At 61.7% G+C, this 56,276-nt stretch carries 54 protein-coding genes, 5 tRNA genes and 1 pseudogene (1 of these 60 running past the window's edge); 22 read left to right on the top strand and 38 right to left on the bottom strand.

Annotation, left to right across the window (positions count from 1 at the left end):
• The 3 genes from I6E42_RS01585 to I6E42_RS01575 all read right to left on the bottom strand — a co-directional run.
• On the bottom strand, window positions 1–2,350 hold the 5' portion of the coding sequence (locus tag I6E42_RS01585; protein WP_235370099.1) for a ribonucleoside triphosphate reductase. Its footprint begins 38 nt before the window's first position; 2,350 of the gene's 2,388 nt are visible here — the first part of the coding sequence; the start codon lies at window positions 2,348–2,350; the stop codon falls past the left edge of the window.
• 182 nt (window positions 2,351–2,532) lie between these two features.
• A complete protein-coding gene (locus I6E42_RS01580) occupies window positions 2,533–3,225 on the bottom strand; it encodes an anaerobic ribonucleoside-triphosphate reductase activating protein (RefSeq protein WP_235370098.1) in 693 nt (230 codons plus the stop codon).
• A 90-nt stretch (window positions 3,226–3,315) separates the two neighbouring features.
• Window positions 3,316–3,564, bottom strand: coding sequence for a sporulation transcriptional regulator SpoIIID (locus tag I6E42_RS01575; protein WP_235370097.1), 249 nt, complete (start codon window positions 3,562–3,564; stop codon window positions 3,316–3,318).
• A 248-nt stretch (window positions 3,565–3,812) separates the two neighbouring features.
• Here I6E42_RS01575 and I6E42_RS01570 point away from each other — a divergent pair, with 248 nt between their 5' ends.
• The 7 genes from I6E42_RS01570 (at window position 3,813) to I6E42_RS01540 (ending at window position 9,383) form a co-directional block, all read left to right on the top strand.
• Window positions 3,813–4,538, top strand: coding sequence for a DUF554 domain-containing protein (locus I6E42_RS01570; RefSeq protein WP_235370096.1), 726 nt, complete (start codon window positions 3,813–3,815; stop codon window positions 4,536–4,538).
• A 111-nt stretch (window positions 4,539–4,649) separates the two neighbouring features.
• Window positions 4,650–5,489, top strand: coding sequence for a fumarate hydratase (locus I6E42_RS01565; RefSeq protein WP_235370095.1), 840 nt, complete (start codon window positions 4,650–4,652; stop codon window positions 5,487–5,489).
• Window positions 5,490–5,501: 12 nt separating this feature from the next.
• Window positions 5,502–6,056: a Fe-S-containing hydro-lyase gene (locus I6E42_RS01560; RefSeq protein ID WP_235370094.1), complete on the top strand. Its 555-nt coding sequence runs from the start codon at window positions 5,502–5,504 to the stop codon at window positions 6,054–6,056.
• 207 nt (window positions 6,057–6,263) lie between these two features.
• On the top strand, window positions 6,264–6,845 hold the full coding sequence (locus tag I6E42_RS01555) for a Crp/Fnr family transcriptional regulator (RefSeq protein ID WP_235370093.1): 582 nt from the start codon (window positions 6,264–6,266) through the stop codon (window positions 6,843–6,845).
• A 94-nt stretch (window positions 6,846–6,939) separates the two neighbouring features.
• Window positions 6,940–8,013 (top strand): ABC transporter substrate-binding protein, encoded by a 1,074-nt coding sequence (locus I6E42_RS01550; protein ID WP_235370092.1) that lies wholly within the window; start codon window positions 6,940–6,942, stop codon window positions 8,011–8,013.
• Complete coding sequence (locus I6E42_RS01545; RefSeq protein ID WP_235370091.1) at window positions 8,000–8,785, top strand: ABC transporter permease; 786 nt, start codon at window positions 8,000–8,002, stop codon at window positions 8,783–8,785. The genes I6E42_RS01550 and I6E42_RS01545 overlap by 14 nt, the downstream gene beginning before the upstream one ends.
• Entirely contained in the window at window positions 8,778–9,383 is a 606-nt protein-coding gene (locus tag I6E42_RS01540; protein ID WP_235370090.1) for an ATP-binding cassette domain-containing protein, read from the top strand. The genes I6E42_RS01545 and I6E42_RS01540 overlap by 8 nt, the downstream gene beginning before the upstream one ends.
• Before the next feature lie 47 nt (window positions 9,384–9,430).
• On the opposite strand, the gene nrdG is transcribed toward I6E42_RS01540, so the two are convergent.
• Genes nrdG through nrdD form a run of 3 tightly spaced genes read right to left on the bottom strand, consistent with a single transcriptional unit; the run spans window position 9,431 to window position 13,357 of the window.
• On the bottom strand, window positions 9,431–9,949 hold the full coding sequence (nrdG, locus tag I6E42_RS01535) for an anaerobic ribonucleoside-triphosphate reductase activating protein (RefSeq protein ID WP_235370089.1): 519 nt from the start codon (window positions 9,947–9,949) through the stop codon (window positions 9,431–9,433).
• 45 nt (window positions 9,950–9,994) lie between these two features.
• Window positions 9,995–11,185 (bottom strand): MalY/PatB family protein, encoded by a 1,191-nt coding sequence (locus I6E42_RS01530; RefSeq protein ID WP_235370088.1) that lies wholly within the window; start codon window positions 11,183–11,185, stop codon window positions 9,995–9,997.
• Window positions 11,186–11,230: 45 nt separating this feature from the next.
• Complete coding sequence (gene nrdD, locus I6E42_RS01525; RefSeq protein WP_235370087.1) at window positions 11,231–13,357, bottom strand: anaerobic ribonucleoside-triphosphate reductase; 2,127 nt, start codon at window positions 13,355–13,357, stop codon at window positions 11,231–11,233.
• Window positions 13,358–13,678: 321 nt separating this feature from the next.
• Between nrdD and mnmA the strand changes: the two genes are divergently transcribed.
• From mnmA to metG, 4 genes are all read left to right on the top strand, one after another.
• Entirely contained in the window at window positions 13,679–14,767 is a 1,089-nt protein-coding gene (mnmA, locus tag I6E42_RS01520; protein ID WP_235370086.1) for a tRNA 2-thiouridine(34) synthase MnmA, read from the top strand.
• Between the two features lie 3 nt (window positions 14,768–14,770).
• Window positions 14,771–15,082 carry a hypothetical protein gene (locus tag I6E42_RS01515; RefSeq protein WP_235370085.1) on the top strand — a complete coding sequence of 104 codons (312 nt, stop codon included), beginning with the start codon at window positions 14,771–14,773 and terminating at the stop codon, window positions 15,080–15,082.
• Window positions 15,083–15,274: 192 nt separating this feature from the next.
• Window positions 15,275–16,144 (top strand): hypothetical protein, encoded by an 870-nt coding sequence (locus I6E42_RS01510; RefSeq protein WP_235370084.1) that lies wholly within the window; start codon window positions 15,275–15,277, stop codon window positions 16,142–16,144.
• 42 nt (window positions 16,145–16,186) lie between these two features.
• Window positions 16,187–18,157, top strand: coding sequence for a methionine--tRNA ligase (gene metG, locus I6E42_RS01505; protein WP_235370083.1), 1,971 nt, complete (start codon window positions 16,187–16,189; stop codon window positions 18,155–18,157).
• 63 nt (window positions 18,158–18,220) lie between these two features.
• Here metG and I6E42_RS01500 read toward each other — a convergent pair whose 3' ends face one another.
• Window positions 18,221–18,529 (bottom strand): hypothetical protein, encoded by a 309-nt coding sequence (locus tag I6E42_RS01500; RefSeq protein ID WP_235370082.1) that lies wholly within the window; start codon window positions 18,527–18,529, stop codon window positions 18,221–18,223.
• 230 nt (window positions 18,530–18,759) lie between these two features.
• On the opposite strand from I6E42_RS01500, the gene I6E42_RS01495 reads away from it, so the two are divergent.
• From I6E42_RS01495 to I6E42_RS01485, 3 genes are all read left to right on the top strand, one after another.
• Window positions 18,760–19,275 (top strand): shikimate kinase, encoded by a 516-nt coding sequence (locus tag I6E42_RS01495; protein WP_235370081.1) that lies wholly within the window; start codon window positions 18,760–18,762, stop codon window positions 19,273–19,275.
• A 77-nt stretch (window positions 19,276–19,352) separates the two neighbouring features.
• On the top strand, window positions 19,353–21,251 hold the full coding sequence (locus tag I6E42_RS01490; RefSeq protein ID WP_235370080.1) for a DEAD/DEAH box helicase: 1,899 nt from the start codon (window positions 19,353–19,355) through the stop codon (window positions 21,249–21,251).
• Between the two features lie 73 nt (window positions 21,252–21,324).
• A complete protein-coding gene (locus tag I6E42_RS01485; RefSeq protein WP_235370079.1) occupies window positions 21,325–22,662 on the top strand; it encodes a butyryl-CoA:acetate CoA-transferase in 1,338 nt (445 codons plus the stop codon).
• Between the two features lie 105 nt (window positions 22,663–22,767).
• Here I6E42_RS01485 and I6E42_RS01480 read toward each other — a convergent pair whose 3' ends face one another.
• From I6E42_RS01480 to pyrB, 10 genes are all read right to left on the bottom strand, one after another.
• Complete coding sequence (locus I6E42_RS01480) at window positions 22,768–22,932, bottom strand: hypothetical protein (protein WP_235370078.1); 165 nt, start codon at window positions 22,930–22,932, stop codon at window positions 22,768–22,770.
• A 400-nt stretch (window positions 22,933–23,332) separates the two neighbouring features.
• Entirely contained in the window at window positions 23,333–23,953 is a 621-nt protein-coding gene (locus I6E42_RS01475; protein ID WP_235370077.1) for a TatD family nuclease-associated radical SAM protein, read from the bottom strand.
• A gap of 15 nt (window positions 23,954–23,968) precedes the next feature.
• On the bottom strand, window positions 23,969–24,739 hold the full coding sequence (locus I6E42_RS01470) for a TatD family hydrolase (protein ID WP_235370076.1): 771 nt from the start codon (window positions 24,737–24,739) through the stop codon (window positions 23,969–23,971).
• A 180-nt stretch (window positions 24,740–24,919) separates the two neighbouring features.
• Window positions 24,920–25,426: a DUF4352 domain-containing protein gene (locus I6E42_RS01465; RefSeq protein ID WP_235370075.1), complete on the bottom strand. Its 507-nt coding sequence runs from the start codon at window positions 25,424–25,426 to the stop codon at window positions 24,920–24,922.
• A gap of 346 nt (window positions 25,427–25,772) precedes the next feature.
• Window positions 25,773–25,848, bottom strand: a tRNA-Lys gene (locus I6E42_RS01460).
• Between the two features lie 143 nt (window positions 25,849–25,991).
• Window positions 25,992–26,066, bottom strand: a tRNA-Gln gene (locus I6E42_RS01455).
• Window positions 26,067–26,133: 67 nt separating this feature from the next.
• Window positions 26,134–26,210: transfer RNA gene (locus I6E42_RS01450), tRNA-His, on the bottom strand.
• 38 nt (window positions 26,211–26,248) lie between these two features.
• Window positions 26,249–26,325, bottom strand: a tRNA-Arg gene (locus I6E42_RS01445).
• A gap of 3 nt (window positions 26,326–26,328) precedes the next feature.
• Window positions 26,329–26,402, bottom strand: a tRNA-Gly gene (locus I6E42_RS01440).
• 174 nt (window positions 26,403–26,576) lie between these two features.
• The gene (gene pyrB, locus I6E42_RS01435) at window positions 26,577–27,638 is read right to left on the bottom strand and encodes an aspartate carbamoyltransferase (RefSeq protein ID WP_235370074.1); all 1,062 of its coding nucleotides are present in this window, start codon (window positions 27,636–27,638) and stop codon (window positions 26,577–26,579) included.
• Between the two features lie 209 nt (window positions 27,639–27,847).
• On the opposite strand from pyrB, the gene I6E42_RS01430 reads away from it, so the two are divergent.
• Complete coding sequence (locus I6E42_RS01430) at window positions 27,848–28,366, top strand: putative ABC transporter permease (RefSeq protein WP_235370073.1); 519 nt, start codon at window positions 27,848–27,850, stop codon at window positions 28,364–28,366.
• Between the two features lie 52 nt (window positions 28,367–28,418).
• Here I6E42_RS01430 and I6E42_RS01425 read toward each other — a convergent pair whose 3' ends face one another.
• The 5 genes from I6E42_RS01425 to I6E42_RS01405 form a co-directional block, all read right to left on the bottom strand.
• The gene (locus tag I6E42_RS01425) at window positions 28,419–28,589 is read right to left on the bottom strand and encodes a hypothetical protein (RefSeq protein WP_235370072.1); all 171 of its coding nucleotides are present in this window, start codon (window positions 28,587–28,589) and stop codon (window positions 28,419–28,421) included.
• 80 nt (window positions 28,590–28,669) lie between these two features.
• The gene (locus I6E42_RS01420) at window positions 28,670–29,431 is read right to left on the bottom strand and encodes a polysaccharide deacetylase family protein (RefSeq protein ID WP_235370071.1); all 762 of its coding nucleotides are present in this window, start codon (window positions 29,429–29,431) and stop codon (window positions 28,670–28,672) included.
• A 107-nt stretch (window positions 29,432–29,538) separates the two neighbouring features.
• On the bottom strand, window positions 29,539–29,982 hold the full coding sequence (locus I6E42_RS01415; RefSeq protein WP_235370070.1) for a GNAT family N-acetyltransferase: 444 nt from the start codon (window positions 29,980–29,982) through the stop codon (window positions 29,539–29,541).
• A 79-nt stretch (window positions 29,983–30,061) separates the two neighbouring features.
• The gene (locus I6E42_RS01410; protein ID WP_235370069.1) at window positions 30,062–31,033 is read right to left on the bottom strand and encodes an SPFH domain-containing protein; all 972 of its coding nucleotides are present in this window, start codon (window positions 31,031–31,033) and stop codon (window positions 30,062–30,064) included.
• Between the two features lie 28 nt (window positions 31,034–31,061).
• Window positions 31,062–31,490, bottom strand: coding sequence for an NfeD family protein (locus I6E42_RS01405; RefSeq protein WP_235370068.1), 429 nt, complete (start codon window positions 31,488–31,490; stop codon window positions 31,062–31,064).
• Window positions 31,491–31,786: 296 nt separating this feature from the next.
• Here I6E42_RS01405 and I6E42_RS01400 point away from each other — a divergent pair, with 296 nt between their 5' ends.
• The 4 genes from I6E42_RS01400 to I6E42_RS01385 all read left to right on the top strand — a co-directional run bounded on the left by I6E42_RS01400 (window position 31,787) and on the right by I6E42_RS01385 (window position 35,418).
• Complete coding sequence (locus I6E42_RS01400) at window positions 31,787–33,019, top strand: threonine/serine exporter family protein (protein WP_235370067.1); 1,233 nt, start codon at window positions 31,787–31,789, stop codon at window positions 33,017–33,019.
• Between the two features lie 29 nt (window positions 33,020–33,048).
• Window positions 33,049–34,002, top strand: coding sequence for a GDSL-type esterase/lipase family protein (locus tag I6E42_RS01395; RefSeq protein WP_235370066.1), 954 nt, complete (start codon window positions 33,049–33,051; stop codon window positions 34,000–34,002).
• Entirely contained in the window at window positions 33,999–34,478 is a 480-nt protein-coding gene (locus I6E42_RS01390) for a DUF4358 domain-containing protein (RefSeq protein ID WP_235370065.1), read from the top strand. The genes I6E42_RS01395 and I6E42_RS01390 overlap by 4 nt, the downstream gene beginning before the upstream one ends.
• A gap of 142 nt (window positions 34,479–34,620) precedes the next feature.
• Window positions 34,621–35,418, top strand: a complete 798-nt coding sequence (locus I6E42_RS01385; protein ID WP_235370064.1) for a cell wall hydrolase — start codon at window positions 34,621–34,623, stop codon at window positions 35,416–35,418.
• A gap of 81 nt (window positions 35,419–35,499) precedes the next feature.
• On the opposite strand, the gene I6E42_RS01380 is transcribed toward I6E42_RS01385, so the two are convergent.
• The 6 genes from I6E42_RS01380 to I6E42_RS01355 all read right to left on the bottom strand — a co-directional run bounded on the left by I6E42_RS01380 (window position 35,500) and on the right by I6E42_RS01355 (window position 41,968).
• The gene (locus tag I6E42_RS01380) at window positions 35,500–36,315 is read right to left on the bottom strand and encodes a glutamate racemase (protein WP_235370063.1); all 816 of its coding nucleotides are present in this window, start codon (window positions 36,313–36,315) and stop codon (window positions 35,500–35,502) included.
• A gap of 178 nt (window positions 36,316–36,493) precedes the next feature.
• Entirely contained in the window at window positions 36,494–37,321 is an 828-nt protein-coding gene (locus I6E42_RS01375) for a two-component system regulatory protein YycI (protein ID WP_235370062.1), read from the bottom strand.
• Window positions 37,322–37,325: 4 nt separating this feature from the next.
• Entirely contained in the window at window positions 37,326–38,636 is a 1,311-nt protein-coding gene (locus I6E42_RS01370) for a hypothetical protein (RefSeq protein WP_235370061.1), read from the bottom strand.
• On the bottom strand, window positions 38,629–40,392 hold the full coding sequence (locus tag I6E42_RS01365) for an ATP-binding protein (RefSeq protein WP_328284068.1): 1,764 nt from the start codon (window positions 40,390–40,392) through the stop codon (window positions 38,629–38,631). The genes I6E42_RS01370 and I6E42_RS01365 overlap by 8 nt, the downstream gene beginning before the upstream one ends.
• A 292-nt stretch (window positions 40,393–40,684) precedes the next feature.
• On the bottom strand, window positions 40,685–41,392 hold the full coding sequence (locus I6E42_RS01360) for a response regulator (RefSeq protein ID WP_235370060.1): 708 nt from the start codon (window positions 41,390–41,392) through the stop codon (window positions 40,685–40,687).
• Window positions 41,393–41,425: 33 nt separating this feature from the next.
• Window positions 41,426–41,968 carry an NUDIX domain-containing protein gene (locus I6E42_RS01355; protein WP_235370059.1) on the bottom strand — a complete coding sequence of 181 codons (543 nt, stop codon included), beginning with the start codon at window positions 41,966–41,968 and terminating at the stop codon, window positions 41,426–41,428.
• Between the two features lie 213 nt (window positions 41,969–42,181).
• On the opposite strand from I6E42_RS01355, the gene I6E42_RS01350 reads away from it, so the two are divergent.
• Genes I6E42_RS01350 through I6E42_RS01340 form a run of 3 tightly spaced genes read left to right on the top strand, consistent with a single transcriptional unit; the run spans window position 42,182 to window position 44,568 of the window.
• A complete protein-coding gene (locus I6E42_RS01350) occupies window positions 42,182–42,667 on the top strand; it encodes a GNAT family N-acetyltransferase (RefSeq protein ID WP_235370058.1) in 486 nt (161 codons plus the stop codon).
• Window positions 42,668–42,676: 9 nt separating this feature from the next.
• Complete coding sequence (locus tag I6E42_RS01345) at window positions 42,677–43,198, top strand: hypothetical protein (RefSeq protein WP_235370057.1); 522 nt, start codon at window positions 42,677–42,679, stop codon at window positions 43,196–43,198.
• Window positions 43,199–43,257: 59 nt separating this feature from the next.
• The gene (locus tag I6E42_RS01340; RefSeq protein ID WP_235370056.1) at window positions 43,258–44,568 is read left to right on the top strand and encodes an amidohydrolase; all 1,311 of its coding nucleotides are present in this window, start codon (window positions 43,258–43,260) and stop codon (window positions 44,566–44,568) included.
• 71 nt (window positions 44,569–44,639) lie between these two features.
• On the opposite strand, the gene I6E42_RS01335 is transcribed toward I6E42_RS01340, so the two are convergent.
• The 10 genes and pseudogenes from I6E42_RS01335 to yabQ form a co-directional block, all read right to left on the bottom strand.
• Entirely contained in the window at window positions 44,640–45,815 is a 1,176-nt protein-coding gene (locus tag I6E42_RS01335; RefSeq protein WP_235370055.1) for a M20 metallopeptidase family protein, read from the bottom strand.
• The gene (locus I6E42_RS01330) at window positions 45,812–47,005 is read right to left on the bottom strand and encodes a M20 metallopeptidase family protein (RefSeq protein ID WP_235370054.1); all 1,194 of its coding nucleotides are present in this window, start codon (window positions 47,003–47,005) and stop codon (window positions 45,812–45,814) included. Before I6E42_RS01330 ends, I6E42_RS01335 begins: the two co-directional genes overlap by 4 nt.
• 136 nt (window positions 47,006–47,141) lie before the next feature.
• Window positions 47,142–48,689, bottom strand: a complete 1,548-nt coding sequence (locus I6E42_RS01325; protein WP_235370053.1) for an AbgT family transporter — start codon at window positions 48,687–48,689, stop codon at window positions 47,142–47,144.
• 480 nt (window positions 48,690–49,169) lie between these two features.
• Entirely contained in the window at window positions 49,170–51,242 is a 2,073-nt protein-coding gene (locus tag I6E42_RS01320) for an elongation factor G (RefSeq protein ID WP_235370052.1), read from the bottom strand.
• Between the two features lie 471 nt (window positions 51,243–51,713).
• Window positions 51,714–52,706 carry a biotin--[acetyl-CoA-carboxylase] ligase gene (locus I6E42_RS01315; RefSeq protein WP_235370051.1) on the bottom strand — a complete coding sequence of 331 codons (993 nt, stop codon included), beginning with the start codon at window positions 52,704–52,706 and terminating at the stop codon, window positions 51,714–51,716.
• Window positions 52,707–52,855: 149 nt separating this feature from the next.
• Entirely contained in the window at window positions 52,856–53,407 is a 552-nt protein-coding gene (hpf, locus tag I6E42_RS01310) for a ribosome hibernation-promoting factor, HPF/YfiA family (protein WP_235370050.1), read from the bottom strand.
• A gap of 125 nt (window positions 53,408–53,532) precedes the next feature.
• Window positions 53,533–54,696, bottom strand: a complete 1,164-nt coding sequence (locus tag I6E42_RS01305; protein ID WP_235370047.1) for an amidohydrolase — start codon at window positions 54,694–54,696, stop codon at window positions 53,533–53,535.
• A gap of 206 nt (window positions 54,697–54,902) precedes the next feature.
• Entirely contained in the window at window positions 54,903–55,367 is a 465-nt protein-coding gene (locus I6E42_RS01300; RefSeq protein WP_235370043.1) for a S1 RNA-binding domain-containing protein, read from the bottom strand.
• Between the two features lie 78 nt (window positions 55,368–55,445).
• Window positions 55,446–55,721, bottom strand: coding sequence for an FtsB family cell division protein (locus I6E42_RS01295; protein WP_235370041.1), 276 nt, complete (start codon window positions 55,719–55,721; stop codon window positions 55,446–55,448).
• A gap of 235 nt (window positions 55,722–55,956) precedes the next feature.
• Window positions 55,957–56,214: pseudogene (gene yabQ, locus I6E42_RS12885) on the bottom strand (spore cortex biosynthesis protein YabQ); the annotation flags it as partial.
• Window positions 56,215–56,276 lie beyond the last annotated feature (62 nt).

Genomic DNA, 56,276 nt, shown 5'->3' with positions numbered 1-56,276 from the left:
TCCGGACGTTCCCCAGGCCTACCACCTTCACAGGGGCCTGTCCATCTTCCATAACCAGCGTTGGGGCCTGACGGACGCCGTAGCGGACGGCGAGGTCCGGGTTCTCCTCGGCCAGCACCTTCCGGAAGGGGAGGCCCGCCTCCTCCAGCAGCCGCTCCGCCTGGGCACAGTTGGGGCAGGTGCGGGTGGCGAAGAGCAGCAGTTCTCCGTCGGAAGCTCGTTCCGCCTCCTGGGCCTCCGCCGTCACCAGGGACCCGGCGATCCCGGCCCGGCGCAGGCGGGAGCGGCCGATGTCATAGACCTTCCGGTCCTGGAACTCCTGTGCCTTGCCGTCGTTCCAGTTCTGGATGGGCCGGTAGTAGCCGGTAATACGGCTGTAGACCTCGGTGGCCCGGCCGCAGTGGGGGCAGGTGTGCTGCTCCCCGATGAGGTAGCCGTGGTCGGCGCACACCGAGTAGGTGGGAGAGAGGGTATAATAGGGCAGCTTGTAGTTCTCCGCGATCTTCCGCACCAGGGCGGCGGCAGCCTTCCAGTCGGGCAGCTTCTCCCCCAGGAAGGCGTGGAACACGGTGCCCGAGGTGTACAGGGTCTGGAGCTCGTCCTGGACGTCCAGGGCGGAGAAGATGTCCTCGGTATACCCTACAGGCAGGTGGGAGGAGTTGGTGTAATAGGGAGTGCCATGCTCGTTGGCGGTGATGATGTCGGGGAACTGTTCCTTGTCGTGCTTGGCGAAGCGGTAGGTGGTGGACTCGGCGGGGGTGGCCTCCAGGTTGTACAGGTCGCCGTACGCCTCCTGATAGTCGCTCAGCCGCTCCCGCATGTGGTTCAGCACGTTTTTGGCGAACTCCTGGGTCTCCCCGTGGGTCAGATCGGCCCGGAGCCACTTGGCGTTGAGGCCGGCCTCGTTCATGCCGATGAGCCCGATGGTGGAGAAGTGGTTGGCAAAGGTGCCCAGGTACCGCTTGGTGTAGGGGTAGAGCCCCGCGTCCAGCAGCTTGGTGATCACGGTGCGCTTGGTCTTCAGGGACCGGGCGGCAATGTCCATCAGCTTGTCCAGCCGCCGGTAAAAGTCGGCCTCGTCCTCCGCCAGGTAGGCGATGCGGGGCAGGTTGATGGTGACCACTCCCACGCTGCCCGTGGACTCGCCGGAGCCGAAGAAGCCGCCGGACTTTTTCCGCAGCTCCCGCAGGTCCAGCCGCAGGCGGCAGCACATGGACCGCACATCGGAGGGCTCCATGTCCGAATTGATGTAGTTGGAGAAGTAGGGGGTACCGTATTTGGCGGTCATCTCGAACAGCAGCTTGTTGTTCTCCGTCTCCGACCAGTCAAAGTCCCGGGTGATGGAGTAGGTGGGAATGGGATACTGGAAGCCCCGGCCGTTGGCGTCCCCCTCGATCATGATCTGGATGAACGCCTTGTTCACCATGTCCATCTCCTGCTTGCAGTCCCCATAGGTAAAGTCCATCTCCTTGCCGCCCACGATGGCGGGCAGGTGCTCCAGGTCTTTAGGCACCGTCCAGTCCAGGGTGATGTTGGAGAAGGGGGCCTGGGTGCCCCAGCGGCTGGGGGTGTTCACCCCGTAAACGAAGGACTGGATGCACTGCTTGACCTCCTTCTGGGTCAGGTGGTCCACCTTGACAAAGGGAGCCAGGTAGGTGTCAAAGGAGGAGAAAGCCTGTGCCCCCGCCCACTCGTTCTGCATGATGCCCAGGAAATTGACCATCTGGTTGCACAGGGTGGACAGGTGGCTGGCGGGAGCGGAGGTGATCTTCCCAGGGATGCCCCCCAGGCCCTCCTGGATGAGCTGCTTCAGGGACCAGCCGGCGCAGTAGCCGGTGAGCATGGACAGGTCGTGGATATGGATGTCGGCGCTGCGGTGGGCGTTGGCCACCTCCTGGTCGTAGATCTCGCTGAGCCAGTAATTGGCGGTGATGGCCCCGGAGTTGGACAGGATCAGGCCGCCCACCGAGTAGGTGACCGTGGAATTCTCCTTCACCCGCCAGTCGTTGATCTGGAGGTAGTCATCCACCAGGTCCTTGTAATTGAGCAGGGTGGAGTTGACGTTGCGCACCTTCTCCCGCTGCTTGCGGTAGAGGATGTAGGCCTTGGCCACGTCGGCGTAGCCCGCCTCAGACAGCACCTGCTCCACGCTGTCCTGAATGTCCTCCACGGCGATAAATCCGTCCTTCACCTTGGGTTCAAAGGCGGCGGTCACCCGCAGGGCCAGCATATCGATGACGCTGGGGTGGTACTGTTTGCCCAGGGCCTCAAAAGCCTTGGTGATGGCGGCGCTGATCTTTCCGATCTCGAACTGGGCGGCGGTGCCGTCCCGCTTTGTCACCTGGTACATGGCTGATCCCTCCGTTTGTTCTCTCAACGGGAATCCGGCTCCGGACTCCCGGGACCCTTTTACTATATCACGCGCTCCAGCGATGGTCAATATTTTGTTTTGTTATTTTTAGAAAAACACAAGATATTGTGAGTCTCATTCAAAATTCAGCGAAGCGGTCCAATGACCGCCCCGCTGTTTTCTCATTGTCCCCGCAGCCGGGCCGATGGGATATCCGACTGTACCAGGGCCAGAAAGTCCTCCATGGTTCTCTCATCCCACGGATGGAGCCCAGACCGGAGCACCGTGTCCCGGTCCACGAAGGACTGGAGGAAGTACCGTTTGGCCCCTGCCAGCCATTCTCCTATGGCCCGAAAGGACTCCCCGTCATGGAACTCCCGCACCACCGTGGTGCGGAACTCATAGTCCACCGCATCCGACAGCAGGTAGGACACGCTGTCCCAGATGGGGGTAAGGTCCAGCCCGGGCACTCCCGCCGTCTCGGCGTAGCGGGCGGGACTGTTTTTCACGTCCATGGCCACGTAATCCACCAGGCCCTGTTCCACCAGCCGCCGCAGCCGCTCCGGGTGGGTCCCGTTGGTGTCCAGCTTGAGGGAAAAGCCCAGTTCTTTGATTTGCGCCAACAGCTCCGGCAGATCCGGGCGGAGCAAGGGTTCCCCTCCGGTGACGCACACCCCGTCCAGTAGGCCCCGGCGCTTGCGCAGGAAGGCCAGCAGGGCCTGGTCGTCCAGTTCCGGGGGCGGAAAGGGGCCCTCCACCAGCTCCCCATTGTGGCAGAAGGGACAGCGGAAGTCACAGCCTCCCAGAAACACCGTGCAGGCCACCTTGCCGGGATAGTCCAGCAGCGTCAATTTTTGCAGTCCGTGGATGTCCATGGTGTTTTCTTCCTCTCTCCGGCGGTCCGGGGCCGTTCTCTCTCCCATTGTAGTCCCGGCCCATCCGGCTGTCAACGGACCATCCTCCGGTCATATTCCCTTGTATTTCCGCCGGGTGGCGATGCCTCCCCTGATGTGCCGCTCCGCTTTGTTCTCCTCCAACACCCCCTTCACCTGGAGATACAGCGTCCGGTTGAACAGGGGCAGGCGCTCCGACAGGTCCTTATGTACAGTAGATTTGCTGATCCCGAATTTCTTCGCGGCGGCACGGACCGTGGTCCGGTTCTCCAGGATGTAAAGAGCCAGGCGCTCCGCCCGTTCTTCCATGTTCCCTTTCACACATGCACCACTCCCATGTAGTTTCCTGCATGAAAAGGTATATGTCCCAAAGCCCCCCGTTATGCCCGCTGCCAGCCTCCATTTCCCGTGTTTTCCGTTCTGACCGCCCCCAGGCCGGGTAACAATGTGGGCAGCCCCGCCCCTTCCAATTGACAACAGGCGAGCCAAATCGCTATAATAATGTCTGCCGCCCCTCGCGGGCAGTCTCAGATCAGTCTCCGGGCAGTCCCGGATATGGAGTGATACATATGATCGGAATCGGCACCATCGTCAACGTAGCGGCTATTATCGTGGGCGGACTCATCGGCCTGCTGTTCAAGGGCGGCCTGAAGGAGCACTACCAGGAAGCCATTGTCAAATCCCTGGGCCTGTGCACCATGTTTATCGGAGCGGCGGGCGCCCTCCCGGGGCTGCTTCGGGTGGAGAACGGCGTCCTCGCCAGCGCCCCTATTCGGGACACCCTGGGCATGATCCTGTCCATGGCCCTGGGCACCTTGATCGGTGAATGGCTGGACTTTGACGGCAGGATGGAGCGGCTGGGCGCCTGGCTGAAAGCGAAAGCCTCCCGGGGCGAGGACAGCCAGTTCATTCAGGGTTTCGTCACCGCCTCCCTGACGGTGTGCATCGGCGCCATGGCCATCGTGGGTTCCATTCAGGACGGCCTGTCCCACGACCCCTCCACCCTGTTCACCAAGTCCATTCTGGACTTCCTCATCATCATTATCTTCGCCTCCACCTACGGCAAGGGGGCCATTTTCTCCGCCCTGCCCGTGGGCGTGCTCCAGGGCGGCGTCACCCTGTGCGCCGGGCTGCTGGCCCCGGTGTTCAGCCCCGCCGTCATCTCCAATCTGTCCTTCCTGGGTTCCATCCTCATCTTCTGCGTGGGCGTCAACCTGGCCTTCGGAAGCAAATTCCGGGTGGCCAACATGCTGCCCGCCCTGGTGCTGGGGGCGGCCTATACCGCGCTGCTCTGACTTTAAGCCGTCCCATCTACCCAAGAGGGGAAACTTGAAAACCGCATTGAAACCAGGTCCGGCCCATGGTAAAATGGACCCACAACCTGTCAAAGAGAGGGAGTCGCTGTTATGAGAACCATTACCGCCGCCGCGCTCACCGACACGGTGGCCCGGCTGTGCATCCAGGCCAACACCAAGCTGCCCAAGGACATCGTGGCCGCCCTGGACCGGGACCGGAAGGCCGAGCCCTGGCCCCTGGCCCAAGAGACTCTGGACCTGCTGTGGGACAACATGGAGCTGGCGGAAGAAAAAGGCCTGCCCGTCTGTCAAGACACAGGGATGGCCTGCGTCTTTGTGGAGCTGGGCCAGGAGGTCCACATCGAGGGGAATTTTGAGGAGGCCATCCACGAAGGGGTCCGCCGGGGCTACGGGGAGGGCTACCTCCGCAAGTCCATCGTGGGCGATCCCCTGCGCCGGGTGAACACCGGGGACAACACCCCCGCCGCCATCACCCTGCGGCTGGTCCCCGGGGACGGCTGCACCGTCACTGTAGCCCCAAAGGGCTTCGGCAGCGAGAACATGAGCCGCCTGGGGATGCTCAAGCCCGCCGACGGGGTGGAGGGCGTGAAAAACTTCGTACTGGAGACGGTGCGCCTAGCCGGGCCCAACCCCTGTCCTCCCATCGTCCTGGGCATCGGCGTGGGCGGCTCCTTCGACAAGGTGGCCTATCTGGCCAAGCACGCCCTGCTGCGGCCCATTGACCAGCCCAACCCCGATCCCTTCTACGCTGACCTGGAGCGGGAGCTGCTGGAGGAGATCAACCGCCTGGGCATCGGCCCCCAGGGCTTCGGCGGGCAGACCACCTGCCTGGGGCTGTCCATCGAGGCCGCTCCCACCCACGTGGCAGGCCTGCCCGTAGCCGTCAACGTCAGCTGCCATGTGACCCGCCGGGCCGCAGCCGAACTGTAAGGAGGGGTTTTGATGCAATACAAACTGACCACCCCTGTGACAAAGGAGATGCTGGCCCCCCTGAAGGCCGGAGACACGGTGCTGCTGTCGGGTACGGTGTACACCGCCCGGGACGCGGCCCACAAACGGATGATGGAATTGCTGGACGCTGGCCAACCCCTGCCCTTCCCCGTGGAGGGGTCCGCCGTCTACTACGTGGGCCCCACCCCGGAGCGGCCCGGTCAGGTCATCGGCTCCGCCGGCCCCACCACCAGCGGGCGGATGGACGCCTACTCCCCCCGGCTGCTGGACCTGGGTCAGGCTATTATGATCGGCAAGGGCGCCCGGAATCAGGCCGTCAAGGAGGCCGTAGTGCGCAACGGAGCCGTCTACCTGGCCGCCCTGGGGGGTGCTGGGGCCCTGATGGCCGCCAGCGTAAAGGAGCTGGAGGTCATCTGCTGGGAGGACCTGGGCTGCGAGGCGGTGCGGCGGCTGGAGGTGGAGGACTTCCCCCTGACCGTCATTCTGGACGCCCACGGGGGCGACCTGTACCAGTCCGGCCCCGCCGCCTATCTGTCCAGCCTGTGACCCGCGCCTGATCCACCAATCCAATACAGTTCCCCCGTCAACCCCGGCTGTTCCCACAGCCGGGGTTGACTTTTTGCCCCGTCTCCTATATAATCCTTTTTGTCTCAAATAAGACATGTAGGGAAGGTGTTTCAAGTGCCTCTGACCGGGGAGGAACAGACGCTGTTGGGCCGATGCCCGCTGCTGCGGGGCGTAAACGAAGCTTTTTTGGAACAGATCATCCAGGCGGAGGGGGCGGAGCTGGTCCAGTTCCCCGCCGGGCAGGTGGTATACAGTCCCAGAGAGTTCCGCCGCTGTCTGGGTGTGCTTCTGACAGGACAGCTCCAAGTAACCAAGGGCACCCTGGCGGTGAGCGTTTTGGAGCCTGGGGAGCTTTTTGGGGCCGCCGCCCTGTACAGCGACGCCCCGGAATATGCCACCACCATCACCGCCAGACGCTCCAGCCGCTGCCTCCTGCTGGACCAGTCCCTGGTGGACCGCCTGCTGGGAGAACAGCCCCTGATCCGCAAGAATTACCTCCACTATCTCACCGGCCGTATCCGCTTTCTCTCCGGACGGCTCCAGTCCCTGGCCCAATCCAGCGCCGAGGGCCGGCTGGCCCGGTATCTGCTGGCCAACAGCCAAAACGGCAGCCTCACCTGCTCCGCCACCGACCTGGCCCGCCGCCTGGGCATCAGCCGTGCCTCCCTCTACCGCGCCTTTGAGGAGTTGGAACACGGCGGGCTGATTTTCCGCCAGGGAAAGACCATCACCATTCCAAATCTATCCGCTCTGGAAGGCGCTCTGTAAATTTGGGTTTACCGGCCTATGGAGCCTGAAACCTATATTATGCAGGGCAAGGTACTCACGCTTCGTACACATCATATGAAAGGATGACTGTATCATGAAAAAGAAACTGTCTCTGCTCCTGGCCGCCGCCATGGTGTTCTCCGCCCTGGCCGGCTGCGGCCCCAAGTCCTCCGGTTCCGGCTCCTCCAGCTCCGCCGCCGTCTCCTCCTCCGCGTCCGGCAGCGCCTCGTCCAGCGTCCCTGGCGACGCCGCCCTGCCCGCCGAGGTCAACTTCATGGTCCTCAGCGGACCCACCGGCGTGGGCGCCGCTTACTTGATCGACGGCTACAGCGCAGACAGCGCCCCCGCCGACGCCCCCTTCGTTCTGAACACCACCGTGGCCACCGAAAACACGGAGGTGACCAACGCCCTGGTCAACGGTGACGCGGACATCGCCGCCATCGCCACCAACGTGGCCGCCAACCTGGTGGCCAAGACCGACGGCGGCATCCAGGTGCTGGCCGTCAACACCCTGGGCGTCCTCTATATTCTGGAGAAGGGCGACACCGTCCAGTCCATGGCCGATCTGAAGGGCAAGACCCTCTACGCCCCCTCCACCGCCAAGGGTGCCAACCCCGAGTATATCCTCAACCACCTGCTGCGGGAGAACGGTGTGGAGCCCGACCAGGTGGACATCCAGTGGATGACCCCCCAGGAGATCACCGCTCAGATCGCCTCCTCCGACGCCGGCATCTGCATGCTCCCCGTCCCCGCCGCCACCGCCCTGCTGATGAAGGACAGCGGCGTCCGGGAAGCCCTCTCCCTGTCCGATGAATGGGACAAGCTGGACCAGGGTGCCCTGCCCATGGGCTGTGTTGTCGCCCGCACCGGCTTTATTGAGGAGAATCCCGAACTGGTGGACGCCTTTGTGGATCTGTACGGCGACTCCATCTCCTTCATGTCCGACGAAAACAACAGCGCGGACGCCGCCGCCCTGGTGGCCAAGTACGGCATCACCGCCAACGAACAGATCGCCGCCAAGGCCATTCCCCAGTGCAACCTGACCTTCCTCACCGGCCCGGAGATGAAGGAGACCCTGGAGGGCTATTACCAGGTCCTGTTCCAGGCTGATCCCGCCTCCATCGGCGGTGCCATGCCCTACGATTCCTTCTACTATGGAGTGGCGTAAAACTGGAAAAAAACTGATCTCTGCCCTGCTGCCCCCGGCCTTCTGGCTGGGGGCTTGGCAGCTTTGCGCCTTTCTGGTGGACCTCCATGTCCGGGGCCGGGGCAACGAGCTGCTCCTCCCCTATCCCGCCACGGTCCTGTCCGCCCTGGTCCGGCTGGCCGGCACCCCTGCTTTTTGGGGGACTGTCCTGGCCACCCTGGGCCGCATCCTGGCCGGCATGGTGTTGGGCACAGCGCTGGGCGGGCTGCTGGCCGCCCTCACCTTTCTCTCCCACTGGGCGGACCGCCTGCTCTCCCCCGCCATCCGGGTCATCCGGGCCACTCCGGTGGTCTCCTTCATTCTGCTGATCCTGCTGTGGACCGGCCGGGACCGGGTCCCCGTGGTGATCTCCGCGCTCATGGTCCTGCCTGTGATATGGGGCAACCTCTCCAGGGGCCTGGGCGAGACCGACCCCCAGCTGTTGGAGATGGCCCGCGCTTACCGGTTCTCCGCCTTCCAAACCGTCAAACTGATCTACCTGCCCTCCCTGCGGCCCTATTTCCTCTCCGCGGTCACCACCGCCATGGGGCTGGCCTGGAAATCCGGCGTAGCGGCCGAGGTCCTGTGCCTGCCCCGCCCCTCCGTCGGCACGCAGATCTACAATGCCAAGCTCTATCTGGAGGTTCCCGACCTGTTCGCCTGGACGGTGGTGGTGGTCGCCCTGTCTCTGGTGCTGGAACGGCTGCTGCGCACCCTGCTTCGTTCCCGGAAAGGAGGGGTCAGCCATGAGTGAGATTCGTCTGGACCACGTCTCCTTCCGGTACGGCCCAAAAGAGATCCTATCCGATTTCTCCCTCACCCTCCCCGGCTCCGGGGTCACCGTCCTCCGGGGGCCGTCGGGCTGCGGCAAGACTACCCTGCTCCGGCTGCTGGCCGGGTTGGAACGCCCTGCCTCCGGCCGGATCACCGGCGTCTCCCCCGGGGAGACCGCCTTCCTCTTCCAGGAAAACCGGCTGCTGCCCTGGCGGACGGTGGAACAGCACCTGACCGATGTACTGCCCCGGGACCGCCGGAGGGAAGCGGAAGGGTGGCTGGCCCTTACTGAGCTCACCGGGGAGGAAAATACCTACCCCGACGCCCTGTCCGGCGGCATGGAGCGCCGGCTGGCTCTGGCCCGGTGCCTGGCTCTGGGCGGGGCCCTCTACCTGCTGGACGAGCCCTTCGCCGGAGTGGACCCCCAGCGGGCCGCCCGGATCATGGAGGGCCTGAAGCGGCTGCCCGTCCCGGTCCTTCTCACCAGCCACGAAAGCAATATTCTCTCCCTGGCCCACCGGGTGGTGGACCTGGAGGGACCGCCCCTACGGCTTTTGGGCGAAATAAAAGAGCCATAAAGAATCCCCTGACCTTCCGGAAGGTCAGGGGATTTTCTTTCCTATTGTTATTCCAGTTTGTCCCAAATCAGGACCTGCCCCGCTCCCAATGAGGCGGGCACGTCGATGAGCCGCTGATTCGCCGATCCCCGGAACCGGAGGGACAGTTCCTTCTGCTCCAGGACAAAGGGGCCGTCCACCAACACGTCCAGCAGGCCCAGCAAGGTCCGGCTGTGGGCCCCCACCTTTCCGGCGGCCAAGTCCTCAAAGAGGTAACCGGAGTAGCACCAGACGTCCTTCTCCGGGAACCGTTCCCGCACCCGGCGGACCAGTTCCAGCACTGCCCCCTGGTTCTGGGGCTCAAATGGCTCTCCCCCCAGAATGGACAGACCATGGATATAGGACTTGGACAGGTGACCCAAGATCTCCTGGATCTGCGCCTCTCCAAAGGGTTGGCCGTAGTCAAAGTCCCAGGTCTCCGGGTTGAAGCACTCCTTGCAGTGGTGGGTACAGCCGGAGACGAAGATGGAGACCCGAACCCCCGGGCCGTTGGCCACATCGATGGGCCGGATGTCGGCGTAATTCATGGAAACACTTCCTCATTTGTACGGCGGGACCATGTTCCGCCGGGGTCAGCTCTTCCGGTGAGCCTCCAGGGTCTTTTTCAGCCGGGGCAGCGCCGCCTCGATGTAGCGGGTGGGGCAGGCCAGGTTCCAGCGCTCGAAGCCCTCGCCCGCCTCGCCGAAGATGTAGCCGTCATCCATAAACAGCCAGGCTTCCTTCTTCAGCAGCTCGGCCAGTTCCCGGCATTCAATGCCATAGGCGCTCAGGTCCATCCACAGCAGGTAGGTGCCCTCCAGCGTGGTGATGGAGATCTCCGGCAGTTCCTTGGCGCAGAAATCGATGATCGTCTTGGCGTTGCGGATGATGACTTCCATGCACTGCCGGTGCCACTCCTGCCCCTGGGTGTAGACGATCCGGCTGGCCTCATAGCCCAGAATGTTGCACTTGGGGTTGATCTCCAGCTTCATCTGGTTGGCCTTGAAGGCCTTGCGTCTCTCCTCGTCGGGGATGATGATGGCCGAGGTCTGGAGGCCCGCCAGATTGAAGGTCTTGGTGGCGGCCACACACACCATACAGTTCTTGGCAAAGGCATCATTGAGAGAAGCGAAGGGGATATGATGGTAACCGGGCATGATAATATCGCCGTGAATCTCGTCGGAGCAGACGAAAATACCGTGCTCCAGGCAGATATTGCCGATCTTGGTCAACTCTTCCTCGGTAAACACCCGGCCCGTGGGATTCTGGGGGTTGCACAGGATCATCAGCTTCACATTGGGACGGGCGGCCTTGGCCTCAAAATCGGCAAAGTCGATCTCATAGCGGCTGCCCTTGCGGACCAAGAAACTCTCCACCAGTTCCCGGCCATTGGCCGTGACGGCGTTGTACATAGGGTAGTAGGTGGGGCTGAGCATCAGCACGCCGTCGCCGGGCTGTGTATACGTCTGGACCGCGCCGTGGAAGGCATTGACGATGCCCGGCGTGCACAGAATCGTTTCGGGCTTCACCTCCCAGCCGTGCTGGGATTTCTGCCAGCCGCACACGGCGTCCTTATATTCCGGGGTGGGATTGGCGTAGCCCAGGGGGTACCGCTCCATGTAGCTTTTCAGCCCCTCCAGCACCTCGGGGATCTGCACAAACTCCATATCCGCCACGGAGAAGGGGATCACGTCAGGACTGTCCACGCCGTACTGCTCCATCTCATCCCATTTCTTGGACCCCACATGCCGGCGGGGCTGTACCGTTTCAAAATCGTATTTCATCGTCTCAGCTCCTTACATTCTATTTTATCACAGCCCGGGAGGCGCTCACAGGTGCAGCACCCGGGACTTGATCTCCTTGGTCTTGCCCACGTTCCAGTAATTCTCGCCCAGGTAGCCGCAGGTACGGCGGGTGACGTTCATCTTGGAGCGGTCCTTGTTGTGGCAGGCGGGGCACTCCCACTGGTTGTCATCGTTGATGATGATCTCTCCGTCGAACCCGCACACCTGGCAGTAGTCGCTCTTGGTATTGAACTCAGCGTACTGGATGTTGTCGTAGATGAACCGGACCACCTCTTTCAGCGCCTCCAGATTGTTGCGCATGTTGGGGATCTCCACATAGGAGATGCAGCCGCCGGTGGAGATCTTCTGGAACTGGCTCTCGAAGGTGAACTTCTCAAAGGCGTCGATATGCTCCCGCACATCCACATGGTAGGAGTTGGTATAGTAGCCCTTGTCCGTGACGTCGGGAATGGTGCCGAAGCGCTCTTTATCGATGCGGGCGAAGCGGTAGCACAGGGACTCGGCGGGGGTGCCGTAGAGGGCGAAGCCGATGTTGGTTTCCTTCTTCCAGTCGTCGCAGGCCTTGCGCAGGCGGTTCATCACCTTCAGCGCGAACTCAGCGCCCTCGGGCTGGGTGTGGGAGCAGCCCTTCATCAGCTTGGTCACCTCATACAGGCCGATATAGCCCAGAGAGATGGAGGAGTAGCCGCCGTAGAGCAGGGGCTCGATGGGGGCGCCCTTGGGCAGGCGGGCGATGGCGCCGTACTGCCAGTGGATGGGGCTGGAGTCGGACTTCACGTTTTTCAGGGCGTTGTGGCGGCACATCAGGGCCTCGAAGCACAGCTGGAGGCGCTCCTCCAGGATCTCCCAGAACTTCTCCTCATCCCCCCGGGCCAGGATACCGATCTGGGGCAGGTTCAGGGAGACCACGCCCTGGTTGAAGCGGCCCTCGAACTTGTAGTTGCCGTTCTCATCCTTCCAGGGAGCCAGGAAGGAGCGGCAGCCCATGGGGGAGAACACGTTGCCCTCGTAATTCTCCCGCATCTTCTTGGCGGAGATATAGTCGGGATACATCCGCTTAGCGGAGCACTTGACGGCCAGCTCGGTGATATAGTCGTACTTGCCGCCCTTGAGGCAGTTGTGCTCGTCCAGAACGTAGACCAGCTTGGGGAAGGCGGGGGTGATATAGACGCCCTTCTCGTTCTTGATGCCCTCCAGCCGCTGGCGCAGCACCTCCTCCACGATCATGGCGTTCTCCTCCAGGTAGGGGTCGTCCTCCTGGAGATTGAGGAACAGGGTGACGAAAGGAGACTGGCCGTTGGTGGTCATGAGGGTATTGATCTGATACTGTATGGTCTGGACCCCGGATTTCAGCTCGTCCCGCAGACGGTCGTTGACCAGCCGCTCCACCGTGGCCTCGTCAGCCTGGCCGGCACATTCATAGGCGATGTGCTTGCGGAATTTTTCCTTGCTCCGGCGCAGATACTTGCCCAGGTGGCGCAGGTCCACCGACTGGCCGCCGTACTGGTTGGAGGCCACGCAGGCGATGATCTGAGTCATGACGGTGCAGGCCACCTGAAAACTCTTGGGAGACTCGATGAGCTTGCCGTTCATGACGGTGCCGTTGTCCAGCATGTCCCCGATGTTGATGAGGCAGCAGTTGAAGATGGGCTGGACGAAATAGTCGGCGTCGTGGAAGTGGATGGTGCCTTCGTCGTGGGCCTTGGAGATCTTTTCGGGCAGGAGGATGCGCCGGGTCAGGTCCCGGCTCACCTCGCCGGCGATGTAGTCCCGCTGGGTGGCGGCAATCATGGTGTTCTTATTGGAATTCTCCTCTGCCAACTCCTGGTTCTCGTTGCGCAGCAGGGAAAGAATGGACTCGTCGGTGGTGTTGGCCTTCCGGACCAGGGCCCGGTTATAGCGGTAGATGATATAGGTCTTGGCCAGGTGGAACTTGTTCTCCGCCACCAGTCCCTGCTCCACCAGGTCCTGGATGTCCTCCACCAGCATCCGGGGGCGCTTCATCCCCTCGATGCGGTCGATGATGACGTCGATGCGGTCCCGGGCCAGCCGGTCCTCCTGGGGGACCTCCGCGTTTGCTTTTTCAATGGCGGTGACGATCTTGCTCCTGTCGTAATCCACGATGGTACCGTCTCGTTTGATGACCTTCATTGCATGATCTCCTTCCTTCGGGGTACACTTTATCTTTCACCGGCAAAATCCGCCGGAACACGTCACGATTGAGTATAGCACACCGGAAGCGGTTTGTCTATGGTATATCTCCACAAGATATTGTGTTCTTTTTTGTAGACTAGAATTTCTGCCACAATATTATGTCCCCCTATTTTCGTATTGATTCCGGACGGATTTCGCCGCTTCCCTTGGGTTTTTCCCCCTTCCGGTTGCTCTTTGGGACAAAGTATGCTATACTTCCAATTACATTTCATCCAGACCGTCCGGGACTGCCCGGACCGGACAGGGAGGGTTCCGTCAATGTGTGCTCGCGTTGCCGTCGCCATGAGCGGCGGCGTGGACAGTTCCGCCGCCGCCTTTCTGTTAAAGGAGGCCGGTCACGACCTGATCGGTGTCACCATGAAGCTCTTTGACAACGGCGACGCGGGGGTCTCGGGAGAGAGCGCCTGCTGCTCCCTGGACGACGCCGAGGACGCCCGGGCGGTGGCCCGGCTGTTGGGCTTTCCCCACTATGTGTTCAATTTCTCCCGCCCCTTCCGCACCCAGGTCATGGACCGCTTTGCCTGCGCCTACGAGCGTGGGGAGACCCCCAACCCCTGCATCGACTGCAACAAGTATCTGAAATTCGGCTCCTTGCTCCAGCGGGCCCGGGAACTGGACCGGGACTATGTGGCCACCGGCCACTACGTCCGGCTGGAGCACGACCAGGGGTCGGGCCGCTGGCTGCTGTGGAAAGCCCTCCACCCGGAGAAGGACCAGAGCTATGTGCTGTACAATCTGACCCAGGATCAGCTTGCCCACAGCCTCTTTCCTCTGGGCGGGCTGTCCAAGCCGGAGATCCGGGCCATCGCCGAGGAGCAGGGCCTCATCAACGCCCGCAAACGGGAGAGCCAGGACATCTGCTTCGTCCCTGACGGGGACTACGCCGCCTTTATCCGCCGTCACACCGGCCGTGACTACCCCTCCGGTCCCTTCCTGGACCAGAGCGGCCGGGTCCTGGGCGCCCACACCGGCATTGTGGACTACACCGTGGGCCAGCGCCGGGGGCTGGGGGTATCCTCCAACCAGGGGCGGCTCTATGTCAAGGAGGTCCGGCCCCAGGACAATACGGTGGTCCTCTCAGACAACGCCAGCCTGTTTGCCCGCACCCTCACAGCGGACCGGCTGAACCTGATCCCCATGGACCGGCTGGACACCCCCCTGCGCCTGCGGGCCAAGATCCGCTACCGCATGGCGGAACAGCCCTGCACCGTGGAACAGACCGGCCCGGACCAGGTCCGGGTGGTCTTTGACCAGCCTCAGCGCGCCATCACCCCCGGCCAGGCCGTGGTTTTCTACGACGGCGACCTGATGGTGGGCGGCGCCACCATTTTGAAAGGAGAATCCTGACCCATGAGCCGAAAGAAGTATAAGAAACGCCACTCCCACTCCACCATGGAAGCCAAGCGTCAGGCCGCCCAGGCCAAGCTGGCCGACGAGAAGGACCGGGCCCGGAAGCGGATGGACCCCACCGCCCGGAACCTACTGCTGGGCGACCTGGTCTTCCTTGCCATCTGCCAGCTGCTTTACAGCAACGGCAGCATCTCCAATGAGATCTCCTCCGCGTGCAGCATTTTTGGCCTGATCATCCTGGTCATCGCCCTCTGGTTCCAGTTTGGGAAAAGGAAGGACGGAGAAGGCCCCTCCGGCAATTGGCCCAGTTGAATTCTGTGACAGAGACGGCTCCTTCCGCACCTTTCAGGGCGGATGCCGGAGAGCCGTCTCTTTTTTATGCCGAAAACCCGGCCCGTCAGGGGGAAATCCCCTCCGGTTGCTTGATTTTTCTCCCGAACTGGTATATGATATGGGCTGTTGAGTCCACCATTTCCCTTTTTGACGAAGGAGAATTTCCATATCATGCGAAAAGATCTGATTTTACCCAGCCTCGCCCTGGGGGCGGGCGTGCTGGGCTTTGGACTGCGGCGCTGGCAGTGGGCCTCCGGCTACGACCCGGATACCCAGCTCTTCACCTCCGGCCACCCCGCCGCCCTTCTCCTCCTGTTGCTGGCCGCGGGACTGGCTCTGGCCGCCCTGTTTCTCCTCCGGGGAATCGAAATACCGGAGGACTCCCCCCTGCCCTTCCGCTGTCCCTCCCCCGTCTACATGTCCCTGATGGCCGCCTCCGCCCTTCTCCTGCTGGGCAGCGGCGTGCTGGGCCTTCTGTCCGGGATGGAGGAGCTGGCCCTCTGGCGGATCGATCCGGAGTCCCATCTGCTCACCTACCCCGTGTCGGTGATGCTGTGCGCCCTGCTGGCCTTTGCCGCTGGCCTTTCCAACCTGATGCTGGGCAAAGGCGCTTACCGGGGAAACGCCCCCCAGGTCTGTTCCCTGCTTGCCCTGTTTCCTCCTATGACCGCCCTGGTGTGGCTGTTTTCCACCCACCTGGCCCACGGCACCGACCCCATTCTGATGAACTACGGCTTCTCTCTGGCTGCGGCCATCTTCCTGATGCTGGCCCACTATGACGCCGCCGCCGCCTTCCACGACCGGCCCCATCCCTTCCGCGGTGCCTTCTGCGCCCTGCTGGGGATCTTTTGCGGGCTGGTCTCCCTGGCCGACGGTCTCCCCCCCTTCCAGGCCGTTCTGACCGCCGCTTTTATCCTGTCCGCCCTGGCAGGGCTGTGGTCTCTGCTGCGGACCGCCTTTGGTCCCCCCTGGCCCAAGCGGCTGCTGGAGGCGCGAATGCCCCTTGGGGCGCAGGATGAAGAGGATGACGAGCCGGTCTGACGGCCTCAACAAAAACGATTACTACCAAGGGAGAGTTTTAATATGGAAAAGAAACGCTTTTATATCACCACCCCCATCTACTACCCCAGCGACAAGCTGCACATCGGCCACACCTACTGCACCGTGGCCACTGACGCCATGGCCCGCTACAAGCGGCTCCAGGGCTGTGACGTGCTCTTTCTGACCGGCACCGACGAGCACGGCCAGAAGATCGAGGACAAGGCCAAGGAGGCCGGCGTCACCCCCAAGGAGTTTGTGGACCGCATCGTGGAGGGCCCCCAGGGCGTCAAGGACCTGTGGAAGCTGATGAATATCTCCAACGACCGGTTCATCCGCACCACCGACGACTATCACGTCTCCGCCATTCAGAAGATTTTCAAGAAGATGTACGAGAACGGGGACATCTACAAGGGCAAGTATGTGGGCAAATACTGCAAGCCCTGCGAGTCCTTCTGGACGGAGAGCCAGCTGGTGGACGGCAAGTGTCCCGACTGCGGCCGGGAGGTCCAGGACGCGGAGGAGGAGGCCTACTTCTTCCGTCTCAGCAAGTACGCCGACAAGGTCCAGCACCTGCTGGAGGACACCGACTTTTTGGAGCCCCGCTCCCGGGTCAACGAGATGGTGAACAACTTCATCAAGCCCGGTCTGGAGGACCTGTGCGTCAGCCGCACCTCCTTCACCTGGGGCGTGCCCGTGGACTTCGATCCCGGCCACGTGGTCTATGTGTGGGTGGACGCCCTGTTCAACTACACCACCGCCCTGGGCTTCCTCAACGACAAGTACGACGACTATGAGAAGTTCTGGCCCGCCGACGTCCACTTTGTGGGCAAGGAGATCGTCCGGTTCCACTCCATCATTTGGCCCGCCATGCTCATGAGCATGGGAATGCCCCTGCCCAAGAAGGTGTTCGGCCACGGCTGGCTGCTGCTGGACGGCGGCAAGATGTCCAAGTCCAAGGGCAACGTGGTGGACCCCTACCTGCTGGCCCAGCGCTTCGGTGTGGACGCCCTGCGGTTCTTCCTGCTTCGCACCTTCCCCTTCGGCTCCGACGGCAACTTCTCCAACGAGGCCCTGATCAACACCATCAACGTGGACCTGGCCAACGACCTGGGCAACCTGCTCAGCCGCACCGTGTCCATGGTGGGCAAGTACTTCGGCGGCACCCTGCCCGAGGCTCAGACTGAGGACACCGGGAAGGACGCCGAGCTGGTGGAGCTGATTTCCTCCCTCCGGGGCCGCTACGAGGAGCAGATGGAGAAGTTCGCCTTCCAGAACGCCCTCAGCGAGATCTTCAAGGTCATCGACCGGGCCAACAAGTATATTGACGAGAACGCCCCCTGGGTGCTGGCCAAGGACATGGAGGCCAACGGCTCCCGTCTGGCCCGGGTCATGTACAACCTGCTGGAGGCCCTGCGGGTGTGCGGCATCCTGCTGACCCCCTTCATCCCCGACTCCGCCGCCGAGGTATTGAACCAGATCGGCGCCTGCGAAGGCTGCCGCACCTGGGAGAGCGCCGGGGTGTACGGTTCCCTGCGGAAGGACGTCACCGTCCAGCGGGGCAAGAACCTGTTCCCCCGCATCGACATGGAAAAGGAGCTGGCCGCGCTGGAGGAGATCGCCGCCCAGGCCAAGAAGGCCGCCCTCCCCGCCCTGGAGCTGGAGCCTCAGCTCACTGAGAAAGTGGACTTTGACACCTTCTGCAAGAGCGACTTCCGGGCCGTCAAAGTCAAGGCCTGCGAGAACGTGAAAAAGAGCGAGAAGCTGCTCAAGTTCACCCTGGACGACGGCACCGGCACCGACCGCCAGATCCTCTCCGGCATCGCCAAGTGGTACAAGCCTGAGGAGCTGGTGGGCAAGACCCTGATGGCCATCGTCAACCTGCCTCCCCGGAAGATGATGGGGCACGAGTCCAACGGCATGCTCATCTCCGCCGTCCACACCGAAAAGGGCGAGGAGAAGCTGAACCTGCTGATCCTGGACGACAAGATTCCCGCCGGGGCCAAGATGTGCTGAGTTCTGGGTTTTGATAAACTATGTTTAGACCGGCAGGGCCGGGGCATTGCCCCGGCCCTGCTGCTATTCAAACCGTTTGATGATTTGCGTTACAATTCTCTTATAATCGTCATCCCAATACTCAATCAGGCAGTCCAGCCACGAAAAGACATAGAAATTTTTCATAAATGGCGCGTCCCGGTGAACCGTTAGCAGGACAAAAATGATCTCATAAAGGGACTCCTGCGCCAAATGCCGGATGATCCGCCGCATCATATCCAAATTCATATGTTCCTCCCCAGGCGTACATATCAAATACCACCACCCCGGATATTGTTTGATCCACTCTAACAGTCTTACAGCACCTTTTTTCTGTATGTCTGAAACAGCCATTTCCTCTTTCTCCCTTTTTCCCGTATTTCATCTTCTCAGCACAGGATAACCCACCACCCCCCATATGACAATTCTCCTCTTTCCATATATACTGATACTCATATATACTGTTTTCAGCCCGTAAAACAAAATTCTCTCCGTTCTCCTTTTCGCCTCATCCCCCTTTCTTTTTCCCGAGAGATATGGTACAATACAAGCTGATTTCGTCTGTAAAGGTCAGGTAATGCTCTGTGAACAATATTGTTTTGATCGGTATGCCGGGTTCCGGCAAAAGCACGGTAGGGGTCCTGCTGGCCAAGGCCCTGGGTTACGGTTTCCTGGATGTGGACCTGGTGATTCAGCGCCAGGAGAGGGCTCTCCTCCAGGAAATCCTGGATACCCGGGGCGTGGACGCCTTCCTGGACGCCGAGGAGAAGGCCGTGTGCTCGGTGCAGTGCCATGAGCATGTTGTCGCCCCCGGGGGCAGCGCGGTCTGCCGGGAGAAGGCCGCCCTTCACCTGAAGTCCCTGGGGCCTGTGGTCTACCTGAAGGTCCCCCTGGAGGAGCTCCAGCAGCGCATCCAGAACCTGTCCACCCGGGGCATCGCCATGAAGCCCGGCCAGACTCTGGCCGATGTGATGGCTTACCGCGCCCCCCTTTACGACAAATACGCCGACCTGGTCATTGACTGCGGCGGGGGCCAGACCCTGGCCCAGACCGCCCAGCAGGTGCTGGAACGCCTGCGCAAACTGGACCGGCAATCCTAACCCCAGCCCGCGGGGAACTTGCGGGCCGGACCGGGCGGAAACCACGTCCGCTCCGAATGAAACAAAGGAAGTATCCCATGACATTTCGTGAACTGGGGCTGTGCGCCCCCATCCTGACTGCCCTGGAGGAGCAGGGCTATCAAAAACCGTCCCCCATTCAAACCAAAGCCATTCCCCCCGCCCTGGCGGGCCGCGACGTGCTGGGCTGCGCCCAGACAGGCACCGGCAAGACCTGCGCCTTCGCCGCCCCCATTTTACAGCGGCTGGAGGGGTCCACCCCGCCCGGCCGGCCCATCCGGGCTCTGATCCTCACCCCCACCCGGGAGCTGGCCATCCAGATCGGCGAGAGCTTCGCCGCCTACGGCAAGTATCTTCACCTGCGTCACACCGTCATTTTCGGCGGCGTGGGCCAGAATCCCCAGGTGGACGCCCTGAAACGGGGGGTGGACATTCTCATTGCCACCCCCGGCCGGCTCATGGACCTCCATGACCAGGGCTTCGTCTCTCTGGACAAGCTGGAGATCTTCGTGCTGGACGAGGCCGACCGGATGCTGGACATGGGCTTCATCCACGACGTGAAGAAGATCCTCAAGTGGCTGCCCCGGCAGAAGCAGACCATGCTGTTCTCCGCCACCATGCCCCCGGAGATCGCCGACCTGGTGAACTCCCTGCTCCGTGACCCCGCCCGGGTGGCGGTGGACCCGGTGTCCTCCCCGGTGGAGGCCATCCGGCAGTCCGTCTACCTGGTGGACAAGGCCAACAAGACCCGGCTGCTGGCCCATCTGATCCGCACTTTGCACGTGAAAAACGCCCTGGTCTTTACCCGGACCAAGCACGGAGCCAACAAGGTGGCCCGTGACCTGGAAAAGGAGGGCATCTCCGCCGCCGCCATCCACGGCAACAAGAGCCAGACCGCCCGGCAGCAGGCCCTGTCCGATTTCAAGGCCGGAATGATCCAATGCCTGGTGGCCACCGACATTGCCGCCCGCGGGCTGGACATTGAGGAGTTGTCCCACGTCTTCAACTACAACCTGCCCGAGGTCCCCGAGACCTACGTCCACCGCATCGGCCGCACCGGCCGGGCGGGCCGTGGCGGACAGGCCATCGCCTTCTGCGATTTCTCCGAGCAGCCCCTGCTCAAGGACATCGAAAAGCTCATTGGCCGCAAGGTCCCCCTGGTGGAGGCCCACCCCTACCCCATGGAAGTCTTCGAGGCCCCCAAGCGGGACAAGCACGGCAAGATCATCAACGAGGAGGACGCCGAGGCCCGGGCCGCCGCCCGGGAGCTGCGCCGCCAGCGGGACGAGGCCCAGAAGGCCGCCGCCCGGGAAAAGCGGCTGGAGGAACAGGCGAAGGAGGCCCAGGCCCTCCAGGCCCTGGAGGAGAAAGAGCCCGCCCCCGCCAAGTCCCGCCGCCGCAGGAAGAAAAAATCCGCCGTCCCCGAGGCCGCGCCTGCGCCGGAGGCGGAGATCCCCTTCGATCCCCTGCCCAGCCGCCCCAGGCTGACCCGGCCGGGCACCTTGATGGACACCGGAGACTCCATGCCCCGCACGGAATTCCACCGGCCCAATCCCCTGGACAGCGACGTGATCATGGACGCCACCGCCCGGCTGCTGGCTCCCCGGAAGTCTACCCTCACCACTGCCCGGCCCGTTTTGACCGAGGAACCGCCCCGCGCCTCCTCCCGGAAACGGAAGAAAAAGCCGACGGCCCAGGCGGCCCCGGTTTCCCAGCCCGTCCCCGCTGAACCTTCCGTCCAGGCCGCTCCCAGCCGCAAGCGGAAAAAGAAGGGGACAAAAAAGGCGGAGCCCACCCCCGAGCAGCGCCGGTTGGTCCCCGCTGAACCCCGGAAGAAGCAGGGCCGGAACCGGAACGCACGCCGCGGGATGCCCCCGGAGCCCCACAGGACCCAGCCCAAGGACTCCACGGAGCAGCCCAGCCTGATGAAGCCCTATTATCTGGACATCGGGCACTGAATCTGTTTTATTCCCCGGCCTCCGGCCGGGTATCGATCTGCGAGAAAAATTAAGATATATGGAGGATGCAAACATGGATTATCAGGCATTGTATCAGCAGAAGCTGACCACCGCCGCTGAGGCGGTCAAGGTGGTCAAGTCCGGCGACTGGGTGGACTACGGCTGGTGTACCAACCACCCCGTGGCTCTGGACAAGGCCCTGGCCGACCGGAAGGACGAGCTGCATGACGTGAAAATCCGGGGCGGCGTCACCATGTGGATGCCCGAGATCGCCAAGGCCGAGGACGCCGGCGACCACTTCACCTGGCACTCCTGGCACTGCAGCGGCATCGACCGCAAGATCATCTCCAAGGGCATGGGCTTCTTCTCCCCCATGCGCTACTCCGAGCTGCCCCGGTTCTACCGGGAGAACGTCAATGTGGACGTGGCCATGATCCAGGTCACCCCCATGGACAAGCACGGCAACTTCAGCTACGCGTTGGCCTGCTCCCATCTGGCCGACATGCTGGAGCGGGCCAAGGTGGTCATCCTGGAGGTCAATGAGAACCTGCCCTGGGTCTACGGCCTGACCGGCTGCGAGATCAACATTCAGGACGTGGACTACGTGGTAGAGGGCGACAATCCCCCCGTGGCCCAGCTGGGCGGCGGCGGCGCCCCCACCGAGGTGGACAAGGCCGTGGCCAACCTGGTGGTGCCCATGATCCCCAACGGCGCCTGCCTGCAGCTGGGCATCGGCGGCATGCCCAACACCATCGGCTCCATGATCGCCCAGTCCGACCTGAAGGACCTGTCTGTCCACACCGAGATGTACGTGGACGGCTTCGTGGACATGGCCATGGCCGGTAAGATCACCGGTAAGCACAAGAATCTGGACAAGGGCCGCCAGGTCTTCGCCTTCGCCGCCGGCTCCCAGAAGCTGTATGACTACATGGACCGGAACCCCGACGTCATGGGCGCACCCGTGGACTACACCAACGACGTCCATGTCATCAGCCAGATCGACAACTTCATCTCCATCAACAACGCCATCGACATGGACCTGTTCGGCCAGGTCAACGCCGAGTCCGCCGGAACCAAACACATCTCCGGCACCGGCGGCCAGCTGGACTTCGCCATGGGTGCCTACCTGTCCAAGGGCGGCAAGAGCTTCATCTGCATGTCCTCCACCGTCACCGGCAAGGACGGCTCCGTCAAGAGCCGCATCGTCCCCACCCTGACCCCCGGCGCCATCGCCACCGACCCCCGGTCCTGCGTCCACTACATCGTCACCGAGTACGGCATGGTCAACCTGAAGGGCCTGTCCACCTGGGAGCGGGCCGAGCAGCTCATCAACATCGCCCACCCCGATTTCCGGGAGCAGCTCATCGCCGACGCCGAGAAGATGCACATCTGGCGTCGCTCCAATAAGTAATACTCACATCAGAAAATCCCCTCCGTTTTAAAAACGGAGGGGATTTTTGAATGCTTTCTATTTGTTCGGCGGGGGACAAGTCCCCGCCCTGCCGACCATTCACTGTCAGTCCAGCAGCTCCCACAGGAAGTTCTCCTGTTTCAGACGGCTGCCCAGGGTGGTGCCCTCGGGCAGCAGGAACATGGTGATGGAATGGCGCTGGCCGTCGTCGGTCACCAGTTCGGCGTAGTCGCCGTTAATGGACTGGACGGTATAAAGAATGGGGTCCAAAAATATCCCTCCCCTCTGCTTCTTCTTTTGATAAAAGTCCGTTTTATTGGACAGTTCTTTTTGTATACTGAGGTCACTCAGATACGAAAGGAGCAAAACGCGATGGATTATGAAATGGTATGGGTACGGGGGCACATCGAGGTCTACGACTGGGCGGGGCGTTTCTGCTTCTCCGCCGACAACGAACGGGAGGCCCGGGAAGAGCTGGACCTAACCGCCTGAATAGTAACAAAAAATAGGAGGCCGATCTTATGTCGAAATATGTGGAACCAAAAACGGGGCTGCTGGCCGCTCTGTTCGCCGTCATCTTCCTGCCCTTCTCTATCCTCTTTGACCTGACCAAGCGTTACAAATGATGATAAAATCTCCGGTCCCGGCTGCGCCGGGACCGGAGATTTTATCAGGAATCAATAAAAGACCGGATACGCAGGTTGACCCCCAGTCCGGCGGCAATCTGTTTGCAGGTCTCGATCTCCTCGGGGCTCTTATCCTTGTCCACAATGGTCATGACCACGTGGGGCACATACTCCTTGGCCTCCTTTGCGAAGTCCAGCATGGCCTGATAGGCAGTCTCTCCCTGGATGGGATGGCACAGGGCCACATACTCCTCCGCCGTAATGGCGTTGAGGGAGATGGACACGGTGTCGATGCGGCCCTTCAGGTCGGGGCACACGTCCCGGCCCTGGATCAGGTTGGCGTGGCCGTTGGTGTTGATGCGCACCGGGGGCAGCTTATCCCCGAATTTCTCCTTCAGCCGGTCCACCAGCCAGAGAATGTCATCCATGCGGTAAGTGGGCTCGCCGTAGCCGCAGAAGACGATCTCCCGGTAGGCGGGGATGTCCCGGCTGAGGAAGCTGTCCAGGGCCTCCTGGCGGGTGGGCTCCCGCTCCAGCCAGAGGGAGTCCTCGGTGTAGATGGAGCCCTGGGCCTTGCCGTGGCGCAGGCAGAATTCACAGTTGCAGTTGCATTTGTTGGTCAGGTTGACGTACAGCGCGCCTTCATATTCATAGGTGATAGTCATGGGTATCTCTTCCTTTCAGCCGTCAATTCCAAAAAACCGTTTGCCGTTCTCCAGGGTGATCCGGGCCACCTCTTCCGGGTCCATTCCCTTCACCCGGGCGATGGTCTCGGCCACCAGGTGGACATGGCCCGAGTCGTTCCGCTTGCCCCGGAAGGGCTCGGGGGTCAGGTAGGGGGAGTCGGTCTCGATCATGATTCGGTCCATGGGCAGCCAGTCGATGACCTCCAGGGACTTTCGGGCGTTTTTATAGGTCACCACCCCGGTGAAGGAGAGCATCCAGCCCAGCTTCACCAGCACCTTGGCGTCCTCCAGACTGCCGGAGTAACAGTGGTACACGCCCCTGACCTTGGGATGGCACTTCACGACCTCCAGGCAGTCCTGGTGGGCCTCCCGGTCATGGATGATCACAGGGAGGGACAACTCCTCCGCCAGCTCCATCTGGGTATGGAACACCTGCTTCTGGAAATCCCGGGGCGGGTTGTCCTTCCAGTAGTAGTCCAGGCCGATCTCCCCGACGGCCCGCACCTTGGGGTGGGCCGCCAAGGCCCGCAGTTCCTCCACGGTGTGCCCGTCAAAGCCCTCGCAGTCGGAGGGGTGGACCCCCACGGCGGCGTAGACATAGGGAAATTGCTCCGCCAGGGAGACGGCGGTCCGGGAGCTGTCCAGATCGCAGCCGGGATTTAAGATCAACTCCACGCCCTTTTCCGGCATGGAGGCCAACACCTCCATCCGGTCACCGTTGAAGGCCCCGGAGTCATAGTGGGCGTGGGTATCAAATACGCGCATGAAATTCACCTCTTGTTTGCGGCTGGTCCATATCATAATGCCTACGGAACAAACCCGGTTCTTTTGATGAAATAGTGCGGCAGCCGCGCAGATCAGCCGAAAAGCAGTTTGTTCAGCAGACATTATCATACCCCAGCCCGGAGCAAAAAGCAAGGGGAAGGACTCTCCCTTCCCCCTCTTTCATAATTCCATCCAGACGTAGTAAGCGCTGCCCTCGGTGTACTGACTGGCGTTCTCTCCGTCGGCATACAGTTCCTGAAAGACCAGCGCCGCCCGGGACACCCCTTGGGGCACCTCAAAGACCAGCAGGCCCTCCCGCTGTCCGCCTTTCTCCAGGGTATACTCGTCCAGGAATTGGTCCTGGGTGTACTGGGGCAGGGTGTAGGCCCCCTCCATTTCCCCCGAAGAACCGGCATCCTCCCCTGTGCTCTCCCACTGGAGAATGAAATCAGCCCAACCCATGGGCACATCCTCGTCAAAGGTGTTTTTGATGGTCAGATGACACACCGCCAGCCGGCACCCCTCCCGGGCCGTATAGCTGCCAAAGAAATCCGCCGTCTCCACCTGGTCCACCGTGAAGTCGAACCAATAGGTGGACACCTTATCTCCCACTTCAAACTGGTTCTTTTCCACGCCTGTCCCCGAGGAACAGCCCCCGATCAGCAATGCGGCTGCCAGACTCAGCACCAGCAGTATCTTTCTAATTCTCCGGAGCCTCACGGCGCATCCGCTCCCCTATCTATGATGTAAACCGATTATAGAATATCCTGTCGGGAAAAGCAAGGGGAGCGCAGCCAGTGATCAAGTTATGACTTTTAAATAAAAGTCGTCGCGAACGATACGAAGTCCGCAACGACGTGGAAAGCGTGAACACTTTCGAGGTGCAGGCTACCATTCCGCATCCAAACCCGAACCGGAATCCAGCGAAGCGAATCCGGTTCGGAAACGAGGAGCAGCAGAATGAGCGCACGATGAGTTTTTGATGCGGAGCATAAAAAAACTCGTCGCAAGCGATATGACGCTTGCGACGAGTTGGTGACCCAGCGGGGACTCGAACCCCGGACCCACGGCTTAAAAGGCAGTTGCTCTACCGACTGAGCTACTGAGTCAGATATTCAATTACGGAAAGCCGAAGGCGGCAGCCAAACCGCAATCCAGTAAAGCGATTGCGGTTTGGGGAGGCGGTGCGGCGGAATGAGTGCGCTTTGGCCGCCAGGGCAAAGCAGACGATATGCAGCCCGCACCAACGAAGTGGCAGGGATGGCTGGACTCGAACCAGCGAGTGAGGGAGTCAAAGTCCCTTGCCTTACCACTTGGCTACACCCCTGTATCTGCGGCGACAAGAGGACAGGCAAGGGCCGGAGCCGAAGCTCCGGCCCTCCCGCCTATAGATGTGGGGTGGGTAAAGGGACTCGAACCCTCGACACCCGGAACCACAATCCGGTGCTCTAACCAACTGAGCTACACCCACCATATGTTGTGAAATGAAAGGAGCCGCGCATCATAAGATGGCACGCCTGAAGGGACTCGAACCCCTGACCCACTGCTTAGAAGGCAGTTGCTCTATCCACCTGAGCTACAGGCGCATTTGGAGCGGGTGATGGGAATCGAACCCACGCGACCAGCTTGGAAGGCTGGGATTCTACCATTGAACTACACCCGCATGGACGGCGCGTTCCTCTCACATCAGCCACAACAGAATATCATACATTTACCTGTTTTGTCAATCCCTTTTTCTTGATTTCTGAATTTTTTCTTTTTCACAATAGCGAACTAAATTATTTCTCCGAAATACCGCCCGCTTTCCACCGGAAAGCGGGCGGTTGCAACTTTTTCCTTACCGCAAGGCCGCGTCGCAGAACCCACAGCAGTCCACTCCGCCGATCTTCTTCACCAGAGGGGGCAGATAGGGCTGGGTCTGGGTGATGCAGCGGGGGTTGGTGCAGACGGGCTTAGTGCCGATCTCCACCGGAGGCACCGTATCCCACCGGGGCTGGAGGGCCAAATGCTCCAGCAGGGCCATCCGGGCGAACATGCCGTACCGGGCCTGCTGGAAATAAGCCGCCCTGGGATCGTCGTCCACGTCCACTGTGATCTCGTCCACACGGGGCAGGGGGTGCATGACCAACATCTTCTCCTTGGCCCGGTCCAGCTTCCGCCGGGTCAGGATGTAAATGCCCTTGTTCCGTTCGTACTCCAGGGGGTCCACGAACCGCTCCCGCTGGATCCGGGTCATATACAGCACGTCCAGCTGGGGAATGACCGCCTCCAGGCCCGTGACCTCCGTAAAACGCATGTTGTTTTCCTTCATGAAGGTGCGCATATACTCAGGCACCGCCAGTTCCCGTGGGGAGATGAGGAAAAACTTAATGTCCTTGAACTTTGCCATGGCCTTGATGAGAGAGTGGACGGTGCGGCCGTTTTTCAGGTCGCCGCACAGGCCCAGAGACAGGCCGTCCACCCGGCCCAGCAACTTGGTCATGGTGGTCAGGTCGGCCATGGTCTGGGTGGGGTGCATGTGGCCACCGTCGCCGGCATTGATGACAGGCACGTTGGAGTACAGGGAGGCCGCCTTGGCCGCCCCCTCCCAGGGGGTGCGCATGACGATGACGTCCGCGTAACCCGACACCATCTTGATGGTGTCCTTTAGTGTCTCTCCCTTGGCCACCGAGGAGGAATTGGGATCGGCGAAGCCGAACACCGTTCCGCCCAACCGCAGCATGGCGGTCTGAAAAGAAAAATTGGTCCGGGTAGAGGGCTCGTAAAACAAAGACGCGGCCACCTTGCCCCGGCACACATCAATAAACTGTTCAGGGGCGTCTATGATCTGGCTGGCCCGGGCATAGAGCGCGTCCCACTCCTCCCGGGGCAGATCGCCAAAATCGATCAGGTGCCTCATCGCATCCCACTCCTCATTGATTTTTTCTCCGAAATATCCTATCACAAACCGGCCTGTTCCGCAAGGCACGTCGGGAACTTTTCCACTTTTCCCCGAAACGCCCCTGGGATTAACCCTTGAGATTGGTAAATTGGTTTCAATGGCTAAAATTTGGCCGCATGAAATCCCCTCATTTCCGCTACCCTAAGGTTGGAAATGGAGGGTCCGTTTTGATCTGGTTTTGGAGTTTTACGGTTTACAGCTTTTTAGGGTTTCTGCTGGAAATATCCTTTGCCCGGGCCACCGGAGGACGGCCCGACCGGAAGTGTCTGCTGGTGCTGCCCCTGTGTCCGGTATACGGTCTGGGGGCCTGCGCCATCCTGCTGCTCGCCCCCCGCGCGGCCCCCCATCCCCTTGTCCTCTTTCTGTGGGGAACTCTGGCCGCCACGGCGGCAGAATACCTGATGGCGCTCTTTTATGAGGAGGGGCTGGGGGTGTCCTTCTGGGACTACCGGGGCCTGCCCGGCAGCATACAGGGGCGGGTGTGCCTGCCCTTTTCCCTGGCCTGGGGATTGCTCACCCTCCCCCTGGTCTACTGGGTCCACCCCGCCCTGTCTCCCCTGCTCCGGGCCATTCCCGGCCCTGTCAGTTGGATGGCCCTGACCACTGTGCTGGCCGACAGGCTGCTGTCCGTCCTCCTCCTGAAACGCACCAGAGACCGGGACTGTTTAAAGTGGTACGCCTTCTGAGTGCAAAAAACGGCCGCCGGAAAAATACCGGCGGTCGTTTTTATTCGCTGTATTACTCCTCGTAGTCGTCGTACTCGGAAGCGCAGGCCTTGCGCTGGAGCTTTTCCTTGGCGCAGTCGCCCAATTCAGTCAGTTTATCCCAGTAAGCGATAATGGCACAGACGGCCGCGGCGGCTCCCAGAGACAGAGCCACGATCTTCAGTACAAAACGAGCCACTTTCATATCCATGTTTCCTCCTTTGATGTGGACTGCTGCCTTTAGTGTACATGAAAGGAGAAAAAATTACAATCACTTTTACAAATTTAATCCGGGTGTCCTCCATTTTTCTCCGGGCACAGGGCGGTGTACAAGCCCCCGTTCTCCGGCTGAACGCCCCGCAGGTCCATCAGCTGCTCCACCGTGACAAAGCAATATCCCCGGTCCAGCAGCTCGTCCACGATCCGCAGGGCGGCGTCCACCGAGGTGTCATAGATGTCGTGCATGAGAATGATATCCCCGTCTTCCACCTGTCTGGTCACACAGTCCACGATCCGGTCGGCGTCCTGGTATTTCCAGTCCTCCGGGTCCACCGACCACAGGATCAGCGGTCCATCCGCCCACTGCTCCACCGACCGGTCCACAATGCCGTAAGGGGGCCGGAGCCAGTAGTCCCCCTGTCCCAGAATATCCGTCAGCAGCGCCCTGGTCTTGCTGACCTGAAGGTCGAAATCTGCTCGGGACAGCTCGGTCACCCGCACATGGTCGTAGGTATGGATGCCGATCTGGTGTCCTTCCGCCGCCATCTCCCGGATCAGGTCCTCACTGCCAGCAATCCGCTCTCCCACCAGGAAGAAGGTGGCAGGCACCTCCCGCAGGGCCAGCCCCTCCAGCAATCGGCCGGTGGTAGCGTTTCGCGGCCCGTCATCAAAGGTGAGGGCAACTAGGGGTGCTTCTCCCGTATCCAGTTCCACCATGGCCCCGCCTCCGGCGGGGCGGACCTCCGTGCCTGTCCCCGGCCCGATTGCCAGTGCCAGACATGCCGCCAAGAGGCCAAGCCCCACGCCCCGTACTCCGTTTCCTTTCACACCACCGCGCCCCTTTCCAACGCCATTCAGCATCAGTATGTGACGGGCGCGCGGTTTTTTGTCTTGAAATTTCTGTTATTTTGACGGAATGGCTGCTTCACCGGATGCTACGTGTCGGTCAGCGTCATTTCTGCCAGTGCCCTATTCCGGTATACCAGGTCCTCCCGAGGGGAAAAGCCCATTTTCTCCCAAAACAAGTTTCCTTCCCGGTTCCGCTCAAAGGCTACCAGAGCCACCTTATGGATCCCGCAGGCCTCAAAGGCCTCCAGGGCCTTCCCGACCAGTCTCCGGCCGATCCCCTGTTTCCGGAAATCCGGATGGACCGCCGTATGATAAAGGTAGCCCCTGCGGCCATCATTGCCTCCCAGGATCGCTCCCACCACGCGCCCATCGCCGGCCACCGCCACGAAGCAGGTGTCCGGATTGCGGCGCAGGAATGTTTCGATCCCCTCCCTGGAGTCATCCAAACCGTTCAATCTCATCCCAGTACAGGACATCCACAACCCATAGACCGCGTCATAATCCTTAGCATTCATCTGTCTGATTTCCATTGGTTCCTCCCCTTTTCCCGCTGCCAGTGCAGTTGATCGAATAAAAACAGCCGCCCGGCGGGGCGGCTGCGGCGCAGGATCACTGCTTGGGCACGGTTTTGGTGATGGTAGCCTTGGGGTCCTCGGTATCGAAGACGGTCTTGGCGGCGGCGGCCAGACCGGCCAGGCCCTGGATCTCGCTGGGGACGATGATCTTGGTGGCCTTGCCGTTGGCGGCGGCGGTAAAGGCCTCCAGGGCCTTGATCTTGATGACAGCGTCCCCGGGGGCCGCCTCGTTGATGAGCTTGATGGCGTCAGCGGTGGCCTGCTGCACCTTCAGGATGGCCTGGGCCTCGGCCTCGGCCTCCAGGATCTTGGCCTGCTTGGCGCCCTCGGCCTGGAGGATGGCCGCCTGCTTGGCCGCGTCGGCCCGGAGGATGGCGGACTGCTTCTCGCCCTCGGCCACCAGGATCTGGGACTGCTTCTGGCCCTCGGCCTGGAGAATGGCCTCACGGCGCTCACGCTCGGCCCGCATCTGCTTCTCCATGGACTCCTGGATGTCCCGGGGCGGCATGATGTTTTTCAGCTCCACACGGTTGACCTTGATGCCCCAGGGATCGGTGGCCTCGTCCAGGATGGACCGCATTTGGGTGTTGATGTGGTCCCGGCTGGTGAGGGACTGGTCCAGCTCCAGATCGCCGATGATGTTGCGCAGGGTGGTGGCGGTCAGGTTCTCGATGGCGGACAGGGGGTTTTCCACGCCGTAGGTGTACAGCTTGGGGTCGGTGATCTGAAAATAGACCACGGTATCGATCTGCATGGTGACGTTGTCCTTGGTGATGACGGGCTGGGGAGCAAAGTCCACCACCTGCTCCTTCAGAGACACATTTTTCGCCACCCGCTCAATGATGGGCATCTTGAATTTCAGGCCCACGTCCCACACGGTGCGGAAGGCGCCCAGGCGCTCGATTACGAAAGCCCGGGACTGGGGCACGACCTTGATACAGGAACTCAGCAGCAGGAGCAGGAACAGGATCCCCACACCCACTACGACCCATTTGATAATCTCCATTTTACCGTTCCTCCTTATTCTTGACTGCTCATTTTGTTTCCACGAAGACCTTCACGCCCTCGATCCGGAGCACCGTAACCTCCGTATCCTTGGGGATCACCACGTCCTGTTCGCTGCGGGCGGTCCAGATCTGGCCGGCGACCTTGACCTGTCCTGTTCCGGACAGGTTGTCGATGGTCTCGGTGACCACGGCGGTCTTGCCGATGACCCGGTCCGCGTTGGTGGCCACCCGGCCCGACTGCATCAGCTTGGCGGCCACGGGGCGCACCAGAGCCAGGGCCAGGGCGGACAGGGCCAGAAACACCACCACCTGGAGCCAGATGGAGCCGCCCAGAACGGCCACCATCAGTCCTCCCAGGGCGCCTACCGCAAACCAGATAAAGGTGAGGCCCACTGTCAGTGCCTCTCCCACCACCAGCACGATGGCCGTCAGCAGCCAAATGGTACTTGGAAGCATAGCGACTCCTTTCCTCGCCGATCCTCCCGGATCGTTGACTTCTATTGCTTTTAGCATACCATAGGTTGGCGGAAAATGCTACAGGTTCCCATCAGGATTCATACAAGTTTAATAATTCAACGCTCCGCCCTTTTTTATGCCCTCTGCCTGGGGCTTCCGGGCCTGCACCCACTGGTCGTGCAGCTTTTGCCGGCCGACATGCAGGCCGCTATGCATATTTGGCCGCTTCCGCAATTTTCCGCTCTTGCTTTTTCCAAAAAACATGGTATTCTTTGTTGGGAAGGAGCGCTGATTCGATGGATCACGACAAATTGCTGAATCTGGGCGCCGAGTTGGGACGCCGGCTGATGACCAGCGGCGCGGAGATCTATCGGGTGGAGGAGTCGGTGGACCGCCTGCTCTCCGCCTATGGGGCCACGGCCCAGGTCTTCGCCATTCCCACCTGTCTCATCGTCAGCGTCAACACGCCGGAGGGACACCCCGTCACACGGATGTGCCGCATCCCCGCCCACGGGACGGACATTGAGCTACTGGAGCGGTGCAACGCCCTGTGCCGGAGACTGTGCCGGGAGCCCCTCCCCCTGGAGGAGGCCCAGGTCCTGGTGGAACGGCTGGAGCCGGAGTGCCGCCAATTTTCTCCCTGGGTCCTGCTGCTGGGCTATGCCGCGGCAGCGTCCTTTTTCTCCCTCTTTTTCGGCGGAAGCGCCCGCGACTGGCTGGCAGCCGCCCTGTGCGGCGCCGCGGTGGGCGCCTGTCTCCTGTTCGGGCAGCCCTTCACCGGCTCCAACGTCTTTTTCCGCACGCTGATCTGCTCCGCCGTGGCCGCCGGGATGGCCCTGCTGTTGGTCCGTTCCGGTCTGGGGCAAAGCCAGGAGTGTATCACCATCGGCACCCTCATGGTACTGGTCCCCGGTATGGCGCTGACCAACGCCATGCGGGAGATCATGGCGGGAGACATCATCTCCGGCTTGACCCGGACCGCCGAGGTCCTGCTGGTGGCCACTGCCATCGCCCTGGGCACCGCCATCCCCCTGCTGTTCGGCGGCGCCCTCTCCGGCAGCACTATCGCCGCGCCCCAGTGCTTCACCGACTATTTGCTGCCCTGCCTGTGGGCCTTCTGCGCCTGCGTTGGCTTCGGCCTGGAATTCAACATCCAGGGCCGCGGCATCCTGATCTGCGGCTGCGGCGCCGCCCTGGGCTGGCTGGTCTATCTGCTGTCCACCCATTTTCTGGCGGGTGACATCCCCGCCGCCTTCCTGGCTGCCGCCTCCATCGGCCTCTACTCCGAGGTCATGGCCCGGGTCCGCCGCTGTCCCGTCACTGGGTATCTCCAGGTGGCCCTTCTGCCTCTGGTCCCCGGGGCCGGCATCTATCACGCCATGCAGTACTGCGTGTCCGGCGACACCCAATTATTCCTGTCTACCCTGCTTCATACCCTGGGCTTTGCAGCCGCCCTGTCTGTGGGGGCTATGCTCATCACCTCCCTGCTCCGCGCCCTGCTGCCCCGGTTCCATCTGGGAATCCATTGACCCTGTTTCGATTTTGGAGGTTCTCGTTCATGCTTTATCCCATCCATGGCCGCCGGACCGCGGCCATTCTTCTGTCCATTGCCCTCTCCCTGCCCCTGACCGCCTGTTCCGCAAACAGCACCCCGGACCAAACAGCCGTTTCTTCCGGGTCCTCCGCCAGTTCCTCCCCCTCCTCCGCCGTTTCCTCCCAGGCGGAATCTTCATCCCCTGTCCAGGAGCCGGACCAGAGCGCTGCCGGCGGCAGCGTCTCCTCCGAAGCACCCGCTCCCGACCTGCCCGCCTACGATTTCTCCCAACCCGCCCCGGAGCGGGAGGCGGTGGACAACAGCTACTTTGAAGACGCCGCCTTTATCGGGGACTCCCGCACCGACGGCTTCCTGATCTACAGCGGCATCGGCTGCGGCAAGAATCTGACCTCCAACGGCCTGTCCATCTTCAAGCTGGCCGAAAAGAAGGCCCTGACCATCAACGGGACCCAGTATACCCTACTGGAGGCCCTGGCCCTGGAACAGTACGGAAAGGTCTACCTGTCCCTGGGGGTCAACGAGCTGGGTTATTACGACGACGAGGGCTTCTACCGCAGCTACTGCGAGGCCATCGACGCCATCCGGGAGATCCAGCCCAACGCCGTCATTTACATCCAGGGGCTTATCCCCGTCAACGAAACCGTGATCGCCCAGACCGGAGGCCGGACCTACCTGACCAATGAACATCTCCGGGTGTACAACGACCTGATGCGTCAGGCCGCCCAGGAGAAGCAGGTGGTGTTCCTGGACCTCTACTCAGAATTTGTCAATGAGAACGGCGAGCTGCCCGCCGAAGCCAGCAAGGACGGCGTCCATCTGCGCAGCGACTGGTGCAAACAGTGGCTGGCCTACTTACAGACCCACACCGTGGACTATGACGCCCTGTATCCCGGCGGTGCCCCCGCCCCCCAGGAGCCTGCCCCCGAAATTTCTGAAATTGGAAGTGCATCATCATGAAGAAAAAAGTAGCTGCCGCCCTGCTGGCGCTGGCCTGTCTGGCCTCTCTGGCCGCCTGCGGGAAAGAGGAGAGTCCTGCCGCCTGGACTACCGCTGACGCCCAGTCCATTCTGGACAGCGGAGCCTTCTCCGAGGAACTGGAGGAACTGGACTGCGACATGGCCTGGATGCTGTACCGACTGGGAGACGCGGGACTGGACCGGAAGCAACTGACAGACGGTGCGATCCGCCGCTCCGCCGGAGCTACCTGTGAGGAGCTGGCGGTGCTGATTTTTGACAGCGAAGGGGCCGCGGAGACCGCGAAAAAGGCCCTGGAAGCCTACATCCAGTCCCAGATCGACTCCAACCGGGATTACCGCCCGGGAGAGGTCCCCAAGCTGGAGGGCAAATGGCTGGACCAGCGGGGAAACACCTTGCTCCTGGTGGTGGCCGACGACCTGAACGCCGCTCAAACCGCGGTGGACGGAAGCAAATAAACCGTCAAGGAGGCGCCGGGGCATTTGCTCCGGCGCTGTTTTTTGTGTCTGAATGGCTTCCTCCCCTTTCCAGGATTTACAGCTTGCACCAGAGCGGGAGGAAAGGTTACAATTTGGTTACAAAGCCAAGGAGGAACCTGCTATGAACCGACGATGGAAAGGGGCGGCAGCCGCCCTGCTCACTACGCTGACTCTGACCATGCCCGCTCTGGGAGCGGAGGTGGCGGTAAACGGGAACACGCTCCCCAGCCAGCAGGCCTGGGTGGAGGAGGGCACCAGCTATATCACCCTCCGGGCTTTCGCCGCCTGCACCCCCTATGAACTGTCCTGGGACGGCCGGTATGCCCGGCTGACCAGCCAGGGCCTGGACCTCTCAGCCCGGCCGGGTGAACTGTACATCACAGTTAATGGCCGCGCCCTCTATGTGGAGGGCGGCGTTCGGGCGGTGGAGGGGAAGACAGTACTCCCCCTCCGGGTCCTTGCCCGTGCCACCGGAGCCCGCCTGAGTTGGGACGGGGCATCGGCCACCGCCCTGTTGGCCACGGAAGGCGCCGCGCCCGCCTCCGCCTCTTATCATGAGGAGGACCTGTACTGGCTGTCCCGGGTGATCTCAGCGGAGAGCCGGGGGGAGCCGCTGCTGGGCCAGATCGCCGTGGGCAACGTGGTGCTCAACCGGGTAAGCAGCAAGGAGTTCCCCAACACCATCAAGGCCGTGGTCTTCGACACCAAACACGGCGTGCAGTTTGAGCCCACCTCCAACGGCACCATCTACGATACGCCCACAGAATCCGCGGTTCTGGCCGCCAAGCTGTGTCTGGAGGGCGCGGAGGTGGTGGGGGACTGCCTGTACTTCTATGCTCCGGCCCTGTCCGCCGGCCGGTGGATCGTCAACAACCGTACTTATTACACCACCATCGGCTGCCACAAGTTTTACCGCTGAACCTTTTTCTGCCATAACAGCGAGGGGCCGCCCCATGGGGCGGCCCCTTTGTACAAGGAAAACCGAACGTATCCGGCGGCGTCACAGCTTCATAGGCGGGTAAAACTCCACCGACTCCACCCGCTCCAGGCCCACCTGCCGGGCCCGGAGGGTATATTCCTCCACGCTGCCGGTGGTATGGATCTTCAGGGTCCCCCCGCCGCCTTCCCGCTTCAGCCCCCGCTTCTCCAGATCCCGCGCCAGAGCGCGGGCCATCTCCTCCGCCGGGTCGATGAGAAGCAGGCCGGGGTACAGCTTTCTGATACTGTCCTCGACCAGGGGGTAGTGGGTGCAGCCCAGAACACAGCACTGGATCCGGTCCTCCAGCACCATGTGGTCCAGTTCCTGGCGCAGGTTGTCCTCCACTTCGGCCATGCCGCCGGGATTTCCCAGGTTATGCTCTACCAGACGGGCCAGGTCTGGGCAGCCGCAGCTCAGGACCACCATTTTTTTGGGGCTCTGGGCCAGGATGCGCCGGGGATAGCACCGGGCGTTGTGGGTGAACACGGTGGAAATGACTCCCACCTTCTCCACATCCAGTCTGGCCACCGCGTCCGCCCCGGCCTGGACCGCGTTGAAGGTGGGGCAGGATACCGCGTCCTGACAGCGGTCAATGACACAGGAGATGGTGTTGCAGGCCACCAGGAGGGCCTTGACCCCCCGGGACTCCATAAACTCAAACATATACCGGGCCATGGCGATGATAGTCCCCTCCGCGTGGTTGCCGTAGGGGATATGGGCCCCGTCTCCGAAGTAGAGCAGATCCTCCCCGGGGAGCAGCTTTTGGACCTGGCGGGCCACGCTGAATCCGCCGATCCCGGAGTCCAGCACTCCGACCGGGCTGTTTTGGTCAAACACAGGCGTCACATTCCTTTTGCCAGCGGTAAAACCGCTTATGGGCATCCCGTCCCCGGCAGATTCCCCGCAGACAAGCGCCCCAATCTTTTAACTGTTTGACTATACCACAGACTGCCCCTCAGGTAAAGACGAAATTGGCGGGGAGGCTGCACGGCGCAGCCTCCCCGCCAATTCCATATCAACTCACCCGGACCAGCGCGCCGGTCACCAGATCCAACTGGTAGAAGCCGGTATCGGTGCCGATCCTCCACACAGGCGTCAGCGTCATGGGGCCGGACAGGGAGGTCCCGGCGGCATACCCCTGGGTAATGCTGTCCACCCGGCTGCACACATCGCCCAGGCTGTTCAGCCCGTTGAGAAATTCCACCAGGGCGGTGGCCACGGTGACGGTGGTCCGGCTCTGGTCCTGGACCGGTGTGCCCACCAGCCGCCGTCCGGAAACCATCCCGGTCACGCAGCTGCCATCCGTCTCCAGGGTCACCTGCTGGGTAAAAACAGGCTGCCCCTCCCAGAGCTGGCAGAAGGTCAACCGTTCGCCCCCCGCGCCTGTTTCCGCTTCCGAAAGCTCCCCTTCAAAGTCCATCTTGGACAGAAGCGCCTGGCAAGTCTGCTCCAACTGGTCCCCCAACGGGAACATGTCCTGGGAAAACTGGGCGGAGAAAGCGCCGTCGCTGTGGAACTGGATGGAGCCCAGCGCATTGAAATACCGGTAGACGCCGGCTCCACGGTCCTGGACCGTGACTTCTTCCCCCAGCAGCTGGGCAGCCAGCACGCTCTCCCGCTCCAGGTCCCGCTCCACATTCTTGGGCTCCAGCGTCATTTTTTCCGGAACTTGGTCTTTCTTCACCTGGATGCCCTTATTCTCCAGAAACTGAATGGCTTCCAGCCTGGCCTGACTCTGCTGGGCACGGTCCTGCCCCTCCAGCCGGATCACGAAAATCAGCAGAAACAGATTGGTCAGGGCCAGAATCAGCAGGACGATGTTTTTCAGCTTTGGCGTCTCCATCTCCTCACCCCACCTCCGACGTACCGGCGGCAGCCCATGCGGCCGTCACAGTGTCGCTTCCGGTGTCCCGGTAGACCAGAAGAAGTTCCTCACCCTCCAGGCCCATGGCCTCCAGCGCGGCGGCGGCCTGCCGGACGGGAAGGACCGCTGACCGCTCGCCGCTGTCCGTATAGCTGCGGAAACAGAGCTCGAACTGGTCGATCCGTCCGTTTCTCACCAGGAACCGGGCGGCGCAGCCGCTCTCCAGCTGCACCACCGATCCATCCAGGCTATAACCGAAACAGACCTCCAGTCCCTCCCCGGTCTCCTGGGCGGAGATCAGGTACAGTCTGGCCTGACCGCTCCGGGCCCCCAGCGTGACAGCGGCTAACTGCCGGCAGGCCTCCACCGACTCCACAAGGTTGGGGCTCTCCCCCCGGGCCGGGATCTGAAAACGCCCGCTGTTCTCTCCGGCCCGGTATCTGGCGATCCCGCGCTCAGACAGGCGGATGTCATCGTTATCGCAGCGGGCCACCTGCTCGTCACCGGATGCGTAAAAACTGCTCACATCCAGCGAAAAGCCCAGGTCGCTCATCACACTCTCCAGTGACGTGCGGCCGCCGGATACGGGATTGTCCACCCCATAGATCAGCGGATTTCCAGGTTCCGGAGACACCAGGGTGTCCGGAGCCAGGCAGCGGTAAGTCTCCGACTCAAAGGCGTAGGCCGCTCCGTTGTCCCCCACAGCGGCCAGAGCCTCCACCAAGTGGCTCTCGCTGGCCACTTCGGACAGGCAGCGGTAGTAGAGCCCGTCCTCCTCATTCCGGTAGTAGAGGGTCACTTCCCCTTGCCATACCGTCAGCGTGATCCGGCGCACCACGGCCTCCATCCGGCTGTCTTCTCCGGAAAGCCAGTTCACCAGCACCGGCATAGGCAGTTTTCCCTGGAAATCGAAGGACACCCCGGGGGCGGTCAATTGGGCCTGCTCCCACTGCGCCCGGGTGACCCGCTCCGGCTCCCCGGCGCTGGACAGGGCCTCCACCAGCAGGCCGGCCACCTGCTGAAACAAAGCGTCGGCGGCCTCCGCGTCATATTGGACCCCGTACCGGATGCCGCCGGCGCTCCCCGCCAGATTGGCGGTCATCCGCAGGGGCCGTGCCGCGTCGGCCCGGGTGCCGCTTTCTTCCTGTACCAGTCCCACAGGATGGTCCTGGCTTCCGTGGACATGGAACAGCCGGCTCCGGGCTAACAGCCAGAGTGCGGAGCACAGCAGCAAAACGATGAGCACATCCTTGCCCAGCTCCACCACCCGCGTCTTTCTGTCCTGCTTATCCATGGCTGGGTCCTCCGATTCTCAGTTCCAGACGGACAGCCAGACCGGGCCCTTCCTTATCCTGGAGGGTCAGCAGGCCCTGGTGCCGGTCCACGATCTCCTTGGCGATGGAAAGGCCCAGGCCGGTGCCGCCGGACTGGCGGGAGCGGGCTTTGTCCACCCGGTAGAACCGCTCAAAGATGCGGGGGCGGTCCTCCTCCGGGATCCCGATGCCATCGTCATCCACCACCATCCAGACCCGTTCCTCCCGGCAGCCCGCCCGGATGGCGATATGGCCCCCGTCGGGCGTGTATTTGATCGAATTGGACACAACGTTCATCATGACCTGAACCACCCGCTCCCGGTCAGCCACGATCTCAGGCAGCCCATCCTCCATCTCCAGGGTCAGGGTGTGGCCGTGGCGCTGGGCCTCCATATACACCGCGTTATACAGGTCCTGGACCACAGCGGAGAAGGAAAACCGGGTCAGCTTCAGGTCATCCCGCCCGGAATCAAACCGGGACAGGGTCAGCAGGTCCTGGACGATATGGGTCATCCGGTCGCTCTCGTTGAGGATGACGCCCAGGAATTTCTTTTCCATGGCCGGGGGAAGTTCCCCGGCGTTTTCATTCAGGGTCTCGGCATAGGAGCGGATGTTGGTCAGAGGGGTGCGCAGTTCGTGGGAGACATTGGCCACAAACTCCCGCTGCATCTCCTGATTTTTCCGCTGTTCCGTGATGTCGTGGATGAGCACCAGGGCGCCGCCTCCCTCCCGGCCCCGGTCAAAGGGGGCCATCAGCAGCTGGAGGAAGTTGTCCCGCACCTGGCGCTCTCCCTCCAGATGGTCTGGGGCGGCCAGCACCTGGTCCAGGGGCGCCACGTCGCCAAACAGCTCCCCGTAGGTGGTGTCCGGTCCGATGGGCTGGCGGAGCATCTGGGCGGCAGCGGGATTGGAGTGGATCACCTGTCCCTTGCGGGAAAAGGCCACCACGCCGTCGGTCATATGGAGAAACAGGGTGTCCAGCTTATTGCGCTCGTTCTCCACCTGGCGCAGGGTGTCCTGGAGCTGCCCGGCCATGTCGTTGAACGTATCGGTGAGCACGCCGATCTCATCCCGGGAGGCCACCTCGATTTTATGGGGAAAATCCCCCTTGGCCACCCGCATGGCCCCCTCGGTCAGCCGCTGGATGGGGGTGACCATGGTCTTGGACAGCAGGAAGGACAGCAGGATGGAGATGATCAGGCCAAAAGCCAGTGCCTCGATGATCAGCAGAAACATCTGGTTGGTAAGGCTGTTGGCCGTGGTCTTGTTATCCAGAATGTAGATGATATAGGAGTCGCCTCCCCGCTGGACGGGGATGGCCACATCCATGTAGTCCACCGCCAGGTTGCTCTGGTCCCCCACCTCTCCGGTGCTCAGGGCGTGGCTCAGGTTGGGGGTGTACTCCAGGTTTTCGCGCTCCCCGTCGGGCCGGACCAGACACACTCCGTTGCCGTCCAGGATATACAGCTTGCGGTTGCGGCCGTCCACGCCCAGCTCACCGGCATAGGCCTGGAGGACGTCGGCCATCATCTCCGCTCCGCTCTCCTCCTCTTCCTCCCCCTCCGTGGTCAGGTCGTGGAGCAGGCTCCGGTCCTGGAACACTTCGGACACCTGGGTGTAGAAATCCTCCAGGTAGAAGGCAGTCACGGAATTGACCAGAAACGCCCCCACCACCGTCATCAGAGACAGGATCAGCAGGACCATGATCATGACCAGCTTCATATGTACGCTTCTCACAGACTCACCACCTGTTCAGAGTTGAGGAATTGGGAGGGGAACAGGAACCGGGTCAGGCAAGACAGCAGACCTGGTTCAGTTGTTTTTTGTCATAAATAACGGCGCACAGGCGGCCGTCGCGGTCCAGATGCCGGCCCGCCGTTGCTTTGGGCAGCCGGGCCGAGGCTTCCGGAGCTTATGCGCCGTATGCCCGGAGGTTACCCAAAAACGTCCTCATTGCAAGATACCCTTCTACACAGAATTTCAGTAGGGCAAGGGCAGAAGCCTTGCCCTACTGATCGATTGCCAAACGCTATCCGCCGAATAAGTACCCCATGCCCCGCTTGGTGACGATAAACTTCGGAGAGGCGGGATCGTCCTCGATCTTCTCCCGCAGCCGCCGGACAGCCACGTCCACTGCCCGGACATCGCCCACATAGCCCTCATAATTCCAAACGTGCTCCATCAGCGCCTCCCGGGAGAACACCTTCCCCGGCTGGGAGGCCAGAAAACAGATCAGGTCATACTCCCGCTGGGTCAGGTCCAGGGGACGGCCGTCCTTGAAAATGGTGGCCTTTTCCCGGTCAATGGTCACCCGGCCCAGCCGGACCAGGTCGCCCTTGGGTTCTTCCGCAGCCGGAGCTGCCGGAGCCATGGACATCCGGCGGATGTTGGCCTTTACCCGGGCCAGCAATTCCCGCATGGAAAAGGGTTTGGTGATGTAATCGTCGGCGCCCAGTTCCAGGCCCAGCACCTTGTCCGTCTCCTCCTCCCGGGCAGTCAGCATGATGATGGGGATGGAGGACCCGGCCTCCCGGACCTTCCGGCACACTTCAAAGCCGTCCATTCCCGGCAGCATCAGGTCCAGCAGGATCAGGTCCGGGTTGTTTTCAAGGGCCAGCTGCAGCCCGGTGGGGCCGTCATAGGCCTCCAGGGTGTCATAGCCCTCCCGGCCCAGGTTAAAGGACAGAATGTCCACAATATTCTGCTCGTCTTCCACGATCAGGATGGTCTTTCCCACGCGACCGCCTCCTTCTCTGTCTTGTTTTTCACGTTACAGCCCCAGCAGCGTCTTTACCTTCAGGGTGGTGGCCACCGTCTTGGCGTCGGTGATGGTGCCGTCCATCACCTGCTTCACCAGCTCGTTAAAGGGCATGGTGACCACGTCCAGAAATTCGTCCTCGTCGGGGTGCTGGGCGGACCGGGTCAGCCCCTTGGCCAGATACATGTGCAGCGCCTCGTCACAGAAGCCGGGGGAGGCCAGGATATAGCCCAGATAGGTCCAGTCGGAGGCCTCCAGGCCCGTCTCCTCACTCAGCTCCCGCTGCGCCCCCAGCAGGCGGTCCTCATCCGCTCCGTGGTCCAGCTTGCCCGCGGGCAGCTCCAGCAGCAGCCGCTGGATGGGGTAGCGGAACTGCCGCACCAGAGTCACGTTATTGTTCTCATCCAAAGCCAGTACCGCCACCCCGCCGGGATGGTACACCACTTCCCGGGAGGCCAGGCTGCCGTTGGGCAGCTCCGCCTGGTCCAGGGTCACCCGGACGATCTTGCCTTCAAAAATAGTCTTGCTCTCCACCATGCGTTCTGTCAGATCCACTTGGCTCACTCCTTATTCCCGCGTATGCTCCGTGCACGCATAAACCGCGCTGCGTTTGATGCAGCAGATATGATAGTAAAGTATACCACAAGGCGCCCATCCGGTAAAGCGGCAAGGTTCCCTCCGTAAAAATTTCCTTTTTTACTGTACGAACCGGGGGAAAAAGAGTATAATGTGTAACCAGAATGATCGTTCCAAGGGAGTGTGACCAATATGATCCGAATTGCCCAGCCCTCCGACTGGCAGGACATCATGGACATTTACGCCAACGCCCGCCGTTTTATGCGGGAAGCCGGCAACCCCACCCAGTGGGGAGACACCTTTCCCCCGGAGGACCTGGTCCGCGAGGACATCCGCCTGGGCCGGAGCTATGTCTGCGAGACAGATGGCCGGGTCCAGGGCGTCTTTGCCATGCTCCCGGGGGAGGACCCCACCTACCGCTTCATTCTGGGGTCCTGGCTCAACGACAAGCCCTACTGCGCCGTCCACCGGGTGGCCAGCCGGGGCGAGGTGAATGGGATCGCCTCCCAGGTGTTGGCCTGGGCCATGGAACAGTGCGGCAACATCCGGATCGACACCCACGACGACAACCTGCCCATGCAGCGGGTGCTGGAGAAAAACGGGTTTACCAAATGCGGCCGCATCTGGATCGAGGACGGCACCCCCCGGATCGCCTACCAAAAGACCGCGGAGGACTGAGGAAGGCCTATGTCATTGAAAGAGACCCTGGGCCTCCGGTCCCACCGGGAGGACCCCAAAATGTTCTGGTTTGAGATGACGCTGCTGCTCCTGGTTCTGGGGGTTGCGGCAGCCCTGCTGGCCCTGCTCCATCTCCAGGGGACCGCAGGCATGGCGGTCCGGGTGGTCCGGGGTGCCGCCCTCAGCGGCGCTTTCGTCTGCGCGCTGCTCACCGAGGCGGTGGGCCACCGGAAAAAGGACGCCGTCTCCATCCGCCAGATCCAGATGGAAAACCTGCTGCTGCTCCTTTCCATGGTGCTGGCTCTGCTTCAGGAGCTGCTGCTCCTGTTCCCCGGCACCCGGTACACCGGACCCATGGCAGTCATGGGGGCCGCCCTTTACTTCATGGCCCGCATCGCTTTGCCCCGGTCCGAGGCCAAGGAGCGGTTCACCACCCGGGAGATCCTGCTGATCATGGGCTGCGGATTGCTGGCCTTCGGCCTGCTGGTCCCTTTCCTGGACATGGCCATGGAGATTATCTCCGCCCTGTGACCGTTATTTCAGTACATATTGTACTTTTTAAAATTTATATTACAAGGAGTTGACCCTTTATGGACCATATGGAAGAAAAGATCCTGTCTATCATCGACGCCCACGCGGATGAGCTTCAGGCTCTGGCAGACGACATTTTCCACCACGCGGAGCAGGGATACCACGAGTACCGCACCGCCCAGCTGGTGGCCGACTACCTGAAAAAGCTGGGGCTGAAGACCCGGGAGGGTCTGGCCATCACCGGCGTGAAGGCGGCCATCGGCAAAGGAACCGGTCCCAACGTGGCGCTCATCGGCGAGCTGGACGCCGTCTCCTGTCCCACCCACCCCGACGCCAGCGACAAGGGCTACGCCCACGCCTGCGGCCACTACGCCCAGATCACCTGCATGCTGGGCGCGGCGCTGGCCCTCAGCGACCCGGAGGTGGCCGCCAGCCTGGACGGCACCGCCACCATCTTTGCCGTCCCTGCCGAGGAGTTCCAGGACGCCTCGGTCCGTGAGGAGGTCCGCCGCACCCACGACGTCCACTGCGCCGGCGGCAAGTGTGAGCTCCTCCGCCGGGGGGAATTTGACGACGTGGATCTGGCCGTCACCACCCACTCTCTCATGGTGGGCCGGGAGGAGGGCATCGACCTGATGCTGGGTAACAGCGCCTGCACCGGCTTCATCGGAAAGACCGTCTACATGCACGGCCGGGCCGCCCATGCCGCCGCCGCCCCCCATCTGGGGGCCAACGCCCTCAACGCCGCCTGTCTGGGCATGTCTGCCCTGGGCATGGTCCGGGAGACCTTTGAGGAGAAGGACTGCGTCCGGGTCCACCCCTATATCCGCAAGGGCGGCGAGGCCATCAACGTGGTGCCCAGCGAGGTCATTGTGGACATGATGGTCCGGGCCAACACCCAGGAGGCCATTGAGAAGGTCAGCGCCAAGGTAGACAACTGCTTCAAGGGCGCCGCTATGGCCATCGGCTGCCAGGCGGAGATCGTGGACTGCCAGGGCTATATGCCCTGCCCGGAGCGGCTGCCCGAGGACATCCTGTGGGACACCGCTAAGCTGCTGGGTGACCAGGTGAAGGTGGCCTCCATCCCCGCCGGGCGGTGCAACACCGCCAGCACCGACGTGGGCGACCTGTTCGCCGTCATGCCCGTGCTGAACTTCACCTTCGGCGGCTCCACCGGCGACCTCCACTCCAAGGACTACAAGGTGTCCGACCCCAACGCCGCCCACATCCTCCCCGCCAAGATGATGGCCCTGCTGGCCTACCGCCTGCTGAAAAATGGCGCCGCTGAGGCTAGGAAGATCGTGGACGGCTACCAGGCCCCCTACACCATGGAGCAGTACAAGGACTACGTGAAGAAAATGAGCGACTGAATTTCAGTGTGATAACAAAATTCCCCCGCCGTATTACATACGGCGGGGGAATTTTACGTTCAACTGAACGGTTAAGAATTTTTCTCCAGATAATCCACGGCGAACTGGACATAGATGCCAGTGCCGTGGCAGAGGATGGACTCGTCCACATCAAAGTCCGGGTGGTGGTGGTTGCAGGCGGGACCCTTGGCAGGATCGTGGAAGCCGATGTAGCCGTACACCCCGGGTATGTGCTCCATATAGACGCTGAAATCCTCGGCGCCGGTCATCTTGGGCAGAGGCCGCAGGCAGCCCTCCCCCAGTTCCTTCTTGGCCGCGTCCTGGGCCAGATCCACCAGCTCCTGGTGGTCGTTGATGAGGGGGCTGGGGCCGAAGTAGTAGTCACACTCGGCGGTACAGCCATAGCCCCGGACCACGTTCTCCACCACTTCCCGGATGCGCTGGGGCATGCTGTTCCGGAAGGCCCGGTCAAAGGCCCGGACGGTGCCCACCAGCTCCACGTGGTCGCAGAGGATGTTCTCCTTGGTCCCGCCGTTCATCATGCCCACTGTCACCACTAGGCTGTCCAGGGGGTTGTTCTGGCGGCTGGGGATGGACTGGAGGGCCATCACCGCCGCGGCGGCGGCCAGAATGGCGTCATGGCCCTGGTGAGGGGCGCTGCCGTGGGCAGCTTTGCCCCGGACCTGAATGATAAAGCGGTCGCTGCATGCCATGCGGGGGCCGCTCTCAAAGTTGGCGGTGCCGATCTCCACGGAGGACCAGACGTGCATGCCGAAGATGGCGTCCACCCCTTCCAGGGCCCCCCGCTTCACATATTCCTCGGACTTGCGGCCGATCTCCTCCGCCATTTGGAAAATGAGCTTGACAGTGCCCTTCAGCTCCTCCCGGTGGGCCTGGAGGACGCGGGCGGCCCCCAGCAGCATGGCGGTGTGGCAGTCGTGGCCGCAGGCGTGCATGACCCCGGGATTCTGGCTGCAGTAGGATTTGCCCGGATTCTCCTGGATGGGCAGGGCGTCGATGTCCGCCCGGAGCATCACGGTCTTGCCGGGCTGGCCGCCCTGGATGGTACCCACGCAGCCGGTGATGCCCTCAAAGGTCTGGACGGCAATTCCCATCTCCTCCAACTGAGAGACGATAAAGCGGGTGGTCTCCACCTCGTGCTCCCCCACCTCGGGGTGGGCGTGGAGCCAATGGCGGGTCTCAATGACGTACTGCTCCTGCTCCTTTGCCAACTGTTGGATGTTCATTTGCCCTCACCTCCCGCGGTCTGCTCCAGATAGTCGGCGGCAAACTGGGCATACTGGGCCGCTCCCATATGGAGAATGTTCTCATTGATCTTGAATTTTTCGTTGTGGACGGGGTGGACACAGCCCGTCTCCTCCTCGTAGCAGCCCAGGAAGGCGAACAGGGAGGCGGGGATATGGTCCATCAGGTAGGAGAAGTCCTCGCTACCGGTGGCCACAGGGGTGGCGCACAGCACGTCGCTGCCGTACAGCTCCCGGGCGGCGCCCCGAGCGATGTCGTTCAGGGCGATATCGTCATTGCGAACCGGGGGCTCCAGATACTTGTACTCCATCTCAGCGGTGCAGCCCATGGCCTCGGCGGTGGTATTGACGATGCGGCGCATGGTCTCCTCCACCATTCCCCGCGCCTCGGGGGTGTGGGCACGGACGGTGCCCTCCATCACGGCGGTGTCGGTGATGATATTGAACTGGGTGCCCGCCTTGATGGTGCCCACGGACACCACCAGGGAGTTCAGGGGGCTGTTCACCCGGCTGACAATGGTCTGGAGGTTGCAGATGATGGCGCTGGCCGCCACAATGGCGTCCCGGCCCTGGTGGGGGGTACTGCCATGGGCGGAGACGCCGTGGACCGTGATCTTAAAGTTGTCGCAGCTGGCCATCAGAGGGCCGTCCTGGACACAGATCTTACCGCTGGGCACGGTGGGCCAGACGTGCATACCCATGGCCGCATCCACATCGGACAGGTAACCCTTGTCCCAGTAGTAGCGGCTGCCGATAAAGACCTCCTCGGCGGCCTGGAACAGCAGCTTGACAGTGCCCTTCAGTTCTTCCCGCCGCTCCCACAGCAGCCGGGCGGCGCCCAGCAGCATGGAGGCGTGGCAGTCGTGGCCGCAGGCGTGCATCACACCGGGGTGGAGGCTCTCAAACTCCACGCCGCTGTTCTCCTGGATGGGCAGGGCGTCGATGTCCGCCCGGAGCATCACAGTCTTGCCGGGCTGGCCGCCCCGGATGGTAGCAATACAGCCGGTGTAGTCCTCAAAGGACTGGACCGGGATCCCCAGCTTTGTCAGCTGGTCCACCAGGTAGGCCGTAGTCTCATGCTCCTGAAAAGACAGCTCGGCGTGCTGGTGGAGGTAATGGCGGTCGGCGATGATCGTATCGCTGAGTTCCGCCGCGCGGGTGGCAAAATTCATAAGTAGGTTCCTCTCTTTATCCTAATTTTCACCTGTTGATCAGAGAACCGGCGCTAGAAACAGCGGCCCGAATCTGAACAGATCCGGGCCGCATGGATGGTTACAGTATAACGGCCGTCGTTGGCGCGCTTTTCAATTAGCCGAGGTAGATACCGCCGCCGGGGCCCAGAGGCAGGTTCAGACCCACCCAGATGATAACCTGGATGATCCAGACGATGGCGAAGGTGACGGAGAAGGGGATCATGTTGGCGATAACGCTGCCCAGACCGGCCTTCTTGTCATACTTGCGGGCATAGCCCAGGATGACGGGCATGTAAGTGAACAGGGGGGACAGGGGGTTGGTGATGGAGTCGCCGATGCGGTACACCACCTGAGTGATGGCGGGATCATAGCCCATCAGCATCATCATGGGGACGAAGACAGGCGCCAGAATAGCCCACTTGGCGGAAGCGGAGCCGATGAACAGGTTGACGAAGCAGGCCACCACAATCAGGCCCACCATCAGAGGCACGCCAGTGAAGCCGATGGCCTTCAGGCCGTTGGCGCCGCTGATGGCCAGGATGGTGCCCAGCTTGGACACGGAGAAGAAGTTGGTGAAGATGGAGATGAAGAAGCACATGAAGACATAGTTGCCCATGTCGGCGAAGCCCTGGCTGATGTCAGTCCAGACGTCCTTGTCGTTCTTGTACTTGCCGATGGCAACGCCGTAGGCGATGCCGGGGACCATCAGGGCCAGGGTGACGGTGAACACGATGCCCTTGGTGAAGGGGGCGGCGCCGCTGGTGATGGAGCCGTTCTCATCGCCCAGAATGGGATTGCCGAAAACGGGCAGGGACAGCAGCAGGATGACGGCGATGTAAATCACGAAGGCGATGCCGGCGACGCCCAGAGCCTTCTTCTGCTCGGGAGTCACGTTGGCAGCGTTCTCATCAAAGTCGTATCTGGCCAGCTCCTCCTTGGTGATGGGGAAGCGGTGGACCATGACCTTCTCAGTGAGGATGGTGCCGGCAATGGTCAGCACCACGCAGGAGACGATGAGGAAGTACCAGTTGATGGCGATGGAAGCGGAGTAGTTGGGATCGATCATCTTGGCGGCAGCCTCAGTGAAGCCGTAAGCCAGAGCGTCGGACAGGCCCAGCAGGATGTTGGCGCAGAAGCCGGCGGCCACAGAGGCAAAGGCCACATACAGGCCCAGCATGGGGCTGCGGCCGATGGACATGTACAGAATGGCGGCCAGAGGAGGCAGAATGATGAAGCCAGCGTCACCGGCGATGTTCAGGTTGATGCCCAGGAAGATGACCACCATGGTGACCACCCAGCCCTTGGCACCGCCCAGGAACCGCTCCATCAGGCAGACCAGGAAGCCGCTCTTCTCGGCCACGGAGGAGCCGATGACGGCCACCAGCACCATGCCCAGAGGAGCAAAGCCGGAGAAGTTGGTAATGACGTTGGTCCACAGGTACTGGATGCCGAACACGGAGAACAGGTTGACAGCAGCCACCGTCTCACCGTTGGCGGGATTGACAGCCTGCACGCCCAGGGCACTGCACAGCCAGGAAATCAGCACCACGATGACAGCCAGGCCAAGGAACAGGGTGATGGGATCAGGCAGCTTGTTGCCCACCCGCTCGATGGCGTCAAGGATTCGGTCTAGCAATCCTTTTTTGGTTTTCTCTTCAGACATATACTTGCTCCTTTCCTTTTCCGGACCTGCTGGTCCGGCAGAACGGCACTCCCGGTCCCTGGTCTCTCCATGACCGGGGTTGAGACCAAAACAGGCGCCCTTCTCCAGGCCCTGGGGACGCGTCTCAACACCGCGTCCTTTTCTCTCTTTCTCTTGCGCGAAAAACTGTTCCGCCCATAGGGCCGAACGGAAGGGGCGCACCCCTTCCAGACTCCTTCGCTCGGTAATGAAATGATTATACTGGATTCCGTGCTTTCTGGCAATAGTCTCGACAAAATTTTTTCATAATTTGTTCACAAATTGCATTTCTCCCATGGACAATCTTCCACGGTGTCTCCATTTCCCCTCTTCCGTTTTCCGTCCCTCTACCCTCGCATGCCTCTCCACTCCTTTGTCTTCCCTTCCCGTATCCGGATCCCGCACACGAGGACTGCCCCAATCAAAAAGGTCCGCCCAGACGGGCGGACCTTGGATGCTTACTTATTCCTCTGCCAGGGCCTTGGCGGCGGCGATCGCCTTCTCCTGGGCCATGGGGGGGCAGTCCTCGTAGCGGACAAAGTGGAAGGTGTAGGAACCGCGGGACTGGGTCATGGCCCGCAGGTCGATGGCATAGGAGGTCATCTCGGCCATGGGGACCTCCGCCTCGATGACCTGCTCGCCGTCACCGGTGGGGTTCATGCCCATGACGCGGCCGCGGCGCTTATTCAGATCGCCGATGACGTCGCCCATGTAGCTGTCAGGCACGGTGACCTTCAGCTCGCCCACAGGCTCCAGCAGGACGGGATTGGCCTCGGGCATGGCGGCCTTGTAGGCCAGCTGGGCGGCAGTCTTGAAGGCGATTTCGGAAGAGTCCACGGGGTGGTAAGATCCATCATACAGCACGGCCTTCAGGTTGACCACCGGATAGCCGGCCAGAGGACCGTGGATGCAGGCTTCGCGCAGGCCCTTTTCCACGGCGGGGAAGAAGTTCTTGGGCACGGAGCCGCCGAAGACCTCCTCGGCGAAGACCATCTCCTCCTGCTCCAGATTGGGCTCGAAGCGGATCCACACGTCGCCGAACTGGCCGGAACCGCCGGTCTGCTTCTTATGGCGGCCCTGCTTCTGGACGGTCTTGCGGATCTTCTCACGGTAAGGCACACGGGGAGCCTTCAGCTCGGCTTCCACGTTGAAGCGGCTCTTCAGCTTGCTGACCAGCACGTCCACCTGGATGTCGCCGGCGGCGTACAGGACCATCTGGTGGGTCTCGGCGTTGTTGACCACGCTGAAGGAGGGATCCTCCTCATTCAGGCGGTACAGGCCCTGGGCCACCTTGTCCTCCTGGCCCCGGGTCTTGGGGGCGATGGCCACGGAGTAGCAGGGCTCGGCGAAGGGAATCTGCTTCAGGGAGACCACCTTACGGGGATCGCACAGGGTGTCGCCGGTCTTGACCTTGTCCATCTTGCCGATGGCGCCGATGTCGCCGCAGCCCAGCTCGTCCACTTCCTCCGCCTTCTTGCCGCGCATCACATACAGGCGGCCCAGCTTCTCATTCTCGCCGGTGCGGGCGTTGACCAGGGTCATATTGGGCGTGACCACGCCGGACAGGACCTTGATAAAGGAGTACTTGCCGTACTGGTCGGAGACGGTCTTGAACACGAAAGCGGTGGGCACGCCGCCGGGAGAGACCACGAACTCCTCGGTCTCGCCGTCCTGGCGGGTGGCCTTGTGGTAGTTACCCTCCATGGGGGTGGGCAGCAGCTCCACGATATAGTCCATCAGCATCAGGGAGCCCATGGTGTTGACGGCGGAGCCGCACAGCACGGGGAACAGGGACAGCTCCCGGACACCCTGGCGCAGGCCCTGGATCATCTCGGCATAGGTGAAGTCCTCGCCGGAGAAGAACTTGTCCATGAACTCCTCGCTGGTCTCGGCCACAGACTCCTTCAGGGCGTCATACAGCTCCAGCAGAACGCCCTGCTTGTTCTCGGGGACCTCGATCTCCTCACGCTTGCCGTTCTTCATCTCATAGGCGCGCTTGTTCAGCACGTCGATGATACCGATGACCTTCTTGTTGTCATCCCAGATGGGGACCACCACGGGGGCGATCTTGTTGCCGTACTTGGCGCGCAGGGCGTCGAAGGTAGCGTTATAGTCGGAGTTGTCCTCGTCGGTCTTGGAGATGTAGATAAAGCGGGGCATATTCCGCTCCTCACAGTACTTCCAGGCCTTCTCCAGACCCACGGAGATACCGTCCTTGGCGGAACAGACGATAATGGCGGCGTCGGCGGCCCGAAGGGCCTCCATCACCTCGCCGGAGAAGTCAAAGCCGCCCGGGGTGTCCAGCACGTTGATCTTACAGCCCTTGAACTCCAGGGGAGCCACGGACAGGGAGATGGAAATCTGGCGCTTGACCTCCTCGGGATCGTAGTCACAGGCGGTGTTTCCGTCCACAGCCTTGCCCATGCGGTCGATGGCACCGGTCATATACAACAGACTCTCCGCCAGGGCGGTCTTTCCGTTCCCACCATGCCCCAGCAGGCAGACGTTGCGGATGTTTTGTACAGAATATCTCATGTCTTGTTTCCACTCCTTATGTTTCGCATATTGCTCCGTCAGGGGGCCGGGACCCAGAGACGTTACACACTATTGGTTATTATACATTAAAAAACCCGGTCTGACAACTGTTTTTTTGTCGCAACATCGAGCATGTTTCCAGCCGCCGCCCCGCTTTCTCCACATTTTTTCGTGAAAAGTGACGAAACCTCTGAAAACCCTCTCAAATCCGCCAGAAAAGTGCGGCAGTCTGAAACGGCTCCCCAAAGTCAAATCAAATATCAGAGGCGGAAATTGCGGAAGCAGCCCAACGGACCGGTTGTCCGAAACGGGCAGGCGGCAGCGTACCAGCCTCTGTTTTTGCGGGATACAGCCGCGTTTCCATCTTGGACGCTTTTTGGGCGCAACAAAATGCCCCGCTTGTCAGGCCGCATATATACCGTCTGACAAACGGGGGCAGTTCAGTTTTTCTTTGCGGCTCTTTTTGATCGTCTACACATAGCCGTACATCCCCCGGACCGACACCTCTCCGGCGGACAGCGCTTTTCTTGTCCCGTCGGCCAGCTCCACCACCAGCCGGAAGTCATCGTCGATGGCCAGGGCCCGGGCCTCCTGGCGGGAGGCGGGGGTGATCAGCTGGACCTGGTTGCCCGGGGTCAGACAGTCGGCCCGGTACTTGTCCAAATACTCCTGCTTCCCCTGGGGGAAGACGGCATACATCCTATCCAGGGCTTTGATGACCTCCGCCGCCAGCAGGGAACGGCGCACAGGACGTCCCAGTTCCTGGGCCAGGGAGGTGGCCATGGGGCGCACATCCTCGGAGAAGTCCTCGGGCCGGTGGTTGACATTGATGCCGATGCCGGGGACCAGATACTCCAGGGCGTTGCTCTCGCTCTCCAGTCCCAATTCCGTCAGGATTCCGCACAGCTTTTTGCCGTTCAGCACGATGTCGTTGGTCCACTTGATCCGGGGACGGACGCCGCAGGCGGCCTCGATGCCGTCGCACACCGCCACCGCCACCCAGGCGGTAAAATCAGTCACCGCCGCCGGCTCCAGCCTGGGCCGCAGCAGAGCGGACAGGTACAGGCCGCAGCCCCTGGGTGACTGGAAGGAACGGCCCAGCCGTCCACGGCCTCCGGTCTGCTCCTCGGCAATGACCACCAGGCCCTCGGGGGTCCCGGCCATGGCCCGGCGCTTGCACTCGGTGTTGGTGGAGTCGATGGTGTCCAGACAGGCCAGACTGCCGCCTACCAGGCAGCCCGCCAGCGGTCCGGCCAGTTCCCCCTCCCGCACCCGGTCGGGGGCGGACTCCAGGCGGTAACCCCGGTTGGGGGCGGAGGAGATCTCATATCCCTCCTGCCGCAATGCCTCGATGGCCTTCCATACTCCAGCCCGGCTGATGCCCAGGGCCCGGCTCATGGCCTCCCCGGACAGGTACTCCGTGGGGCGCTCCAGCAGCAGGGACAATACGTTTTCACGGCTCATGCTCTTTTCCTCCGGTCCATGTGTGGTCTGCCCCCATTATACGAGGAAAGGGAAAAATCGTCAACCGGAATTCCTTTCAGTTAACCATTCCCGGTTATAAAATCCGGGGAGCGGCTTGCGCCGCTCCCCGGGTTTCAGATCCTATAAAATTACTGCTCGTCCTCAATGAGGCCATAGTCCCCGTCGTAACGGCGGTAGACCACGGCGAAGGCGCCGTCGGCCTCCTCATCCTTGAAGGCGAAGAAGCTGTGGCCCAGCAGGTTCATCTGCAAAATGGCCTCGTCCCGGGTCATGGGCTTGATGGGGAAGGTCTTGCTGCGGACGATGTGGTACTCGCCCTCCTCCGGCTCATCGGGAGCAAAGGAGGCAAACTCACTGGCATCCAGAACCCGCTCGAAGGCGCCCTGGCGCAGACGCTTCTCCAGGCGGGTCTTGTTCTTGCGGATCTGCCGCTCCAGGGTGGTGACGGCGGCATCGATGGACGCGTGCATATCAGAGGTGCTCTCGGACACCCGGAAGATGGTGCCGCTGGACCGGATGGTGATCTCCACCTTGTTCAGCCGCTCCTTCTCCAGGCTGAAGGTGATTGCAGCGGTGGCATCCTCCTTAAAGAAACGGTCCAGCTTCCCTACCTTTTTCTCCGCATAGGCATGAATGGAGTTGGGCAGGTTCACCTTTTTGTCCGTAAACACGAATTTCATATTATCCGCTCCTTTCGCCCCGAAGGGCTGGTATACGGGAGGGGGAGGGTTCCCCCTCCGTTATCTTATTATACCATATCCACAGAAAAAAGCCAGAGCTGTTTGTGAATTTTTTCTAAATTCTGTCAGAAGCGGGAAACCCGCTCTCCGCCAATGAATACCTCCCGCACACGGCTGAGGAGGTTGATGGGGTGTCCGCTGGTAATGACGATGTCCGCGTCCTTCCCGGGGGCCAGGGAACCCACCCGGTCATCGATACCGGCGATCCGGGCGGGATTGATGGTGATGGCGGCCAGGGCGGCCTCCGGCGTCATGCCGCCCTTCACCGCCAGGGCGGCGCACAGGGGCAGGTATTGAATGGGGACCTCCGGGTGGTCGGTGCAGATAGCCACCTTCACCCCCCGCATCGTCAGCACGGCGGGGCTTTCAATGGTCATGTTGGCCAGTTCCGGCTTGGACCGGTCCCCAAGACTGGGGCCGGTAATGACGGGCACGCCCTCCTGCTCCAGCAGTTCGGGGATGAGGTGCGCCTCGGTGCCGTGGACGATGACGCATTTCAGGTGAAATTCCTTGGCGATTCGGACGCCGGTGGCGATGTCATCGGCCCGGTGGGCGTGGATATGGACGGGCAGCTCTCCCCGGACCACGGGCAACAGTGCCTCCAGCTTGGCGTCATAATCGGGCTTGTCCTCCTCCTCATCCTCCGCCGCCCGCTCCAGCTTCTCTCCGTACTCCAGGGCCTTGTACAGGTTTTCCCGGATAATAGCCGCGGTGGCCATCCGGGTCACCGGGGTCTCATGGCGCTCGTTATAGACCCACTTGGGATTTTCCCCCAGGGCCAGCTTCATGGCCACGGGGGCCTTGACCACCATGGCGTCCACCCAGCGGCCACTGGTCTTGATGGCGGCAAACTGGCCGCTGATGGGGTTGGCGGAGCCGGGGCCGGTCAGCACCGTGGTCACCCCGGCGGCCCGGGCCTCTGAGAAACAGCGGTCCAGGGGATTGATGGCGTCGATGGCCCGGAGATGGGGGGTACAGGGGTCAGTGGACTCGTTCCCGTCATCCCCTTCAAAGCCCAGGGCGTCTCCGAACATGCCCAGATGGCTGTGGGCGTCGATATAGCCGGGGAGAATGTGGCCCTCCTGGGCGTCCACCCGCTCCCCCTCCCAGTGCGCCGGGCACTCCTCCATGGGACCTGTCCCGGTGATCTTGTCCCCGGACACGGCCACATAGCCGTTGGGAATGGTCAGGCCCTCCATCGTATGGACGGTCCCGTTTACGATCAGCATGTCTCTTTCCTCCAATTTTCTGTGTTCGACGGTCTTCGTCAAAGCTTCCCATTGCTCCTTGGGGAAAAATATGGTATTCTATTCCGGCAGCTCGACCAATATGCTTGTTCGCGCGGAGGCTTCCGCGCCTGGGGCGCTCCCTTGGGGGGCGCTTTTTTTGCGCAAAAGGGCCGCTGCCTGCTGCGGCAGCGGCCCTGGCTGGACTTTTACCGGCGTCCGCCGCCGCCGCGGCGGTTCCCGCCCTTCTTCTCGATATAGCGCAGCTCAGACAGCTTGCTGTCAGAGGACTGCATAAATTGCTTCAACCGGTCCTCGAAGTCAGTGGGTTCCTTAGGGGCCTGACGGACAAAGCCTACGGGCCGGGGACCGCCCTGATGGGGCCGGCCGCCGTTGGGACGCTGGCCGCCGTTTGCCGGACGGGGCGCCCGCTGGGGGGGCGGAGTGACCTGCTTGATGGACAGGTTGATCCGGTTGGCCTGGTCGATGCCGATAACCTTCACCTTGACCTCCTGCCCCTCGTGCAGATGGTCCGACACCTCATTCACATAGGAATAAGCGATCTCCGAAATATGGACCAGCCCGGATCTGCCATCCGGCAGCGCCACAAAAGCGCCGAATTTTGTGATTCCCGTTACCTTTCCGTCCAAAATGGACCCAACACCAAACTCCATAAGCGACCGAAATATCCTCCTTGTTATTATCCCCCTGCCCGGCGCGCACACATCGCGTCCGAACAAAAGTGTCTCTCTTTAGTCGGCCACATCGTAGAACAAAAGCTCGTTCTGCTTCACATAGCCTTTTTCCCGGGCCACCCGCTCCAGCATCTCAGGGTCGTCGCTGTTTTCGATGGCGTCGGCCAGCTCCTGATTTTTCAGCCGCTGGTCCGCCACCTGCTGGGCCAGAAGGTCCCGCTGGCTCTGGGTGTTCTGGATCTGGCCCCGGAGATCCATGAGCGATGTGACCATATAGATCAACAGAGCCAAAACCACGATCTTGGTCAAAAATCCGGCTTGTTTGAACCGCATAGCTTCGCTCTCTCCCTTCACGGGCCACGCGCCGCTGATAGGCTCGCTCCATGCCCCCAGTTTTATGCTTTATTCTATACCATTTGCCGCCGAAAAGAAAGGTGTTTTTTCCAAGTTTTCTGATTTTTTTCAAAATCGCCCGCAAGAGCCGCAGCGGTACGGTCAAAATTCCCAAAAGAAGGGCGGTCAGGTCGGCCATCCGGTAGCCCAGCCACAGAAAAATATGGCTGAGCGTCCAGAAATAGGCAGCGCCGCCCACCACGCAGAACAGCGCGCCGTACAGCCGGATCTCGCCGCCCCAGGCTCTCTGGGACCAGAGAAACAGCGCCAGGGTGGCCACCGCCCAGAACAGCAGGTCCAGCGCGGAGCCCAGCACCGGTACCTTCACCCGCACCCGCAGGATCCGAAACAGGTCGTACAACACCCCCAGGGCCGCTCCCAACAGCAGGGCCTGACACAGCGCTCGGCCCTGCTGGGCCACATCGATGGTCATCCTCCCAGCAGGCGGCTGAGCAGCCCGCCCCGCTCCCGCCCCCTGGGCTCATAGATCAGGGC

The sequence above is a fragment of the Pseudoflavonifractor phocaeensis genome (genome assembly GCF_021531815.1).
GTDB lineage: Bacteria > Bacillota > Clostridia > Oscillospirales > Oscillospiraceae > Lawsonibacter > Lawsonibacter phocaeensis_A.
Note: the sequence above shows the minus strand (reverse complement) of the source record. Positions and strands in the feature narration are given on the sequence as shown.

Excerpts from the sequence above, each read along its gene's own strand:
- I6E42_RS01580 (WP_235370098.1), bottom strand. The coding sequence starts at position 3,225 with ATGGACATCCACGGACTGCAAAAATTGACGCTGCTGGACTATCCCGGC.
- I6E42_RS01570 (WP_235370096.1), top strand. The coding sequence starts at position 3,813 with ATGATCGGAATCGGCACCATCGTCAACGTAGCGGCTATTATCGTGGGC.
- I6E42_RS01565 (WP_235370095.1), top strand. The coding sequence starts at position 4,650 with ATGAGAACCATTACCGCCGCCGCGCTCACCGACACGGTGGCCCGGCTG.
- I6E42_RS01560 (WP_235370094.1), top strand. The coding sequence starts at position 5,502 with ATGCAATACAAACTGACCACCCCTGTGACAAAGGAGATGCTGGCCCCC.
- I6E42_RS01550 (WP_235370092.1), top strand. The coding sequence starts at position 6,940 with ATGAAAAAGAAACTGTCTCTGCTCCTGGCCGCCGCCATGGTGTTCTCC.
- I6E42_RS01545 (WP_235370091.1), top strand. The coding sequence starts at position 8,000 with ATGGAGTGGCGTAAAACTGGAAAAAAACTGATCTCTGCCCTGCTGCCC.
- I6E42_RS01540 (WP_235370090.1), top strand. The coding sequence starts at position 8,778 with ATGAGTGAGATTCGTCTGGACCACGTCTCCTTCCGGTACGGCCCAAAA.
- nrdG (WP_235370089.1), bottom strand. The coding sequence starts at position 9,949 with ATGAATTACGCCGACATCCGGCCCATCGATGTGGCCAACGGCCCGGGG.
- I6E42_RS01530 (WP_235370088.1), bottom strand. The coding sequence starts at position 11,185 with ATGAAATACGATTTTGAAACGGTACAGCCCCGCCGGCATGTGGGGTCC.
- nrdD (WP_235370087.1), bottom strand. The coding sequence starts at position 13,357 with ATGAAGGTCATCAAACGAGACGGTACCATCGTGGATTACGACAGGAGC.
- mnmA (WP_235370086.1), top strand. The coding sequence starts at position 13,679 with ATGTGTGCTCGCGTTGCCGTCGCCATGAGCGGCGGCGTGGACAGTTCC.
- I6E42_RS01515 (WP_235370085.1), top strand. The coding sequence starts at position 14,771 with ATGAGCCGAAAGAAGTATAAGAAACGCCACTCCCACTCCACCATGGAA.
- I6E42_RS01510 (WP_235370084.1), top strand. The coding sequence starts at position 15,275 with ATGCGAAAAGATCTGATTTTACCCAGCCTCGCCCTGGGGGCGGGCGTG.
- metG (WP_235370083.1), top strand. The coding sequence starts at position 16,187 with ATGGAAAAGAAACGCTTTTATATCACCACCCCCATCTACTACCCCAGC.
- I6E42_RS01500 (WP_235370082.1), bottom strand. The coding sequence starts at position 18,529 with ATGGCTGTTTCAGACATACAGAAAAAAGGTGCTGTAAGACTGTTAGAG.
- I6E42_RS01490 (WP_235370080.1), top strand. The coding sequence starts at position 19,353 with ATGACATTTCGTGAACTGGGGCTGTGCGCCCCCATCCTGACTGCCCTG.
- I6E42_RS01485 (WP_235370079.1), top strand. The coding sequence starts at position 21,325 with ATGGATTATCAGGCATTGTATCAGCAGAAGCTGACCACCGCCGCTGAG.
- I6E42_RS01475 (WP_235370077.1), bottom strand. The coding sequence starts at position 23,953 with ATGACTATCACCTATGAATATGAAGGCGCGCTGTACGTCAACCTGACC.
- I6E42_RS01470 (WP_235370076.1), bottom strand. The coding sequence starts at position 24,739 with ATGCGCGTATTTGATACCCACGCCCACTATGACTCCGGGGCCTTCAAC.
- pyrB (WP_235370074.1), bottom strand. The coding sequence starts at position 27,638 with ATGAGGCACCTGATCGATTTTGGCGATCTGCCCCGGGAGGAGTGGGAC.
- I6E42_RS01425 (WP_235370072.1), bottom strand. The coding sequence starts at position 28,589 with ATGAAAGTGGCTCGTTTTGTACTGAAGATCGTGGCTCTGTCTCTGGGA.
- I6E42_RS01415 (WP_235370070.1), bottom strand. The coding sequence starts at position 29,982 with ATGGAAATCAGACAGATGAATGCTAAGGATTATGACGCGGTCTATGGG.
- I6E42_RS01410 (WP_235370069.1), bottom strand. The coding sequence starts at position 31,033 with ATGGAGATTATCAAATGGGTCGTAGTGGGTGTGGGGATCCTGTTCCTG.
- I6E42_RS01405 (WP_235370068.1), bottom strand. The coding sequence starts at position 31,490 with ATGCTTCCAAGTACCATTTGGCTGCTGACGGCCATCGTGCTGGTGGTG.
- I6E42_RS01400 (WP_235370067.1), top strand. The coding sequence starts at position 31,787 with ATGGATCACGACAAATTGCTGAATCTGGGCGCCGAGTTGGGACGCCGG.
- I6E42_RS01395 (WP_235370066.1), top strand. The coding sequence starts at position 33,049 with ATGCTTTATCCCATCCATGGCCGCCGGACCGCGGCCATTCTTCTGTCC.
- I6E42_RS01390 (WP_235370065.1), top strand. The coding sequence starts at position 33,999 with ATGAAGAAAAAAGTAGCTGCCGCCCTGCTGGCGCTGGCCTGTCTGGCC.
- I6E42_RS01385 (WP_235370064.1), top strand. The coding sequence starts at position 34,621 with ATGAACCGACGATGGAAAGGGGCGGCAGCCGCCCTGCTCACTACGCTG.
- I6E42_RS01375 (WP_235370062.1), bottom strand. The coding sequence starts at position 37,321 with ATGGAGACGCCAAAGCTGAAAAACATCGTCCTGCTGATTCTGGCCCTG.
- I6E42_RS01370 (WP_235370061.1), bottom strand. The coding sequence starts at position 38,636 with ATGGATAAGCAGGACAGAAAGACGCGGGTGGTGGAGCTGGGCAAGGAT.
- I6E42_RS01350 (WP_235370058.1), top strand. The coding sequence starts at position 42,182 with ATGATCCGAATTGCCCAGCCCTCCGACTGGCAGGACATCATGGACATT.
- I6E42_RS01345 (WP_235370057.1), top strand. The coding sequence starts at position 42,677 with ATGTCATTGAAAGAGACCCTGGGCCTCCGGTCCCACCGGGAGGACCCC.
- I6E42_RS01340 (WP_235370056.1), top strand. The coding sequence starts at position 43,258 with ATGGACCATATGGAAGAAAAGATCCTGTCTATCATCGACGCCCACGCG.
- I6E42_RS01335 (WP_235370055.1), bottom strand. The coding sequence starts at position 45,815 with ATGAACATCCAACAGTTGGCAAAGGAGCAGGAGCAGTACGTCATTGAG.
- I6E42_RS01330 (WP_235370054.1), bottom strand. The coding sequence starts at position 47,005 with ATGAATTTTGCCACCCGCGCGGCGGAACTCAGCGATACGATCATCGCC.
- I6E42_RS01325 (WP_235370053.1), bottom strand. The coding sequence starts at position 48,689 with ATGTCTGAAGAGAAAACCAAAAAAGGATTGCTAGACCGAATCCTTGAC.
- I6E42_RS01320 (WP_235370052.1), bottom strand. The coding sequence starts at position 51,242 with ATGAGATATTCTGTACAAAACATCCGCAACGTCTGCCTGCTGGGGCAT.
- I6E42_RS01315 (WP_235370051.1), bottom strand. The coding sequence starts at position 52,706 with ATGAGCCGTGAAAACGTATTGTCCCTGCTGCTGGAGCGCCCCACGGAG.
- hpf (WP_235370050.1), bottom strand. The coding sequence starts at position 53,407 with ATGAAATTCGTGTTTACGGACAAAAAGGTGAACCTGCCCAACTCCATT.
- I6E42_RS01305 (WP_235370047.1), bottom strand. The coding sequence starts at position 54,696 with ATGCTGATCGTAAACGGGACCGTCCATACGATGGAGGGCCTGACCATT.
- I6E42_RS01300 (WP_235370043.1), bottom strand. The coding sequence starts at position 55,367 with ATGGAGTTTGGTGTTGGGTCCATTTTGGACGGAAAGGTAACGGGAATC.
- I6E42_RS01295 (WP_235370041.1), bottom strand. The coding sequence starts at position 55,721 with ATGCGGTTCAAACAAGCCGGATTTTTGACCAAGATCGTGGTTTTGGCT.